Source organism: Saccharibacillus qingshengii, from assembly GCF_013185195.1.
Taxonomy (GTDB): Bacteria; Bacillota; Bacilli; order Paenibacillales; family Paenibacillaceae; genus Saccharibacillus; species Saccharibacillus qingshengii.
This window is the reverse complement of the sequence record NZ_JAAZWC010000011.1, coordinates 57,438-115,108: the sequence shown is the minus strand read 5'-3', so window position 1 is coordinate 115,108 and position 57,671 is coordinate 57,438. Positions and strand designations below refer to the sequence as shown.

The following is a 57,671-nucleotide window of genomic DNA, read 5'->3' as shown; positions in this document are numbered from 1 at the left end:
GGCCGCGTAAATTCGCGCCGCAGCAGCAGGATGGCGCCCAGAATAACCGAAGCGATCGCGAACCTTGCGGCTCCAAGTGTCAGCGGCGGAAACGAAGCGTAGGCGATCTTCGTTCCGACGAATGACGTACTCCAGAAAATTATAGCGATTAACGCGGCGATCAAGTAAAGCGTATGGGCGCGGTGAAGTTCTCTTTCGCTGCCTGCGCTGCCGGCTTGCTCACCGATTTGGCCGGACGCCGAATCGAACCTATTTTCTCCTGCGGTCTCCATGCTGCACCTCCGTGTTGGGCATTTTTGATCCCCTTATAATTAGTCGCTACTATTGTAGTCACTAATACAAAGATATAGCATCGGTGCTGTACGGTGTCAAGCACAGTGTGGGATAATGGGGAGAAGAACGGCGCGGCAATGCGGATTGCACCGCCACAAGACTGCTGGGAGGCTCAAGCATGAAACCCGAGATTATCAAACTGCTGCAGGATCTGAACTTTACCGAATACGAAGCCAAAGCCTACCTGGCGCTGCTCGATAAATCGCCGCTGTCCGGTTACGCCGTCTCGCTCGGCTCGGGCGTTCCCCGTTCCAAGATCTACGAAGTGCTCGGCGGATTGGTCGAACGCGGAGAAGTGCTGATCAGCCACGAAGAACCTTCGCTCTATACGCCGCTGCCGCCGCAGGAACTGGTCCGGTTGAAGAAAAAACGTGCCGAAGCATCGCTCGAAGCGGCGGAGACGGCGTTGGAACATTACTCGTTCGTCTCCTCCAACCGGGAGAACATCTGGAACATTACGGGAACCGACGCCATTCTCGAACGGGCGGCCGAGACGATTAGGCGCGCCGGCACGCGGGTGCTGCTGGAGATCTGGCCGGAGGAGGCAAGGCTGCTGGAACCCGAACTGCGCGCCGCGTCGGAGCGGGGACTTGAGGTCCTGCTCGTGGTGTACGGCGAACTGGATTTCGACTTTGCGCAGGTCTATCCGCATGACTCGAGCGACGAGATTACCCGGGAATACGGAGGACGCTGGATCGTCGTCAGCGCCGACGACCGCGAAGTCGTCGCGGGCATCGTCTCGCTGGGAACGGACAGCCGCGCGGCGTGGACGCAGCATCCGGGGCTTGTGATGCCGATCACCGAAGTGATCGTGCACGACCTGTACATTTACGAGCTGATGCAGGCGCATCGCGAGACGCTCGAAGCGACGTTTGGACCCAATCTGATCGAGCTGCGCAGACGTTATAATGCCGGCCCGACCGGTTACAGCATGGCGGCCCGGCTGGGACTTGGCAGGTAAGACAGTCGGGGCCGCTGCCTTGGATCCTTGTCCGGCCAAAAAAGACCGCCCGTCATCTGGAGGATGACGGGCGGTCTTGCGTACGGGGAGGTTCGGTACTGCGGGGAGTTTGCCGGATAAGGCGGGGTTGCGGGGAGGTACTGCGGAGCGGTGCCGGGCGGAGCTGTGCGGATTCGGAGCTGCAAACCGGGAATCGAAGAACTTCGCCCAATGCCGACCCGACCCGTTCAGTCCTTATTGTTGATTCGCGTGAGTGAGATCACCTGGCTACCTGATAAGTATAACGGGCCCCAATGACAAAATTATGACAAAATTCGACCTTCAAACGTAATTTTTCGCTTAGACAGGGGCCGGAGAAGCTTTTTTTTACGAGAATCGGGATTTCGCGCGGGGTTATCCCATCCGGTCCAGACCTTCGAGCAGACTGCGATACTGCGCATACAGACTTCGGGACGGTTCTACCCCAAGTTCCCTGCGCAGCGTTTTGGCGTAATCTTCGTATTGGCGTACCAGTCCGGTCCGGTTACTCTGCATCGCCAGAGCCCGCATCCGGAGCAGCCGCGGCTCTTCGTCCAGATCGCTGCGCGCAACCAGCCGGCCGGCCGCTTCGTAAGCGGTCGCGGCCTCGCCCCGGCGCAGCAGTTCCTCGCACAATCGGCGCCCAAAAGCGGCATACAGCTGATCCAGACGTTCCGCTTCGCTCCCCGCCCAGGCAAAATCCCGCTCGCCGAACAGCCGGCCCGCGTAGCATTCTTCCAGATCCAGCGCCCGCTGGAGGTCGACGATTTCGTCCGCTGCCAGCATCTCCCGGCAGCCGGCTTCGAATCCTTCAAGGTCGACTTGGTCTTCCTCTCCGATCTCCAGCGCATAATGCTGATTGTCGGACACCAGCATTTCTTTGCGCCCGAATCCTTCAAGCAGTTTGCGCAGCTGATAAGCGGTCGTATTCAGGTAGGTCTCGGCATTTTTCTGCGGCATACTTCCGAACAGGTCGCCGATCAGGCGGTCCCGGGAACAAAGGCGCCCGCGCCGCAGCAGCAGATAAGCGAACAGTTCGGCGCTTTTGCGGGACCTCCACTTGGCACGCACCTCTCCCGTTCCGCGAATCTCTATTCCGCCGAAGACGCGAATGGTCAAACCCGCCGCGGCAAAAGCTTCAACCGCTTCCGCCGACGCAGGCTCGTTCGAGATCCGTTCGGATACGGCTCTCTGCACGGTCCGATGAAGCTTCTCGCGGATAACGGGTTTGACCAGATAATCAAAAGCATAGACATCGAAAGCTTCCAATGCGTATTCTTTGTGCGAAGTAAGAAAAACGAGCCGGATCTGCCGGTCTTCGGCGCGCAGGCGCGCGGCGAATTCAAGCCCGCTCTCTCTGGGCATACTGATATCGAGCAGAATCAGATCCGCTTCGTGCAGCTGCAAATACGCGTATGCCGATTCCGTATCGGTAAAAGCGGCGGCAATCTCCACGTCCGGAAGCGCCGACAGCATCCGTTTGACGATCAGATGCATGGCCGGCTCATCGTCGATCAGAATCATTTTCATGCGGCTCCTCCTTTATCGTCGCCCGCGGACAGTACCGGAAGCGCAAAATAAAACGTACTGCCCTGTTCCAGCCGGCTCTCGAACCAGATATCCCCGCCGTTCAGGCGCAGGAACGACCGGCACAGCGCGAGCCCCAGTCCGATGCCGCGCTCCCCTTCGGTCCCCGTCTCGGACACGGGATACGTTTCCTGCAGCAGCTTGGCCGCCTGTGCAGGCGAGATTCCGGAACCGGTATCCCGGACCGATACGATGCAGCGCCCGGACTCCAGCTGCGCATCCACTTCGATCGCTCCGCCCGCTTCCGTGAATTTGATCGCATTGGACAGCAGGTTGCGCAGCACAAGATCCAGCATCTCTTTGTCGGCATACACGAAGGTTCCCGGACGGATGAACGAACGCATCGTCAGCCGTTTGCCTCCGCTTCGGTGCAGCAGAAGCTCGAAATGCCGGTCCACCGTACGGTTGAGATCCCGCTTCGCCGGATGAAAAGCCATTCCTCCCCCCTGGCTGCGCAGCCAGTCCAGCAAGCTCTCGACCAACGCGAACGTGTTGCGGATCTGCCGTCCCATCTCGTCCGCAACTTCGCGGCTTCCGCCCCGTTCCGCGCTTTCTTCGTCCAGCAGCTCCGCCAGGTTCACCAGCACCGCCAGCGGATCGCGCAGGTCGTGGGCCACGACCTGGAACATCTTGTCTTTGAATGCGTTCAGCTGACCCAGTTTCGCCGAATCCTCGAGAATTTGCCGTTCGGAGCGGACCGCTTCGCCGACATCCGTCAGCAGCAGCATTCCGCCGACCGGCCGCTGGAGCCGATCCCGCAGCGTAGAGAAGCGGGCATCGTAATGATCGTCGGCCCCGGCCGCTATTCTTCGTTTGAACTCGGCCGACCCCGTCTGCAGACCGGCCGACAACCCGGGCATCCCGCTCAGCACTTCTTCCGGCTTGAGACCGATCTGCCTTCCTCCGAGATTCGGAAACACCCGCTTCGCCGTGGGATTGAACCCGATTAGGCGGTCGTCCGGGCCGAACAGAAGCACCGCGTCCTGCATGGAAGCGAAGACCCGGCGCAGCGCCAGCGGAGCCAGTCGGAGCATGTTGAACTGATAGATTCCCCACAGATAGAAGACGCCCGAAACCACAAGTCCAAACGGAGAAAGGTCGATCAGAAAAGGGGACAGGCCGATCACATACAAAAACGTAAGCGTATACGCGAACAGCGAACCGATGATCATCAGCGTAACCGGCTTGCGGGCGCCCCGCTTCGTCCGGATCCGCATCTGCACGAGCAGAACCAGACCGGCTATGGCAAGCGCGTAGTTGTAAGCGACATGCAGCCGGTACAGCGGGCCTTTTTCCGTTACGGCCAGCATCACTCCGTGATCCTGCACCAAAGAAAACGACGTATAGAACCAGCCCGTCCATTGGTTGGTGTAGTGGCCGACAAAAGTAATCGCCGGTACGATCAACAGCAGCAGCACAATCCGGGGACGCAAACGATCGGCGTATCCCGTGTACTGCATGACCATCATCATCCACAGCGAAGGGCCGAACGCGATGCCGACATATTCGAAGCGCAGCCAGAAACGGATATCGTCCAGATGGTCGGCCAGCAGTTCGAACGCGTAGCCAAACGTATAAAAGGAACTGGCGAGCATGCTGAATCCGTAGCTCACCGCGATCGGAAACTCTTTGCGCTGCCAGGACAATACGACCATCGCCAGCGAGCCGCAGGTAGCCGCAAGAAGCAGTAGGGCCAGATAGAAGTCGTAATTCATGAGGGCAGCTCCCGCGATGGATTTAAAATTCGAAGTTTCGTTGTGGCCTCTATCATACGGCAAGCCGGGCGAAACTACACGACATTTCCCGTTAAATCGCATCCTTTTGTTCTTCCGCTCCGACCGAACTCGCTGGTATACTGACTTCAACCGACTATTCCAAATTTGAAGGAAAGGATGAGTGACTTCTATTTCGTCTATCGCCCACAAAAAGGTCACCTGGCTTGAACTCTTCTACGATCTGATCTACGTGGCGGCCATCTCGGTCACCGCGCATGTACTCGCCCATTCCCATCACGGCGCGATCGCGCCGGATACCCTGCTGAAATACATACTGATCTTCATTCCGCTCTGGTGGGCCTGGACCGGCTTCACCGTCTATGTGAACCGCTTCGGCAAAGACGACACCGTGCAGCGGATCGCTTATTTTGTCCAAATGGCGTTTGTCATCGTCATGGCGGCCAGTATCAATCTGGACTTCGGTTCCTATTACCTGGCCTTCATGCTCGGGTACGTCGGGATTCGTCTGTCGACCGTAGCGATGTATGTGCGCAGTTGGCTGCAAAAAGACGGCGAACCGCGCCGCATCTCCCGGTATCTCGGGCTCTGCTTCCTCGGCGGCGCCCTGATCAGCTTCAGCTCCGTGTTCGTCCCGGGAGATGTCAAATTTATCGTGCTTTACCTCGGCATTTTTACCGATATTCTGCTGCCGCTGCTTGGCCGCAAGCGGGTGCTGGTCCATATGCCCGTGCACCATCCGCACTTGATGGAGCGTTACGGATTGGCCACCATCATTCTGCTCGGCGAGCTGATTCTCGTTATTGTGAACGGACTGCGCGAAGGGCATGTCGGCGGCGAGATCGTCGTTTCCGCGCTGCTCGGCTTTGGGATCGCCGTCTCAATCTGGTGGCATTACTTCGAATCGTCGGAGCATATCGCCGGCGAAGACCGCAAAAGCTCGGGCCAATCCGTCATCTACGGACATCTGCTGACGTTCATGTCGCTTGGCATCGTGGCCAATGTGGTCCATTACGGATTCCACCACGAGCTGACGGTCCGCAATTTCGCCTAGCTGTCGCTGGCCGGATTCGCTTTGTATGCCGTGTCGGCGGCGATCGTATTCCTGCCCGGCCAGCGCCCGGCGCATATCCGGCAGTCGCTGCTCCGCATGGCCGGATTCATTCTGGCTGCGGCCGTGATTCTTCCGCTGCTGCCTTCGGCGTCCGCTGTGTACGCGGCCGTATTCGTCTGCTTCGCCGCTTATGCGCTGGCCGAAGGGATCGTGCGTACGCGCGGCAAGCGAACGGCCGCTTGATCCCTTTTTTATCCGTACAAAAAAAGACTGCAGCCGCTCATCGTTTCCGTACACGATGGAGGCTTGCAGTCTTTTTTTCATAGGCCGTTCCCAGTCCCCGGATCGAGCTTCTTAGCCTTCGAGCGGAAGTCTGACTGTCACTTCGTAGGTTTCGCCGGCCTGCGCACCGCGTACGATCCCGCCTTCAAGCCGCACGCCGCCGCTTCCCGCATACACTTCGGTTTCGCTGACGCCCGCTTCGCGCTTGATCGCGATTCGGAATTCCGCGCCGCGGAAAGTCCGGACGGCCGAAGCTTCGTTCCAGTCCGCCGGCAGCTGCGGAGCGATACGCAGACCTTCCGGCGTTCCCTGCACCCCCAGCAGTCCGTCGATCACGCATCGGTATACCCAAGGGACCGTACCCGTGTTGAACAGATGGCTCGACCGTCCCGCCGTACGCGGGAACTGCCGGTAGGCTCCCCGGTAATAGTTCGGGATGAATACCGGCAGCTGCCCGCGCTGCTTGATGTCGGCCGGATCGGTGCCCGGCAGCATTTTGCGCAGCAGCCGGTAGGCGTTCTCTTTCTCTCCGACCGTATACAGCGCGTAGATATAGAAGGCCGCCGCGTGATTGTAGACCGCTCCGTTCTCCGCCGAACCCGGATGCTTCTGCGTCACCCGGCCGACGTCTTCGCGCATCGCCGTATACGAAGGCGCCAATTTCTCTACGCCGTAAGGACTCTCCAGCTGCTCTTCGACCGCTCGGATCAGCTTCTCCTTCTTCTCCGCGTCCGCCGCGCCGCTCAGCAGCGACCAGCCCTGCGGATTGATGAAGATGCGCCCTTCTTCGTCCGCGCTGATCCCGAACGCCGCGCCGTCGTCGGTAATGCCGCGGGCATACCAGCCGCCGTCCCACAGATGGCGGTTGACCGCCCCGTTGATCTCTTCGGCCTGCTCCCGGTAGTTCGCCGCTTCTTCCGTTCGGCCGTACTGCTCGCACATGTCCGCCCAGATCCGGCAGGCGTACGCCGTGGCGATCGTCAGCCAACCGGACACCCCGCGCCCTTTGTAGCCGACCATATTCATCGGATCGCACCAGTCGCCCTGATTGATATAGTTCAGACCGCGTTCGTCGCGGTCCCCGATCAGCCATTGGACCGCCAGATCGATATGCTCGAACACGGTGCCTGTTTTTGCCCCGCCGGCATAGATCACTTCTTCATCCAGCAGCGCATAATCGTTCGTCTCGTCGAGATACGTGCTCAGGCAGACCGGCAGCCAGACGCAGTGGTCGGTATGCGGCACCTGATTGATATATTTCAGCTCCGCCCCTTCGTACAGCACGATGCCGTCCGGCATGGAACCGTCGGGGCGCTGCTGGGACAGCGCGGTGAGGAACGCCGTTCTCGTACTGGACGGATTGATATAACTCATGCCCATGTGATCCTGCAGGTAATTGCGCGTCTGCGGATCGGTCGACAGCCGATTGGTTACGCCGTGGTAATAGACCTGGCGCGGCAGCCATTCGTTGACGAAATTGTTGAGGTTCGGGTCCGGCGTATCGATCGTCACACAGCCGCGCCCTTCGGCGATATACGCCGCATAAGCGCGGGCCGCCGCATCGAAACCGTCTTCGGTCGAAGCCGCGCCGGACTCTTTGCCCGTGCCGAAGTACCGCTCCCGAATATCCGCGATCTCTTCTTCGCCTTTGGCCGGCCCGAACACGAACCGGTATTCCAGCTCCTCGCCCGCTTCGGGCTGAATCCGGTACTGCAGCGCCGCCGTCGGCATCTCGTAACGGGCGTCGCCGCAGGAGAGCAGGGTGTTCTCGAGTGCCGAAGGGCGCATGATGCCGCCTTCACCTTCGAACGCTTCCTGGCTGACTTCCCACGCATCCGGTTTCTTTTCCGCCAGCAGATACGTCTTGTCCTTCAGATTCTTGATAGACGGATAATCCTGTACTTTCTGATACGGCGTAATCGACGAACAGACGATGGCTCCAAGCTTCTCGTCGTAGACGCCGGACTGGTTCATCCACGACATGTAGCCGACGCTGAAATACGGATAAATACTGATCTTGCGCGTACGCGGACCCGTATTCTTCACTCTGATCGTCCACAGCTCCGCCGCTCCTTCCCTCGGAAGCGTCAGCGTCATCTCGATGCGCAGATCCCAGTGTTCGATCGTCCAGCGGATGTCGTGTTTGCCCGCGGCGAAGACGTACTTGTCGGGAACCTGGCGGGCCGGCTCATAAGGTGCGGAGAAGATGTAACCGCTCTCTTCATCTTTGACAAAAAGAAAACGGCCGGGGTGATGCGCGTAGTACGGTTGTTCCGGCTGCATGAACGTTTTGGCTTCCAGATTGGGCGCATACGAATACTTGGCCGGTTCCGGCTGCATAAATTGGGCGACGGCGTAACCGCGGCAGTTCATATGGATCATCATCTGGTTGTTCCAAAGAAAACCCGATGCCTTGGGCAGCTCGGTTGGGCTTGTCAGTTCGTAATACTGCTGGTCTTCGGTCGGTCTGATCACAGCTTTCACCCCTTGATTTGGTTTGAGACCATTATACGCTTCCTGTCCGGATTTTTCGAAACCCTTTTCTGTTTTTTATTTTCCTTTTCCAAAACTACCCTCTTACCAAGCCGGACCTCTTGCCGCATACTGTGGGATGTAAAAAGATTCTCGTTCAACGACAGGAGTGGGATCTATGAATACCAGGCAGCGGGAGACTTTGCTGCTATTGCTTCATGAAACGGGGCGTCTGCGGCCCGTGCAGGAATTGGCCGACCATGTCGGCTGCTCGGAGAAAACGCTGTGCGGCGAACTCAAAGCGATCGAAGAGCTGCTGAACGATTATCCCGGTTCGCATCTGGTCCGCCGCCCGGGGCTTGGCATCATGCTCGAGGCGTCCGAAGAAGACCGGGCCGAATTGTTCGGACGCCTATCTTCCGCCGCCGAATCGGCGTCCGGAACGGCCGACGACGAGAGAATGCTCCAGATCGCTTACCGGCTGCTGATGAATCCCAAGCCGGCCGCCGTTTCCGACTTTGCTTCGCGGTACTATGTGCCCAAGTCGCTGATCCGCCGCGATCTGGACCGGATCTCCGACTGGCTCGACAAGTTCGGGCTGAAGCTCGAGTCCCGCCAGAAAGTCGGCCTGGTCCTGCAGGGCAGCGAGAAAGACCGGCGCAGCGCCTTGTCCAGACTCAGCCAGCTGGCCGGCAGCCCCGAGCTGATGGCTCCGCGGCCAATTCGCTCCGCAGGAGATCGAGACGGTGCAGCGGGAACTGCGGGAGCTGCAGAAGCGCTTCGACGTGCACTTCGCGGACGAGACGCTGGAAAGTCTGCTGCTGCATGTGCTGTTCGTCGTCAAGCGCACGATGCTGAAGCAGCCGATCTCGCTGTCGCCGCAGGAGATCGAAGCGCTGCGCGGCACAAGCGAATACGCGTGGACGGTCGATCTGCTGCAGCGGATCGGTTCCGTACTCGCCCTGCATTTTCCCGAGCCGGAGACGGCTTATCTGACGCTTCATCTCCTCGGTGCCCGCATGCGCGATGTCCATCAGAACGAAACGCGGCGCGAACTGGCGAAGAAGAATCCTATACTGTCGGGACTTGTGGCGCGGCTCGTCGAACGCGTCTGCACGTCGGGGCGGATCGAAGCGCGGGAAGACGAAGAACTGCTGGGCGGACTAAGCGTCCATCTGTACACGACACTCAACCGGCTCGGCTACGGCCTGCCCGTATCGAATCCGATGACCGAAGAGATCAAGAAGATGTATCCGTACATGTTCCACCTCATCATCTCCGCGCTCGAGGAAGCGGAAGAAACCCTCGGACTCCGCTTCCCCGAAGAAGAAGCCGCCTATCTGACGCTGCATTTCCAGGCTTCGCTGGAGCGTCTGCAGCACGCGCGCAGCCGGCCCAAACGAACGGTCGTCGTCTGCCATATGGGGATCGGCATGTCCCGGCTGCTGCTGACCCGGATCGAGAGCAAGTTCCCTTCGCTGGAAGTCGCCGCCTGCCTGCCCAAGTCCGACGTCGAAGGGTTCCTTGCCGGTGAAACTATCGATTTCGTGATCTCTACCGTCGACCTTCCGCAGTTGGGCATCCCGCTGATTACCGTCTCCCCGCTGCTCGAACCGGCAGACGAGAAAAAGCTTGCCGGATTCGTACGCCGCATGGACGAACCGATCCGGAACCGGGCCGGCTCGGCTCTGTTGAAATATACGACGCCTTTCCTCGTTTTTTTGCAGCAGGACGTCCGGCACCCTTACGAAGCGATCGAACGCCTGGCCTCCGTATTGTCCGACAAAGGGTTCGTCGACCCGGATTATGTCCACAGCGCGGTCTCCCGGGAGCGGATGACCAGCACCGCGATCGGCTCGGGAATCGCGATTCCCCACGGCAGTCCGAAGCTGATCCGGCAGTCCGCCATTGCGATCGCAGCCTTCCGCGAGCCGATCGATTGGGGAACGGAGAAAGTTTCGCTGGCCTTTATGCTGGCTGTCCGCGACGAAGAACCGGAAGAGACGCGCGAGCTGTTCCGGGAACTGTCGGCGCTGAGCGAACAGCCTTCCCTGATCCAGTCGATGGCCTGCGAGACGGAAGCGATGAAATTTCTGTCCCTGCTGAACCGGATCTGAACCGGGATTCGAACAAGAACGGTACATAAAACGGTAGGCCGTACGGCAGAAGACCGCGGATTAAAACCACTTTTGCCGGAAGTGCGGTAAAAATCGAAACTTTTTCCCCTCCCTTTTTGGATTAAGCTGTTTGTAAGCGGTACCACACCCTACATTCTTATTCACCCATCAAAGGAGGATACCCATGAAACTGCTCGCGATCACTTCATGTCCCAACGGGATTGCCCATACCTACATGGCTGCCGAGAATTTGCAAAAAGCGGCCGACCGGATGGGCATTGCCTGCAAAGTCGAAACGCAGGGATCGATCGGCGTCGAAAACGAATTCACCGAACAGGAAATCCGCGAGGCGGACGGCATTCTGATTGCGGCCGACAAAGCGGTGGACAAAAGCCGGTTTGCCGGCAAGAAACTGCTGGTTGTCGGCGTGCAGGACGGAATCCGCAAACCGGAAGAGCTGATTCGGCAGTTTGTCGACGGCAAGGTTCCGGTCTACGACTCCGGACTGCGCTCCGCCGATTCGATCAAAAGCGAACGGCAGAATAAGCAGAATCCGATCTACCGGCATCTGATGAACGGCGTCTCCTACATGATTCCGTTTATCGTGATCGGCGGCCTGCTGATCGCGATCGCTCTGACTCTCGGCGGAGAGAAGACGCCGGGCGGGCTCGTCATTCCGGAAGGTTCCTTCTGGAAAACGATCGAAGGCATCGGCAGCGCGGCGTTTACGTTTATGGTGCCGGTCCTGGCCGGGTTTATCGCGGTCAGCATTGCGGACCGCCCCGGACTTGCCCCCGGTATCGTCGGCGGCTTTATCGCAGCCAACGGAAGTTTCTACGGCAGCGAAGCCGGTGCCGGGTTTCTCGGCGGCATTGCGGCGGGCTTTATCGCCGGTTACGCCGCGCTGCTGATCAAGCGGCTGAAAGTGCCCAAGTCCTTGCTGCCGATTATGCCGATCATCATCATTCCGGTGTTCGCTTCGCTGATCGTCGGCCTGATCTTCGTCTTCCTGATCGGCGCTCCGATTGCGGGATTCTTCGAATGGCTGACCGGCTGGCTCGCCGGCATGCAGGGAACAAGTTCGATTCTGCTGGCGCTGATCCTGGGCGCGATGATCTCCTTCGATATGGGCGGCCCGGTCAACAAAGTCGCTTTCCTGTTCGGTTCCGCCATGATCGCCGAAGGCAATTACGAGATCATGGGTCCGATTGCGGCCGCGATCTGCGTCCCGCCCATCGGGATGGGCATTGCTACCTTTATCCGTAAACGCAAATTCCGCCAAGCGGAGCAGGAAGCCGGCAAAGCCGCGTTTACGATGGGACTGTTCGGCATTACCGAAGGCGCGATTCCTTTCGCCGCGCAGGATCCGCTGCGCGTTATCCCGAGCATCATGATCGGTTCCATGTCCGCATCCGTGATCGCCATGCTGGGCGGAGTCGGAGACCGGGTAGCCCACGGCGGACCGATCGTCGCCGTACTCGGAGCGATCGACCATGTCTTCATGTTCTTCGTCGCCGTGATTGTCGGCTCGTTCGTCACCGCTTTCCTCGTGGGACTGCTCAAGAAAGACGTTGACGGGGGTCCGGCGGATATCGCGGCCGCCGGAGTGTCCGCAGCCGTTCCGGCGGCTGCGGGAGGCGGTTCGGGTGCTTATCGGGCTTCCTCGTCAGGCAGTACAGGCAGCGGGAGTGCGGTGCAGCCGAATCGGGAATCCGGTTCCGGCGAAGCGCAGCCGCGGATCGATTCGCTGACCGATATCATGACGCCGGAGCTGATCGAACTTGATCTGGACGGAAACACGCAGGGCGAAGTGATCGACGAAATGATCGGCGCCCTGGAGCGAAGCGGCGCGCTGCGTTCGGCTTCGGCGTTCAAGGAGGCCATTCTGGCTCGGGAACAGGAAAGTTCGACCGGAATCGGAATGAACGTCGCGATTCCCCACGGCAAGTCCGACGCCGTGCTTCAGCCGAGAGTCGTGCTTGGTATCAAGCAGGAAGGCGTCGACTGGAACAGCGCGGACGGAAGCGGCGCCAAGCTGATCTTCATGATCGCCGTCCCGGAGAACGGACGGGGCAGCGCCCATCTGAAGATTCTGCAGATGCTGTCGCGCAAGCTGATGGACGACGAATACCGCGCGGGCCTGCTGTCGGTTCGGAGCAAAGAGGAAGCGTTCGCGCTCCTCTCGGAAGTCAGATAAAAAAGTGCCGCTTCGGATGATTTCCGAAGCGGCACTTTTTGCGTATTAGCTTTTGCGTATTAGGAAGGCAGGCAATCTCCGGCTGCCCGAACGATCAGGTTCCGCAGAACGTGCGGTAGCCTTCGCCCGCATCCGGAGGAAGCTGCGCGTACTGCGCCTGTTCGGCGGAGTGCGCATACGGGTCGGCCAATGCGGCCAGCAGACGATGCAGGGGACCGTAATCGCCTTCGTTCGAAGCGGCGGCGAGCGCTTCTTCCACGCGTTGGTTGCGCGGGATTACCGCCGGATTGTGGCGGCGCATCTTCTCGGCGGATTCTTCGCGCGACTGCGTCTGGCGTTCCAGCCGCTGCTGCCAGCGCTCGCGCCAGACGCGGTACTCGCCGCTTGCAAGCAGCGCGTCCGCGCCCGGGAACGACGCCGGACGCGCAGCGCCGGACGTTTCCTCGGCTCCGGCGAATGCCAGCTCGGCGTTGCCCGCGTCGTCCTCGTTCTGCGGCGCGTTGGCCGCTTCCGATGCACCGGCCGGTACATCGAACGTCAGACCGACGAACGTATTCGTATAATCCGCCCGGAACGCCTTCATCAGATCCAGCAGATCGGCGATCAGCTTCTCGTCTTCTTCCTCGCGTCCCGACAGACCGAGCTTGGCCCGCATGCCGTCAAACCAGGCATCCAGATACAGGCGTTCGAAGCGCCCCAGAATATCCTGGGCAATCTCGACGGCACGCTCCGAATTCTCGTCCAGCAGCGGAATGAGCGTCTCGGCCAGACGCGTCAGATTCCAGAGCGCAATCGGCGGCTGGTTGCCGAACGCATAACGCCCGCCCGTATCGATCGAGCTGAATACGGTCGAAGGGTCGTAAGCGTCCAGGAACGCGCATGGGCCGTAGTCGATACTTTCTCCGCTGATCGTCATATTGTCGGTGTTCATCACCCCGTGAATAAAGCCGACCTGCATCCACTGCGCGATCAGCGCAGCCTGGCGTTCTACAACGCTCAGCAGGAAGCTCGCGTAACGCCCGCCGTCCGCGCCGGCTTCATCCGTGCCGATCTCCGGATAATGGCGCTTGATCGCGTAGTCCGCAAGTGTCCGGACCGCGTCGGGCCCGCCCCACTGCGCCGCGTACTGGAACGTGCCGACGCGCAGATGGCTGGCCGCCGTGCGGGTCAATACCGCACCTGGCAGCTCCGTTTCGCGCCGGATCGGCTCGCCGGTCGCGGTGACGGCGAGGCTGCGGGTCGTCGGGATTCCGAGTGCGTACATCGCTTCGCTGATGATATATTCGCGCAGCATCGGGCCAAGCGCGGCCCGGCCGTCGCCCCCGCGAGAGAACGGCGTGCGGCCGGAACCTTTGAGCTGAATATCGATCCGGTGTCCGCCTGGCGTCAGCTGCTCGCCGAGCAGAACCGCCCGGCCGTCGCCCAGCCGGTTGAAGCCGCCGAACTGGTGCCCGGCATAAGCCTGCGCAATCGGCTCCGCCCCTTCGGGCAGTTGGTTGCCCGCAAATACGGCAGCGGCTTCTTCGGTGTGCAGCCAATCGGGATTCAATCCGAGTTCGGCGGCCAATTGGTCGTTCACGATCACGGTCTGCGGTTCACGAACCGGTACCGGAGGAAGCGAACTGTAGAAAGTTTCGGGCAGTCCGGTATAGCTGTTATCGAAATTCCATCCGGCGGTCGGGGTAGCGGAAATATCGGTCATGGAAAAGGCCTCCTTGTTGAAAATACTCTACTCCCTTACAGTATAGGAGTATAACGCCCATTTCCAGTTTGGAAAGTGTGGGCGCACCTGTACGGAGGAGGAGAATACCGTGGAAGGAAACCTGCTTATTATCGAAGACGATGCCGGAATCAGCGGCATGGTCTCGGACTACATGGCCAAGGAAGGGTACCGTTCGGTCGTCGTGGACAACGGAGATCGGGCGCTGGCCCAGTTCACGTCCGACCGTTACGATCTGGTGCTGCTCGATCTCATGCTGCCCGGCAGAAGCGGCATGGATGTGCTGCAGCAGATTCGAAGCATCAGCCGGGTTCCGATCCTGATCGTATCGGCCAAGGACAATGAAGTCGAGAAAGCGCTCGGCCTTCGGTTCGGTGCCGACGACTATATCGCGAAGCCTTTTTCGCTGCTGGAATTGTCCGCCCGGATCGAAGCTTCGATCCGCCGGGCTACGCAGTATTCGACACCCGAGGCTCCGCAGACGCCGGAACCGCCTGCCCTGCTGGCTGCAGGAGATTTGACGGTCGATCCGGACAATTTCAGCGTACGCAAACGCGGCGAAGAGATCCGGCTGACCGCCAAGGAATTTCAGATTCTGAAGCTGATGATGCAGCATCCTTCCCGGGTCTATACCAAAGCGATGCTGTACGGACTCGTCTGGAACGAGGAATATTACAAAGACGACAATGCGATCAACGTCCATATGCGCCGTCTGCGGGAGAAGATCGAAGACGATCCTTCGAACCCCCGCTATATCGTGACGCTGTGGGGCATCGGCTACCGGCTGGGGGAGCTCCAATGAGAGAACTGGGGTGGATCCTGCTGCTGCCCGCCGCCGTACTGCTGATCTTTTATATCGGGGAACGCCTGCGCAGCCGCAAACTTCGCAGCGACCTGCTCTATATCAACCGCAAACTGGCCGAACTTGCCAATCCGGACAGCACATTGGGACCCGAGCGGCTGCTTGTCGTAACCGGCGAACCGGAACTGCGAGATCTGTTAGGCCGTATCAATCTGCTGATCGACCGGGCGGCGCAGTCCGCTTCCGATCATGCGTCGGCCGAACAGGCCATGCGCCGGATGCTGGCCAACGTGTCCCACGATCTCAAGACGCCGCTGACCGTTGTCATGGGCTACGCCGAAATGCTGGACCGCAGCCCCGGCCTGAGCGAAGAAGAACGCCGCGGCATGCTCGGTCAGGTGTACCGCAAGACGGTCGAAGTGCATGAACGGATTAACGCCTTTTTCGATCTGTCCAAACTGGAGGCCAACGATTACGATCTGCCGCTGGCTCCGGTGGATGCCGCCGAGCTGTGCCGCCGGCGCATCCTCGGTTACTTCGACCTGCTCCGCGACCGCGGCATCGAGATCGGCCTGCATCTGCCCGAAGAGCCGGTCTGGATCTATGCCAACGCCGAAGCGCTGGAGCGGATCCTGGATAACCTGCTCTCCAATGCGATCCGGTACGGAGCGGACGGCGGCTGGCTGGAGCTGAATCTGAACGCTTCCCCGCAGAGCGTCCGGATCGAGGTGATCGACCGCGGACGGGGGATTCCCGCTTCCGAGCAGCTGCGCGTATTCGAGCGCATGTATACGCTTGACGATTCCCGCAACCGGGGATTCCAGGGCAGCGGGCTCGGACTGGCCATCGTCAAACGGCTGACCGAACGCCTCGGCGGAACGGTGTCGCTTGAGAGCGAGCCGGGCATTCGAACCTGCTTCTCGCTGACGTTTCCCGCTTCTCCGTACACGCCGCCCGGCTATTCCCGCTGAGCGGCTGTTTCGCGTCCTTACGAACGTAAGAAATAAGTAAGAAACGCGACAGGGAAAAGACAGCCCGGGCCGCTAAGATAAAAACATAAAGAAAAACAAACGACAAGGAGCGAACAAAGCCATGACGAATACGATACGCACCCAAATGCTCGGCAAAAGCTACAAATCGGCAGATGTCGTCACAAACGTCGAAATGACAGTCAAACGGGGCGAAATTTACGGATTCCTCGGACCCAACGGCGCAGGCAAATCCACCGTGATGAAAATGCTGCTCGGACTGGTGCGCCCTACTTCCGGAGAAATCGAACTGTTCGGAGAGAAGCTGCTGCCGGGCTCGAACGAACACCTCAAGCGGATCGGCCATCTGATCGAGACGCCGGTGTTCTACGAACGGCTGACTGCCCAGCAGAATCTGGAACTGCACGCGGAGTATATGGGCTACCACAACAAACCGGCGATCAACGAGACCCTGCGCATGGTCGGACTGCTCGGTGTGGAGAACAAGCCGGTCAAGCAGTTCTCGCTTGGCATGAAGCAGCGCCTGGGCATTGCCCGCGCGATCTCCACCCGCCCGGAGCTTCTGCTGCTGGACGAACCGATCAACGGGCTGGACCCGGAAGGCATCCAGCTGATGCGCAGTCTGTTCCGCCGGCTTCGCGACGAATGGGGCATCTCGATCCTGATCTCCAGCCATCTGCTGAGCGAGATCGAACAGATCGCCGACACGATCGGCGTCATCGATAAGGGCCGGCTGATCCGCGAAGTCCCGCTGGACAGCCTGCGCGCTTCGACGACGGACTATGTCGAGATCGAGACGCCGAACGCGGCGCTGGCCGCCTATGTCCTGACCGAGAAGCTCGGCATCTCAAGCTTCAAGCAGACGGGCGACCACATCCTGCGCGTCTACGATACGAATGTGTCCCGGGAGATGCTGTCGAAGACGCTTATCCTGAACGACGTGCCGATCGAGTCGATCAACCGCCGTCATCACTCGCTGGAAGAATATTTCTTCGATATGGTCAAAGGAGGAACTGCCCATGCTGCATCTCGTCAAACTGGAGCTTAAGAAAGGCCGCCTCGGCGGCTACGTCTACGGGGCCCTGATTGCTTTGGCGGCCATGGCCGGGCTGCTGCTGCTGATGTATTTTGTAAAAGAAGAAGGGGCCGCTCCCGTATTCAAAGACCGGATGGATATGCTGAAAGCGGTGAATACGATTGCGAGCGCCACCTTTATCATCTATGCGTCGGCTCTATTGTCCAAACTGATTATCGGCGAGTTCAAAGACAAGACGATGACGCTCCTCTTCGCTTACCCGGTAAGCCGCAAACAGTTGATCTTCGCCAAATTGTCTATCGTATTCGTCTGGTGCTTCGTCAATGTCGTATTGGCCAATGTGCTGTTGGGTTCCATGATGCTCGCCCTCGACCATTATGTCGGGCAGCTGAGCGGCTCTATCTCCACTACCCAGTTGCTGCAGTACGGCGGCTACGTCGTCCTTCAGGCTGTCGGCGCGGCAGGCATGAGTCTTCTTCCGCTGCTGGTCGGACTGCCCCGGCGCTCGATCGCGGCCACGATCGTTGCCTCGATCTTTATCGTGTCGATCGTCTGCTCGAACAACTTCGGCTTTACGCTCAGTTCGATCGTAGCCATTCCGCTGTCTCTGACCGCTGTCGGCATCTTCGGCACCTACCTCAGCTTCCGGAATATCGATCGGCAGGATGTCGCATAATGGCTCTGCCTCTTTCCCTGTCATAACGTCGCATACGGTTTCAAAATAAAGCGGACCCGCTTCGGCACCATGCCGGAAGCGGGTCCGCTGTTTGACTTGTCCCTATCCTTCAGCCTAACTACACGGCCGCTTCGGTACGCGAATCCGCCTTCTCGCTGCGCGCTTTGCGCGATCCTTTTTAGATTGTCGGGGTTCATCCCCTCCCGCATATCCGCTCCCATTCCGGCCAGGGGAGGATCGCAAGCTCGGGTCTCGGCGCATCGCCGAGCATCGCAAGCAGCTCGACCGAATGGCCGTCGGGATCGTCGAAGTAGAGGGATACCGCCGGCATGAACGGAAACACGCTGAGCGGTGCATCCTTTTCGCCGAAAAAGTTCGTCGTCTCCACTCCGCGGTCTTCCAACCGGGTTCGCGCCTTCTCCAGATCCTCCAGGGCGACGCGGAACGCGAAATGCTGACGCTGCACAAGCGGCGACGGATAATGCTCCCGAATACCGAACATGGCTTCGCCGGGCCGACCGACCCAATAAAACTTCGATCTGCGCGCCGGATCTTCGTGCAGCGGAATCAAGTCCAGCACGCGTTCATAAAACTCGGCCGAAATCTTGTAGTCGCTGACATTGATATGGGTTTCGAACAGTCCCCGGATCATAGGGTTCACCTGCTTTCTCTTCGCTGCGGCCGTCTCCGCCTATTCCGAAGCTTCGAATATTTTGTAAAAATACAGCGTCGTGCCGATCTCCGGGTTGAACGCCTGCTTGAGCGTATCGGCGCCGCCGAGGATCATGCCGTGCTTCAGGTAAAAGCGGCAGGCGGCCAGGTTATCGTCCTGCGCTTCGAGCGACAGCCCGTGCAGCTCCTGCTCGCGCGCCCACCGCTCCGCTTCGTCCAGCAGCCGGGCAGCCGTGCCGCTTCCGCGGTGCGAACCGCGCACGGCGATGTTCTCGATATAGGCGTAACCCGTCCAATCCTGCACCAAACGGATCTGGCCGATACACCTCTCTCCATGGAAGGCGAGGAATACGGCTTTGCGGTCGCTGCCGATATAGCTCTCCCAATCCAGCCGGTCGTCGGGAAAACGGAGGAACGATTTGCGCTTGAACCGCTCTTCCGTATGCGTCCAGACGCCGCCTTGGAAACTCGGCACAAGGCGGCCGAAGATCGGAAATACTTCGTTCATATCGTTGATATAGGGAATATGTTCGGCTTCGAATCGGACGATCTCGACGCCGAACGGTTTTTTTTCGGATTCCATGTTCTCCTCTTTTCTGCGGGGCGCCGTGTAAACGGGAATCAGTTGGCATACAGCTCCAACAGTTTGGATCGGGAGAAATTCCCCGCAGTATCCATCCCGACAAAGTATTCCAACTGCCATTTCTGCGTTTGGACCGCCTGCCTGCTCGTCGGATTCTCCCACTCGGGATAGATCCGGATTGCCATTTTTCCTTTTGCGGACGCCGTTCGAAGGATCTGCTGCCGGAGAAGCACTTCCTTCGGGAACACGAATTGTCCAAAGCGATGGTCTCCGTCAAACGTATTGATCACCCATAAATCCGCTGCTCCGTCATAGGAAAAAGCCCGATTTTTATTGTTTTCGTCTTTTTCCCAAAAAGCAACAAATTGTCCGATCTTGGCGGGGGTGATCTTGGCGACTCTGAATCGGACCGATTTGGCATTCAGCTGAAATCGTCCCGCTCCATACTCTGAATTTTGCGCTTCTTCCCGAACGGATTCTACGATCCATTGATTGGGGGCGTAGCACAATTTATCTACGTGAGCGAACGCTTCATCGAAATTTTTCACGGCCTGCCCTCCTTGTCTGCTTCTTCCACATACCTACTGCCATTATAAAACATAAAAAGTCTTTCGGTCGCCTGCGCCTCGCCAACTATTTTATTCAAATTCAAGTAATTAAAATGGTTTATTTCAATATCATGAGCTAAGCTTGCGGAAGCTGCCGAGCAAGTTGCGGTATCTACTACTTGCAGAGATGGGGAAAATGAATGAAAAATATCAAAAAAGCGATCGCAGCTTCGGCCTTTGCGGCTGTGGCGGCGGTAGCGGTCGCAGCTCCGGCTTCGGCCGATTCGATCTCGAGTGTATCCCCGATCAATTATCAGAGCCTTCAATCGATGGATCTTGAATCGGCACTGATGGCCGTTCAGGAGCAGCGCGCCCAACAGCTCAAAGACCAGCTCAATAGCGTCCGGGAACGCAACGTGCAGAGCGCGATCCTGAATTCGCAGCTGGCCGATGCCCAAAATAACGGGACGTCAACTCCTCAAGACATCGCCAATCTCCAAGCCCAGATCGACGCGCTCAACAATGCCCAGCAGATGGACATGCTGCGTCTGCAATCGCTGAGCAACAAACGCAACGAAGCCTTTGACTTGATGACGAATTTCATGAAGAAAATGCAGGATTCCCGTTCGTCGATCATCGGGAATATGAGATAACATTCTGCCTTCTGTATCCTGTATGCCCAAAAGCGAAGATTCGGACATCCGTTGTCCGAGATTTCGCTTTTTTTGCATGTGAATTCTACCTGCCACAGCAAAAGGGTTCCCCTCAATGGGGAACCCTCAGGCTGTCGAGAAAGTCCTATTCGTTGTAGAAGCTCGTCGGCTGCGGGAGAAATTCGTTTCGGTCGCGTGTTGAAATCGGGAAAAACGATCGAATTTCAATGGAATTTTCCCGATTTCAAAGGCGAACTATAGCATAAGCTTCCGAAGTGCATTTCTTCGAAATGCTTTAGCTCCTACACTGAATTTCTCCCTTCGCCTCCTCGCTTCACTCGGAAGCAGACCTTTCTCGACACGTTGAGGGTTCCCTCAATGGGGAACCCTTTCGTTTGTTTTCTAGGCGAAACGGAGACTGCTGACGGATACCTTGCCGTTCAGCATCACGTAGACGTCCTGACGGCAGCTTACGTCCTCAAGGCTGATCGTTACGTCGTTCCACTGCTGCACGCCGCCCGCTTCGACGGAAGCGGTGCCGGCCAGCTGGCCTTCCGGTCCGCCGAGACGGACGTCGAGCGTGCCGCCTTCCGCGCTTGCGGCGCGGACCGTCACGGAAGCGGCGCCGGAGCCGAATTCGGCATCGTTGAACGAGATCCAGCCTTCGCTGCCGGTCACTTCGATCGCGCTGCCGCCTTCGTGGCATTCGCCGAGAATGACGCCCGCGTAAGCGTCGTAATTGACCGCGCGGGTGAGCTGCGTCAGATCGCGCGGCGGAATGGTCTCGCCGGACACTTCAAGCGATGCGCTGACCGGCAGTTCGCCCGAAGACGGGCCGGCCGACAGCGTGTAGGCGCCGTTCTCGATCACGAAGCGATCGCGGGTGACGTCCCATACGGCCAGTTCCGACAGCGGGATGTCGAAGGACACTTCGGCCGTCTCGCCCGCGGCCAGCTTGATGCGGCGGAAAGCGAGCAGCTGCTTGAGCGGACGCTTCACGCGGGATTGATCCACGCGGCCGTAGACCTGCACGACTTCTTCGCCGTCCAGCTCGCCCGCATTGGTTACTGTGACCGTCAGCGAAATCGCCGCTTCGGCGGAACCTTCGAGGCTCGGGCTGCCGAGCGTCAGGCCGTCGTAGCGGAACGTCGTGTACGAGAGACCGTAGCCGAACGGATACAGCGCGTCGCCTTCGAAGTAGCGGTACGTACGGCTGCCCTGGATAATATCGTAATCCATGAACTCCGGCAGCTGGTCGACCGATTTGTACCAGGTCATGCTCAGGCGGCCGGCCGGATTTTCTTCGCCGAACAGCACGTCCGCGATCGCACGGCCCACTTCCTGGCCGGCATGCGTCGAATAGAGCACGGCCGGCACGTTGTCGTTCACCCAGTTCAGGGCGTACGGATAGCTGCCGACCACGACGACGATCGTGTTCGGGTTGACGGACATGACTTCCTTGATCAGCTGCTCCTGCGACTCCGGCAGCGTGATATCCGGACGGTCGACCGTCTCTTTGCCGTTGATCAGCGGATGGTTGCCGACGAAGACGACGGCGACTTCCGCATTGCGGGCTGCGATGCGGGCCGCTTCGAACTTGTCCGTGACGGTCTCCACGTCGAACGCATCCGCCTGCAGCGCTTCCGCCGCCGAATTGTCGAGCGCGGACGTGCCGCCCGCGTCGATCTCGTTCGACGTTTCTTCCGCCCGGCCGTCGCCCGACAGCAGTTCGCCGCTGCCGCCTACCGTGACCGGCGTATCTTTCCACGTCGAGAAGGTGATCGAAGCCGCATCCTGGGATGCTGCGCCGTTCTCGGGACGCACGAGGAATACTTCCTTCGTGAACCATTCCCAGATGCGGTTCGCCGAAGCTTTGACGATCCGGTCGTCGGTCGTCACGTACAGGCCGTTCTCTTCGGCGATCAGCGTTGCATTCTCCCAGCCCCAATCGGTCAGCTCGAATACGGACGCGTCGTCCGCGGATTCGGCCGAGGCCGCAAGCGGCGACTCTTCGGCAGTCTGCAGCTTGACGTATTTGCCGTTCTTTTTCGACTTCAGCTTGATGCGGTCCGTTCCCCCGGCAAACTGCGTCTGTCCGCCCTGCCCCGCGCCGTCCAGCTTCTGCTGGATGCCTTCGAGCGGCGTGATCGCGTACGGCAGTTCGCCGCTGTACCAGTCGCGGTAGACGGTGCCGCCGAGCGGTCCGATGACGGCAACTTTGCTGAGCTTATCCGCCTGCAGCGGCAGCGTTTTGTTGTCGTTTTTGAGCAGCACGATTGCTTTGCGCGCCGCGGTGCGGGCCAGTTCTTCATGCTTCTTGTTCATGATGACGGATTCGTCGATCGACGCGTACGGGTTACCTTCTTCCGGATCGAATTCGCCCAGACGGAACCGCACGCGGAACGTATTGCGCAGCGCGACGTCGAGGTCGGCTTCCGCGATCTGTCCATCTTTGAGCGCTTCGCGCAGCGAACTTTTCATCAATTCGCCGTCGTCGGTGAGGCTGTCGATGCCGCCTTCCTTGACGGAGCGGGCGACCGCTTCCGTATGCGATTCCAGATAGCCGTGGTCGCGCACCGTGCCGGACACGTCGAACGCGTCGCTGACGACGAAGCCGTCCATGCCCCATTCTTCCTTCACGATGCCGTTGACATCCGGATTCAGGTTGGCCGGCACACCGTTCACGGCGTTGTACGACGTCATCATCGACTGCGCGCCGCCTTCCTTGAACGGAATCTCGAACGCTTTGAGGTAATATTCGCGCATATTGCGCGGATCGATACTGACCGAAGCATCGCCGCGGCCCACTTCGTTATTGTTGCCGATAAAATGCTTCAAGGTGGCAACCGCTTTCAGATACTTGGGATGATCGCCCTGGATGCCTTTGACGAGAGCGGACGAGAGCTTGCCGGCCAGAATCGGATCCTCGCCGTAGGCTTCCTCGGTCCGTCCCCAGCGCGGATCGCGCTCCATATCGACGGTTGGCGCCCACAGCGTCAAGCCATTGATTTCGGGATTTTTTTTATAAAAGCCGCGGGCTTCGTCGCCGATTGCGCTGCCGATTTCCCGGAGCAGTTCTTCGTCCCAAATGCTCGACAGGCCGATCGGCTGCGGATAACCGGTCGCTTCGCCGAGCCAGGCCATGCCGTGGGCGGCTTCCGTACCGTGTTTGTAAGGTTTGACGCCAAGCCGTTCGACGGCCGTTTGGTATTGGATCATCAGGTCGACTTTCTCGTCCAGGGTAAAGCGGGAGACGAGGTCGTTTACGCGCTCCTCGAGCGGAAGCGATGTATTCTGAAACGGATAATTGGTTTCGACAGACATGGTGATCCTCCTTAGCATATGCTTTCTTCCCTCTATTTTAAAATAGATGCGCCTGCGCAAACTACCCGGATAATTGGATGCGTTTTCATGTGAGATTCGGGAATCAAATTGATTTCGCAAAAAGTTCAAAAGCCGTCCTTTGATTGGACGGCTAGTTTTACTGTTCTGCTAAATAGTTTTTATATCGTTAGGATTCGCTCAATGCATTCTTCACATATTTTATACGATTTCGGATTTTTTCCAATGACTTCGATATATTCTTTTTCAATTAAATAGTTTAAAGCCTTTGTTGCTTTGTATCTTGATAAATTAGATACTTCCAAAAGCTGTTGTAACGGAAAAACATAATCTTCGTCTATAAAAACACTTACGCTGATAAACAAGTTTAGGAGAGCTCGTTCTTCAAGGCGATTTGCCCAATCAGGATGCTTGAAATAACTTCTTATCTTCTTGTATTTAATTAAATTGAGGTCCAAATCCTCAATAATACTTTGTTGTCCTGCCGACAATAAATTCAGCATATCAATCAAATAAAAAGTAATTTCGCCTTGATTGGAGGGAACTGCAATTTCTTCTAAAGCTTTATAGTATTTTTTCTTATCTTTATTAATGGCGTATGAGAACGTGATAGCAGAATATTTTTCTAAATATTTAGAAAGATAGCTTCCTACAATCAATCTCCCTGTTCTTCCGTTCCCATCATAAAACGGATGAATATATTCATAATAATAATGAGCAATCATATATTTGTATAAAGGAGGATGTGTTTCATCCTTTAGATAATCAACCAAGGCATCAAGTGACTCTATGATCTTCTCCTCTGACCTTACACCAACATGCGTTGTGCTCATACCATCGTTAATCTCTACATATCCCTTTCTAAATAATTGTCCGTCAGGTGTGTTTTCTATTTCTACTTCATCAGACACAAAATTATCATATAATTCCCTAAAGTGTTTGATGTCTTCAAAATGAGGAATCTTGTCAATGTACTTATAAGTCTTCATCATCCCTACGAAACGTCTTTCGTTATGCTTGTTCTTTCCGGATTCCGCCAAAGCTTCTTGCAACTCTTTCTTTGTACTACGTATGCCTTCGATTTCGTTATTACTCTGAGCTTCGTTTACAATGAGTTTTTGAAAATACAATTCGATGATAAAGGCAGGGAGTTGACTGATTGATGAAGAAATTTTTGAACTATTTAGTAACACTTCACTATGCAGATTCATAAGTTCGGGAGTATTAACATAGAACAGCTCGTACAATTCCTTCATCACGTTGCCTTTGCGAAAACCATGAATACTTAACGAAGTCAAATATGTGCCATAACTGTTACGTCTTTTGTAAAATTCGGCTTTGTAAGCATCTGCATCTAATTTATAGCGAAGCTTAAAAAGTTTATCATAAGGCATATTCTCACCCCTCCACTTTTGATTTTCATTTTTTTAATTATACACTGAATTATACATATATTACACTCTTAAAATTCAATTTTTTAAAAATAGACAGCTTTAATACTCTTTATTCTCATACAAGCTACTCACCTGTTCCAACCGGCGCTCCGCTTTGCCTTCCGTCGCGTAATAGACCAGAGCCAGCAAAGGCAATGCACCGCCGATCATCATGGTCAGTTTCCAGCCTCCCGCAGCGAACGCCCATCCGCTGATCGCGGAACCGGCCGATACGCCGACGAAGAAGATCGCCGTGAACAGACCGTTCAGACGGCTGCGCGCTTCGGCGCCAAGCGAGAAGATCGCCCGTTGGCTAAGCACCAGATTGGCCGATACGCCGAGATCGAGCAGCACCGCGGCGATGACGAGCAGGGCGATATTCAATGCGGAGCCGGTATGCGCGAACATCGGCAGCAGAGCGGAAGCCGCGACCAGAGCCAGCGCAAGTCCCGTCGCCGTGTATCTCCAGCCCCGGTCGGCTAGACGGCCCGCGATCGGAGCGGCGGCCGCGCCCGCTACGCCGACGAGCGCGAAGATCGCGATGCCCGTTTGCGAGAAGCCGAAGGCCGGACCCGCCAACAGCAGCGGCGCCGTCGTCCAGAACAAGCTGAACGAAGCGAACAACAGCGCGTGGTAGACGGCTCGGCGGCGCAGTACCGGCGTCGAGATCAGCAGTCGGCGCATCGAACCGAGCAATTCCGGGTACGTCATGCCGGACTTCGGATGCCGCTTCGGCAGCGCACGCAGCAGCACGAGCGCCAGCAGGATCAGGGCAGCCGAGATGAAGAAGACGGAGCTCCAGCCCAGCCAACCGGCGAGCAGACTGGATATCGGACGAGCGAGCATGATGCCGAGCAGCAGACCGCTCATGACGTTGCCGACGACGCGGCCGCGCGATTCTTCGGAAGCCAGATGCGAAGCGTACGGAACGAGAATCTGCGCGGCGACGGAACCCAGTCCGATCAGCAACGAGGCTAAAAGGAACAACGGCGCGCTTCCGGCGACAGCCGACAATGCCAGCGCGCCGACCGTGAAGAAGAGCAATGCGGATACCAGTTTACGGTTTTCCAAAATATCGCCGAGTGGTACAAGCAGCAGCAATCCGGCCGCGTAGCCGATCTGCGTCAGGGTCACGATCAGGCCCGCCGAACCGGCGGACAAGCCGATCGCTTGACGAATCGGTTCGACCAGCGGCTGGGCATAATACAGATTGGCCACGATGATGCCGCAGGCTATCGCCAAAAATAGCAGCAGCCAACCGGGGATTTCCTGTTCGGATCGAGGGGCCGGACTTTTTTTCGCATGGGGATAAGATTTCATTTCGTTCACGCTCCTTCAATTTCTTTTCGGAACGTTCGTTCCGAAAAGGTTAAAAAAATAGGCGTTGCTTGCCTATCTTTTTATAACATGTCCAGTACCGTACGCATCATCGACTCCGCCCGTTCTCGGCTGTTGTTCAGCTTGGACGCAACGTTAATCCCGTGGTTGATCGTAAGCAGCATATACGCCAGATCCTCGATGTTCCGATCTGCCGCGATCTCGCCCGACTGCTGTCCGCGCTTCAGCAGCTCGCAAAAAGCCACCCGGAGTTCGTCGAAATGCGTCCGCATCAGCTTATTGATCTCATCTTCGGGCGCATCCACATTCACGATCGTATTCGTCACCAGACAGCCCATCGGGGTGTCTTCGCGAAACGATCCGTCGATATGCCGTTCGAAATATTGGCGAATGCCTTCTTTGGCCGAGTCCGCTTCCAGCAGAAATCTTCGTTTCTCCTGACTGTTCTGCCGGTACATCTGCGCAGCTTCGAGGTACAGCGCATGCTTGTCCGTAAAAGTCTCGTACAGACTCGAACGGCTGATCCCCATCGTCTCCAGCAGATCGCTCATGCTTGTTCCGTCGTATCCTTTTTCCCAGAACAGCAGCATCGCTTTGTGGAGCACCTGGCTGCGGTCGAATTCTTTGGTTCTTGCCATACGGTTTCCTCCGTTCTCGTCTTCCCGGCGTGTTTATCGTTCGCTGCTGGATTCAGTATATTCTTTTCGGAACGATAGGTCCAGTATTAATCGAAAAACTCTTTTTCCTTCGTCCTGATTCTGTTTCAGGGCTCCCATTCACTGGTCAATCTTCCGGTTTGAGGGTCCCGTTTCCATACCAGCGCTCCTTCTTGGGATAGGATCTTTTTGCGCAGACTGACTCTCCCGACCGCCTCTTCGGAATCTCGCATCCGGCTGAGCGCCCTGTACGCTTTTGGGGAATCCTGACATTTGTAGAAATCCTCATATTCCTCTTCTTCCGCTTCTCCATACCGGAATCCGAAACCTAATGTACGCGGCTGTCCGCTCTGTTTATAACGGATCAGCAGATATCTTTTTGTTTTGCGAAAGTGGGTCCAGGCTTCAAATTGTTCCAGTTCTTCTCCCCACTGCATTTCACGCAAAAATCTTCGGCGTTCTTCCGGAGTTTCCGGAGCTTTGCTTTTCAGCATAACCGGCCATAGAGGTTCTACAGCTGTAATATCCCGTATACGAATAATGACCTCCGGCTTGCGCCAAGCTTTGATCGTCAGTGCCTGGTCATTCATAAAAAGCTGAAGCTTTTGCATTCTTCGTATGCCGTCGCTTTCGATCAGTCCGCCCATATGGTACACCCTGTATCTTTCTTCCGCTTGGTACTTCCTTCTGCGAAATTCATCGATTTTCTCCAGGACACCTGCCATCACGATCAGTATCAGCACTCCTGCGAAGATATACACCGGCATCAGCAGCCAAGTTCCCGGTTCCATCGTACCCCCTCCTTTTCTCCACAATCTCTTTAAGCTAGAACGCCTACCGCCCCATTTCCAACTTAACATGACCCATTCGCATTTTCCATTTCCTTTACAAAAAACAACAAAAAGAAGAACGCTTTTTACAAAGCGTTCAACGTGTCGAAAATACTCTATATATTCGTTTATCCGAAAGTAGGCTTGTTCCGGCTTTCTTATTTCAGTCCGGTCCACTTCCAGTTCTCGACTTCCGGCAGGTCAATGCCTTCTTCGCGGATGAAGCTGTGATGCTTGGCGACGATCGCGTCCATCTCGGTCACGATCGCTGCATATTGTCCGGCGCTTGGCAGGCTCAATACAGCCGACTTGGCCAGGTCGAAGCGGTCCATCTGATTAAGCACGCGCATATCGAACGGAGTGGTGATATCGCCGTTCTCGCGATAGCCGTGTACGCTCAGGTTGTGGTTGCGGCGATCGAAGAACAGATCTTTGATTAATCCTTCGTACCCGTGGAAAGCGAAGACGACCGGTTTGTCCGCCGTGAAGAAACCGTCGAATTCGTCGTCGGACAGCCCGCGCGGGTCGAGCTTTCGGCTGCGCAGTTTGAGCAGATCGACCACGTTGATATAGCGGATCTTCAGCTCCGGCAGACGTTCGTTCAGGATCGAAATGGCGGCCAATGCTTCCATTGTCGGCTCCGTGCCGGATGAAGCGATGACGAGGTCCGGCTCTTCGCCGGCAGCCGCCGTACTGGCCCAATCGATCACTTTGAGTCCGGTGTGTACCAGCTCATAGGCTTCGTCCGCGCTGAACCACTGTGGACGCGGATGCTTGGACGAAACGATCAGGTTGATCTTCTGGCGGTCGTTGAGCACGGTGTCGAATACCGCCAGCAGCGTATTGGCATCGGACGGCAGGTACTCGCGGATGAATTCCGGCTTCTTGTCGGCCAGGTGACCGAGCAGGCCCGGATCCTGGTGCGTATAGCCGTTATGATCCTGCTGGAATACGGTCGAAGTCGCGACGACATTCAGGGAAGGAATATCCGCTCTCCAGCCTTGATCCGTCGCTTTGCGCAGCCACTTGAAGTGCTGGGTCAGCATCGAATCGACGACGCGCAGGAATGCTTCGTAGCTGGCGAAGAACCCGTGGCGGCCTGTCAGCACGTAGCCTTCCAGCATGCCTTCCGCCTGATGCTCGGACAGCTGCGAATCGATAACGCGGCCGTATGCGGACAGGAATTCGTCCTGCGGCTCATGGATCGAATCCAGCCATTGACGCTTCGTGACTTCAAATACCGGCGCGAGGCGGTTGGACATCGTCTCGTCGGGACCGAAAATACGGAAATTGCGGTTGTTCTCGTTCAGCACGACCACATCGCGTACATATTTGCCGAGCACAGACATATCCTGTGCGATCGTCTCGCCGGGCTTGCTGTTGTCGAGCGCGTAATCGCGGAAATTCGGCAGCTTGAGATCTTTGATGAGATGTCCCGCGTTGGTGACCGGATTCATGCCCATCCGGCGATCGCCGCGCGGCAGAATTTCGGCCAGTTCGGATCTCAGACGGCCATCTTCTTCAAAACATTCTTCCGGGCGGTAGCTGTTCAGCCAGTCCAGCAGTGCCGGCGCGTGTTCCATATGGTTCTGGTCGACCGGAATCGGCACCTGGTGGGCGCGGAACGAGCCTTCGTTCGGCACGCCGTCCCACTGTTTGGGGCCGGTCCAGCCTTTTGGCGTACGGAAGATCAGCATCGGCCACATCGGACGGTAGGTTTCATTGTTCTCGCGGGCGCTGCGCTGGATCGAAGCGATGCGTTCCACGATTCTGTCGAGCTGCTCGGCCATCAGCGGGTGCATCTTCTCCGGATCTTCGCCTTCCACGAAGAACGGTTCCCAACCCATTCCCCGGAAGTAGGAAGTCAGTTCTTCGCTGCTTTGACGGGACAGAATCGTCGGGTTGCTGATCTTGAACCCGTTCAGATGCAGGATCGGGAGAACGGCACCGTCCGTAATCGGATTGATAAAACGGTTCGCGAACCATGAAGCGGCAAGCGGTCCGGTCTCGGCTTCGCCGTCGCCGACGACAACCGCCGCGATCAGATTCGGATTGTCGAGAATAGCGCCGGCGCCGTGGGAAAGGGAATAACCCAGCTCGCCGCCTTCATGGATAGACCCCGGCGTTTCCGGTGCGGCATGCGAAGCGACTCCGCCCGGGAACGAGAATTGTTTGAACAGCTTTTTCATGCCGGATTCGTCCTGGGTAATCTGCGGATAGATTTCCGTGTAGCTGCCGTCCAGATAAGAGTTCGATACCATGACCTGGCCGCCGTGTCCGGGCCCTTCCACATAGAACATATCCAGATCGTATTTCACGATAACGCGGTTGAGATGCGCATAGATGAAATTCTGGCCCGGAATAGTTCCCCAGTGGCCGATCGGTTTGATCTTGACATCCGAGTCCTGCAGCGGACGCTTGAGCAGCGGGTTGTCTTTGAGATAGAGCTGGCCTACCGAGATATAGTTGGTTGCGCGCCAGTAGGCATCAAGTTTGTCCAGATACGTTTTCGATGAATAGTCGGTTTCCAAGGTGGTAAATCCCATGTGCTCCACTTCCGTTTCCTGTTATTGAATGATTTCTCTCTGCGCCGAACTAAGTTATTTTTTTCACAATCATAAGTTCATCATAACGTGTGTTCGGATTAATTCAACCTTTTCCATAATTGAACCGGTCCAATTTATTAAAAAGTTGAACAAGCGATGAACAACTTAACCGCCCGGTTATCTTCTCCGCACCAAAAAGGCAGATCGGGATTTCCCGACCTGCCCAGCGTATCCCGCTTAATGCACGGACACGAACGTATTGAACTTGAGATACTTGTAATGCAGCCGCATATGCGAGAATTCGAACGGGGTTCCGTTATCCAGAAAGAAGATTCCTTCCATAATGCCGACCGGTTCGTTCTCCTGGAGATTCAGCAGTTCCCGGTCTTCCGCATTCGAAGGTTCGGCGAAGATCGACAGGAACGACTTGGTGACGGCCATGTTGTGCATATCCTGCAGGTAATTGAAGATGGAACCGGCAATGATCGTCTCGTTGAGGTTCTGCACAATCTTGATCGGAATATAGCCCGTCTCGATCATAAAAGGCTCTTCGTCGAACAAGCGCAGCCGAACGATTTTGTAGACGAAATCGTGCCGTTCGAGAAACAGGTCGCGCTGGAGTTCTTCCGTGGGCGGCACCACCTCGAAGCTCAGCACTTTGATGCCCGGTTTCTTCCCCTGTACGTGAAAGTTGTCGGTTACGCCGAGATTTGCGCCTTCATAGTTGAAGACGGATTCGTTCTTGAGATACAGCGGATTGATAAACGTACCGGAGCCGCGCTTTTTGAAAATGATGCCTTCGCTCTCCATCTTCGTCAGCGCCCGTTTCACCGAACTTCGGCTCACCTTGTAGGAATCGCTGAGACTGCGCTCGTCCGGCAGACGCATATCCGCGTAGCGCCCTTCCCGAATCCCGCGCTTCAGATCGTCGACGATCCGCTTGTAGACTAGTTCTGTCATGCCGCTCTCCTTCGCGTACGGAAATGAAATGTCAGATTTACTATACCATAGCGGAGAAGAACGCCGGCAAAAAGAAACAGCATACCCGCTTCGGGCGCGCTTGTCCGTTATCCCCTTGCTCCGCCGGGAACGGCCGCTGCGCGGATATCTTCGACCAAGCCGTTCACTTCTTCCTCCGTTGTCCCCCAGCTTGTGCAGAAGCGAACAGCCGTATGGGTCTCGTCCACTTTGGCCCAGACGGAAAAAGAATGCTTCGCTTCAAGCGCCTTGAGCAGACGGTCCGGCAGGACCGGGAACTGCTGATTGGTCGGCGAAGCATGGAGGAAGCCGAAGCCCATGCCGCCAAGCGCGTCTCGGAGCTTAACCGCCAGCGAGACGGCGCTGCGCGAGATCTCGAAGTACAGGCCGTCTTCGAACAGCGTCTCGAACTGGATACCGAGCAGGCGTCCTTTGGCCAGCAGGCCGCCGCGCTGCTTGATCAGGTAGCGGAAATCGCGCTTGAGCGCTTCGTTCAGGATGACCACCGCTTCGCCCATCAGCGCGCCGAGCTTGGTGCCTCCGATATAGAAGACGTCGGTCAGGCGCGCCAGGTCGGCAAGCGTCACGTCGCCGCCTTCGGCCGCCAGCGCATAGCCAAGCCGAGCGCCGTCGACGAACAGCGGCAGGCCGTATTCGCGGCAGACCGAGCTGAGCGCTTCGAGTTCCGCCAGGCTGTAAACGGTCCCGTTCTCCGTCGACTGCGAAATATAGACCATGCCCGGCTGCACCCTATGCTGATGAGCCGCATCGTTCCAATGATCGAGATAAGCCTGCCGGACCTGCTGCGCGGTGATTTTGCCGTCTTGATGGGGGAGCGTAAGCACTTTATGCCCGGTCGATTCGATGGCTCCGGTCTCGTGTCCCGCGATATGCCCCGTATCCGCGGCCAGCACGCCCTGATGCGGACGCAGCAGCGCGGCGATCACGGTCGTATTGGTCTGGGTGCCGCCCACGAGGAAATGAACGTCCGCCTGTTCGGCATCGCACTCGCGGCGGATCAGCGTCCGGGCGCGGTCGCAGTATTCGTCGGTGCCGTAGCCGCCCGTCTGGTCCATATTGGTCGCAAGCAGACTCTGCAGAATACGCGGGTGGGCACCTTGGGTATAATCATTTTCGAATCGGGTCATAAGTCATCTCTCCGTTTTCTGTATGGATAAAAAGCCGATGTCTCCATGATACCCTGTCCGAACTCGTTTTTGTATATTTATACGTTAAATTTTATTGATCTTGTTTGCGGTAGGTGGACGAAGAATGAAGAAACCTTCCTCCCCATAGCCCTATTTCCAACAATAAGAGTATAGAAATGATCCATGCCCCACCGATCAGTATCCATTCACGAAGGACATTCAACCCGGAATGTGCATGCTCGGGGAAGATCCGCCCGCTCTGCTGCGTGAAGAAGTAGAACATCCCAAGCGTAAACAGCCTGGACCACTGCGCCGGCGCATAGACGCCGATCCCTTCGGCCCATCCGTATTTGCGGACGCGAAGCACCCCGCGAACGATTTCCGCTCCTTCCACCAGCACCAGCAGCAGCAGGGCGAAGATCCAGATGCCCAGCAGCACGCCGTCCGGGAAGACGGAAGATTTCAGCGCAGCGGCGCCGGTAATGGCGGCCGCGCCGTAGAGAATACAGTTCGTTTCCGGCCAATCGTCCGCGAGATTCCAGCCTTTGCGCAGATAGCGCATGACCAGCAGCGCCGCTGCGGCCAGATAGAACAGAATGCCGAGCAGCACCAGCACCCGGTAGATCATATATTCTTTGGCCCCGAACAATTCGTGCAGCATCAGCGAGACCGACTGAATCGCAACGACGGTCAGCAGAATAACGCCGTGCAGTTTCAAATTCCGCCACTGCCCCGCGATCTCTCCCGCCGCCAGCGAAGCGGCGAACAGGTAGAAGATCAGCAGGCCGGCATTCAGGATGCCAAGCGGAACCAGCACCGGATGCAGTTCGGGGAAATTCACATGGGCCGCCGTCAGCGCGGACGACGTGCCCGCCACCCAGGTTCCCATCGCGAAGCGGCCGACCGGATCGTTCCAATGCCGGCTCTGGAAGCTGCGGTCGCGCACACTTCCGAGATAAGCCGCCAGCAGGCACAGCCAGAGCAGCAGCGTCAATCCGGCGGCGATCTGCGTGCCCGTCGATCCTTTGCCGGCAAAATGGACCAGCACCCCCTGCGTAAAAATGGCCAGCGCCATCACGCTTGCGGCGGATGCGGTCGGAATATCGGGCATGCGGACCGTCCAGGCGAGTAGACAGGCAAGCAGAAGCAGCACGGCAAAAGCGGCGAGCAGCATACACATTCTCCTTTCCGGCTTCGGTTCTCCGAACCGGGTTTTCTTTTTAAATAGAAGGACCGGATACGGGGTTTTGAAACAGGGGGTGCCGCTTGACTTAAATCAAGGCGCCGGGGCCGCCCGTTCTTTATGATGAAAACAAAGCACCATTCATAAGGAGGCAATCGTATGGAACACACGACAAAAAACACCGCGCAGCGGGGCGCGGCGGTAGCGGCAGGTATATCGCTGCTCATCATGGCCGCAGCGGCGGCACTCTGTTACGGCTGGATCCACGGCACAATCGTGATTCCGGACGACCCCGCCGCTACCGCGGCCAATCTCCGGTCTTCGTCCGCCTTGTTCAAAGCCGAAATCTTCGGCTGGCTGGTTATCTTGATCTGCGACGCAGCCGCAGCCTGGGCGCTGTACCTGTTCTTCGAACCGGTACACCGGGGATTGTCCCTGCTCGGCGCCTGGCTCCGTCTGGCGTACACCGCCATGCTGGGCACGGCGGTTGCCGCCTTGGCCGCCGCGCTGCTGCTGTCCGACCGAAGCGGCGCTCTCTCGGCTCCCGGCCTGAACGATTCACTGATTCTGCTGTCGCTGGACCTGTTCGACTTCGTCTGGTCGATCGGCCTCGTCGTGTTCGGTCTGCATCTGCTGACGCTTGGCCTGCTGGCGCTTCGCGCCGCTTCCCTGCCGCGCTGGATCGGTTTCCTGCTGCTGCTCGCTTCCGTCGGTTACGTGGCCGTCCATTCGCTGCGAATCCTACTGCCCGAAGGAAACGACGCGGTCAGCCTGCTCGAGACGATTCTTGCCGCTCCCATGGCCGCCGGCGAATTGGGACTTGCCTTGTGGCTGCTGGCCCGAGGCGGCAGACAGCCTGCCCTGCAGGCGTCTACACGCTCTGAAGCCTTTTCTTGATCCGGCTCAGCGATTCGGGCGTCATCCCCAGATAACTGGCCAGCTGATGCTGCGGCACCCGCCGGGTCAGACCCGGGCGGCTCCGCAGCACTTCGCGGTATCGGTCTTCCGGCGAAGAAGCGGCAAAAGCCGCAAATTCCCGCTGTACTTTCCCCAAATGTTCTTCCATCATGCGGCGGGCCATCGACTCCAGCTGCACATGACGTTCGAACATGCCCCGCTCGTCCCCGAAATCCCCCACGACCAATACGCAGTCTTCCAGACAGGCCACAAAACAGTCCGACCCTTCTTCCGGTGCATACCGGTTGAAACCGGCGATGGCCTGTTCTTCCGTGTAGAAATTGGAGGTCGTCTCCCTGCCTTCTTCATCGATCGCGTACTGCCGCAGACAGCCCTGCAGCACGAAATAGCATGTAGACGACATTTCTCCTTGTTCCAGCAGAATCGTACCTTTTGGATATTCCCGGATATCCAGCTCGTCCAGAATGGTCAGACGTTCCTGCTTGTCAAGCGAAGTAAACCTCTTCAGATACTTGTCCAGCTGCTGTTTCATCCGATCCGCCTCCCTTCCTTGTCAGGCTCCCTACAAATAGGGGCTCAGATTGTCCCATACGATCTTGTAGCCGTTCGCATACAGATGGATCCCGTCCATCGTATACGCTTTGTCCAAATTTCCGGTATCGTCCGCAAGCCCGGCGTTTACGTCGAGATGCCCGATGCCGAGCCGGCGCGATAGGTCCGCCACCGCTTCGTTTGCTTCCCGGATCGCCCGGTTGCTGCGGCGCGAGAACAGGTCCGCTGCGGCTGCCCGGTCCACGCCGGCAAATTCGTCGTCGGCATTGACCGGATAATACGCAAGCGTCACGATTCGGCAGTCCGGCAGCCGCTGCTGCACCCGCTTCAGAATCTCTTCGTAACGGCCGATCAATCCGGGCAGCGTGTAATCCGGTTCGCCGATGTCATTGGTTCCGATATTGATAAACAGCCGGGACGGTTCAAGTTCCAGCACGCATTCGTCCAGAGCCGCCAGCAGTTCTCGCGTCACGAACCCGGCTGCGCCGCGATTATAGAATGGAAACGACGGTCCAAATGTCTGCTGCAGTTCGTGAATCGGGCAAAATTCCATCAGCGAAGAACCCGTGCAGACGGTTTGCCCCCGGAGCGCATAATGATTGAGCAGCCGGTAGGCCTCGATTTTGGCGCGTTTGTCGGGCGGCAGTTCGTAGGCAGCGTTTGCGGCGTCGGAACACATGGACGATTCCTCCTTAAGATCACTTGGATACAGTCTTGGCTTTGCTTTTATCTTAGAGGAAGAAGCAGTAAATAACCACTCCCGGCAGAAGCGTTTGTACAAGGCGATATACACGAAAGTAAACGCCGCGGATTCCGATCCGATTTTTCCGGTTCAAGATTAATTCTTGGGTAAATCTCCGAACGCCGCAACCTTTTCTGAAAACGCTTCGTCTGGGTAGGCAGGAAAAAGAATACGGCGATTCATATCCAGATTCCCAGAAGGTTTCAATGATGAAAAAGAAATTCGCAGCGTCCCTGATGTCCGTCTCTATCCTGAGTGCTTCCCTCGGCGGCTCCCTGCTCGCGGCAGCTCCGGCGTTCAAAGATCTCAACGGCACGGACGGCCAGGCCAAGATCGAATCCCTTCAGCAAAAAGGCATCCTCAAAGGCGTAAGCGCCAACGCCTTCGCTCCAAAAGCTCCGGTGACCCAGGCGCAGGCTATGCAGTTTATCTCGAATGGCCTCGGCTTGTCCGCGCTCGAATACCCGGATGCCGATCCCAAGCAGACGGCGCACGATCTGTTCCCGGCAGTCAAGAACACGGCGTGGTACGCCGAAGCCTTCCTCGATGCCGCCCGCAGCGGCGCGAGCATTCCGGGTACGGTCGATCCGTCGGCCAAAATCACGCGCGAAGATTACGTGGATTATCTGATCGACAGTCTGAAAACGGCGGGCAATCTGCCGATGATCAATATCTTGGTTCCCGAAATTGCCGACCAGGATCAATTCGATATCGAGCAGCTCGGCTCGACCCAGTTCGCGATTGCCCTCGAAATCGTGGAACTGGATGCCGACAAGAAATTCCATCCGCAGGATGAGATCACGCGCGCGGAAGCGGCGGTCATTCTCTACAATGCGGTCGATTATCTGAACCAGTTGAAGCAGCCCGTTCACATCCTGCCGATCGAAGAATAAGAGACGCTCGGCAGAAGCAAGTCACGCAAGTCCCCACTGGTTTGACAAAAAACAGCCGGCGATCCCCCCACCCTCGCCCCGGCTGTTTTTTTGTGCTGTCGAACGTTATGTCCTACAATGGAAGTCGACGATCCCGATCACGGAGGAAGGCGGAATTCCGACCATGAAAATCTATCGTTCATCCGCGGCGCTTGGCGAGTTTATGCGCTCGAGGCGGCAGCGCCTGCAGCCGGAAGACTCCGGTATCGACGTGCTGCCGGGACGCCGGCGTACTCCCGGCCTGCGCCGGGAAGAAGTCGCTTACCTCGCCAATATGAGCGTTACCTATTACACCTGGCTGGAACAGGGCAAAGATCTGAATCCTTCCCCGGATATTCTGCTGAATATCGGCCGGGCGCTGCAGCTCAGCGGCTCCGAACGCAGTTATATGCTCTCGCTGGCGGAAGCGGATTCGGCCGCCGAAGCCGTTCCTCAGGTCCGAGTCGATCTCCCGCTGCTCCAGGCGCTCGCCGGGCAGATGGATTATCCGTGCTTCATTACCGACGATACCACGGACGTACTGGCCTGGAACCGGGCGGCCGAGCTGACGCTTGCGGATTTCGGAAGCATGCCCGCTCGAGACCGTCACATGATGAATCTGACTTTCCTGGACGCCGATTACCGCAAACGCCTCGTCAATTGGGAAGAATTCGCCCGTTATACCGCCGCCTGGCTGCGGACGATCTTCGAGCGCAGCAAGCGAAGTCCGCTGTATATGGAGCGATTCGAACAGCTGAACCGGGAAAGCGAAGACTTCCGCCGCTGCTGGGATCTGTACGAAGTGAAGCATGACCATGTGTTTGCCGCCACGCTGCGCCTCGCGGACGGGCAGGAGCTTCATTTCGATATTCGGTCCGCCGGATATATCGATCATAACCCGGGCCTGACCTGGACGATTTTCGTTCCCCGGCCCGGTACGGGAACAGAGGAATGCTTGGCACAGCTGCTCGCCGTGGACCGGGCCGACGGAAGCCGAAGGCGGGAAAAGCCGGCGCAGACAGACGGGATCGAGCAAGGTTGAGCCGCATCAAGCGGGCAAAGCTGGACGGGGCGGGATAAGGCTGAACGAGGCGGAATAAGGCTGGACGGGCAGGATAAGGCTGGATGGATCAAAAAGAAGGCGGCCGGGGATTCCCGGCCGCCTTCTTGATTGGTCTTTTTGACGGGCAGCGACGGACCGACGCGGCTGTTTAGCGCGACGAATCCTGCGCGGCCGCCTCGATATCGGCGAGCGCCCAATGCCCGGCCGGTACGTCCGGCCAGCGCGAGGCGTCCGGCGCAGCCGGCAGGGCCCGGCCCAGGGCCCGGTTGAACACGGCCGCGGCTTCGGCGCGGCTGAGTGCCCGGTCCGGCTCGAAGCGGCCGTCCGGCAGGCCGAGCAGATACCCGGCCTGGCGCGCGCGGGCAATATCGCCCGCAGCCCAGTGTTTGGCGGTATCGGAGAATCCCGCCGCTTCAAGCCCCGCGCCGCTCTGCGTATGCAGCGCCTTCCAGCGCGCCAGTACGGCGGCCATTTCGGCCCGGGTGACGGGCCGGTCCGGGCCAAAAGCGTCTGCGCCGGTACCGCGCATCCAGCCGGACTCCGTCACGGCCCGAACCGCTTCGGCGGCCCAGCTGCCGGCCGCCACGTCGGCGTAAGCGCCATTTGCGCCGCCCGAAGGCGCCGCCGTGCCGCTTACCCGCAGCAGCATCGCGGCCAGTTCCGCCCGCGTCACCGCTTGGCCCGGACGGAACGTACCGTCCGGATAGCCCTGCAGATACGGCTGCGACGCTGCCGTCTGCTCAGGCGAGCCGGCAGCGTCTTCCGGCACCGCCGGTGCTGTCGGTCCGACAGGCGCCGGGATCGCAGGCCCAGCTGCCTGCGGCGCCGGTTCAGGCGCCGGAGCCGGGGCTGCCGGTACCGAAGGCGAAGGGCTCGCAGGCGTGCCGGTCACCGGCGGTTCGCCGCTTTGGCCTCCGCCCGGAGGAGGCGTTGCCGTCTCCAGATCGCGCACGAACGTCAAATAGAAATCATCCAGCGTTCCCCAGGCATTCGCGTTCGCAACAACGGAAGCGCCGACCGTAAGACTGCCGTTCTCGACGCGGATTTCTTCGATCTTCGGCTCGCTCCACTGCTGCCAGCCCGTGACGTTGGCTGCAGCGAAGCGCTCTTGACCGCCGCTCGAAGCCAGCAGCTTCATGGTACTCTCTGCCGCGTCTCCGCCCTGGATCGCCATGGACAGGTTGTAATAACCGGGCGCAAGTCCCGTTACGGTCTGGGCAACCCGGAAATCCACACCTTCCGGCGAATAGAAATGCAGCGAATACTGACCCGTCTTGGCATCGGAGGCTTTGTTCTGATAAGCCGTGTGCGGAATACTTCCTTCGCCGTAGGCAAGCGTCCACATACTCCGGTCGCTGCTCTCGAAGCTTCCGTTCATCAGAAGATTCTCAAGCTTGATCTCCAGTGCAGCCTGCACCTTATTCCCTCCTTCGACCGTACCGTCAATGAGGTAACGGCCCGGTCCCTGCGATACGGCCGTCTTCAGCGCCGCCTCATCCCAAGCCGCAGCAAGCATACGGATACTTCCGTCGTTATACACCGCTTCGACCGACGCCGGAAGCGTCACCGGTTCGCCGGCATTGACCGACAAAGCGACCGAACGAACCGTGTCGACTCTCAGCGGAGCGACCGCGCCGGTATCGACGTATTTGAAGACGTTCAGCGAAGACAGAGGCCGTCCCGTGAAATCAAGCAGCGCCTGATTGTCCACCGCGCTGCCGCCGTACCAAGCTCCCGCATCGTGCGGATCGTATTCGGCCGCATAGCTGGAAGCCCAGCCGGAACCATACTGTTCCCACAGCAGTTTGTTAGATTCGAGGTCCGAGGCCGGACCGACCGGCAGCCAGGCCGGCTCCCAGTAGAAGACGCCTATGCCCGCATCGCCGACTTTGGCGACCGCATCGATCACATTGCGTACCGAAGTCGCCTGTCCCTGCACGCTGATCGGATAATCGAGCGTCTGCCCCGACTCTTTGGGAGCCGTGTTGCCGTGACCGTCGCCTTCTTCGGCGGTATAGGCATACGAAGTTTCGGCCACCATGACCTTTTTGCCGGTCGTGTCCGCGACCTGTTTGAGCACGGCGGTCAGATTGCTAAGCGACCCGTGCCAGAACGGATAATAGGAGCTGGCGAACACATCGTAATCGACGTTATATTTCGCCAGTTCCGCCGCGTAATTCGCATAGCGGCCGGACGATTCCGGATTGGTGAAATGCAGGGCCACGAGAATCGACGGATCGATTTCGCGTACTGCCCGGCTGCCTTGACCGAACATCGAAGCGATCGATTTCCAATCTTTTTCCCCGACAAAAAAGCCGTTGGTCTCGTTGCCGATCTGCACCATGCCGACGTTGACGCCTGCCGCGCGCATCTGCTCGAGACTGGTTTTCGTATACGCGTAGATCGCTTCCCCTTTTTTCTCCACCGTATAGCCCGTCCAGGCTTTTGGCGTCTGCTGTTTGGCCGGGTCGGCCCAGAAGTCCGAATAGTGGAAATCGACCAGCACTTTCATGCCATTTTTGGTCGCTCTGCGGCCGATTTCGATCGCTTTGGCGAGATCATTGTCTCCGCCGCCGTAACCTTTGCCATCCGCCGTGTACGGATCGTTCCAGACACGGACGCGGACGTAATTGACACCCGATTCATGCAGCGTAGCGAACAGGTCTTTCGGATTCCCCTGTGCGTCGCGATAGACAACGCCGCTGTTTTCGAGCGCGGTTACACTGGAGACGTCGACCCCTTTGATAAAGTCACTGTCCAACCCGCTCACTTTTTGCACGAAAATGTCGGCCTGGACCGGCTGCGCAGCCCCGCTGTCGATCCGCGTCAACCGAAGATCGTCCAGATAACCCCAGGCCTTGGCGTTGCCCGAGATCGAAGCTCCGATACTCAGCTTGTCTGCCGGCTCCGCCAGCGCAAATGTCAGAGACCGCTTGTTCCAGCTGTTGTAGCCTGTCGTGGCCGCTGCCTCCGTCTGCTCCTGGCCCGCAAACAGCTGCACTTCGCCCGCTTCGCCGCCCGATCCGCCCATCGACTGCACCGTCAGCTCATAGCTTCCCGCCGGCAGGTCGTATACGTTTTGACTGACCGTGATCTGCCGCTTGGAGTCCGCTTCGTTCTTGATCCAGTACTTGAGCGCGTGATCGGCTTCCTGCTTCGTGATCCCCGTATCGTCCGCATAAGCAAACCGGCTCACTTCCACCTGGTCTCCGTTGTCGCTTGCGACTTTCCACGAAGAATCGGTCCAAAAATCGCTCTCGAATCCTCCGTTGACGACTGCCGGTTCCGAGGTTGGATTCCCCGCAGCGGCCAGTGTCCTTCCGGATGAAACGGGCATTGTGCCCAGCAGCGTCACGACAGCCAGCAGCAGCGGCCAGGTCCGTTTGTTTCGATTCATATTCAGGTGTTCCCCTCTCTTTTTATAAAGCGGTTACATTTGACTGTGATCAATATAACAACCGCAGGGAAACGGAGATACGGGATTATTGCAACATTTCGTGTGTTTCGGAAAGGGATTGCTCCCGTTCGCCAGGCAGGCGGCCCGAAATTTGAAGCGGGCGTTCGAATCCGTTTAAAATAGAGCCAAAGCACGTATCGAATCCGCAACGAACAGGAGGCTTCGTCCATGAAAGTCACGCTTCGCATGATCGATCGGCAGCTGCGGCTCAAAGGCCTCTTCATGAAAGCTCTCACGCAAAAATCGACCGAAGCGAAGTATATCGCTTCGGCCAAAAGCGCCGGCAAAGCGCTGGAGGGCCGCAAAGGCAAAAACATCGACGGGCTGCGCTGCGACGAACGGTGGATTCCGGCGCGCGGCGGACGGCAGATTCGCGTCCGCATCTACCGTCCGCGACGCGAAGTCTCGCAGGTACCCGGCATCTTGTGGCTGCACGGCGGCGGCTATTCGCTGGGCCTGCCCGAACTGAACGCCGACATGTACAAGAACCTGATCGGCAAGCGGGACTGCGTGATCGTCGCGCCGGATTACCGGCTGTCCGTCGAAGCGCCTTACCCGGCGGCGCTGCACGACAGCTACGACGCGCTGCTCTGGATGAAAGAGCACGCCGCGGAGCTTGGCATCCGTACCGACCAGCTGATGGTCGGCGGAGAAAGCGCGGGCGGCGGATTGAGCGCGGCGCTGGCGCTGTACGCCCGCGATCTGAACGAAGTGAAGCTGGCGTTCCAGATGCCGCTCTACCCGATGATCGACGACCGGATGCAGGGCGAATCCGCGCAGGGCAACAACGCCCCGATCTGGGATTCCGCCTCCAACGGATGGGCCTGGCAGTTGTATCTGGGCGAGCTGCACGGCCGCGAAGACGTTCCGCCCTACGCCGCCGCGGCCCGGGCGACCGACTACGGCGGCCTGCCTCCGACCGTCACGTTCGTCGGCGAGCTGGAGCCGTTCCGCGACGAGACGGTCGCCTACGTCGAGAACCTGCGCGCCGCCGGCGTGCCGGTAAGGTTCGAGCGGTATGCCGGCTGCTATCATGCGTTCGACATGATGTGCCCCCGAGCGGACGTCAGCCGCCGGGCGACGGCTTTCCTGATGCAGGCGTTCGGAGACGCCGCGGATCGATATTTCGCGGCGCAGCCGGAGGAGACGCGCGCGGAGTAAGCGAACCGCGGCGGCGAAGCGGAGAAAAGCGCGCTTTTCCTGCCAAGCGCGCCTTTTTCCGTTAAAAGGTCCGGTTCGCTGGGTATGCCTCTGATCCGTCTGCCGCCCTCACCCTGCCGCCTGGAGCTGCCTCGACCGCACGACAAAAAGCCTCCGATCCCCATAGGAATCGGAGGCTTTACGCATTTGGCGCTGCGGCCGGACCGGTCACAGCCGACTTGTCGGCCGGTGCCGGTCGGTCCAGAAGCTCCGCACACGTTCGCCTAGCGCCGGACCGCCGCGATCTTCTCCAGCCCAAGCGCGTCGGCCGTCGAATCGAACAATTCCTGGAACAGCTCGGGATTGTCGGACAGCAGCTTGCCGTACGAAGGGATCATTTCCTTGATCTTCGGCTCCCACTGAGGCATCTGCTGCGGGAAGCAGCGCTGCATCAGCTCGAGCATGACATGCACCGCGGTCGAAGCGCCCGGCGAGGCGCCGAGCAGCGCGGCGACGGAACCGTCGGCGGCGCTGACCACTTCCGTGCCGAACTGCAGCGTGCCTTTGCCCTGCGGCGTGTCCTTGATGACCTGCACGCGCTGGCCGGCCGTGACGACTTCCCAATCTTCGTCCTTCACGTCCGGGATAAACTCGCGCAGTTCGCTGATCCGCTGGGCATTCGAGAGCATGACCTGCTGGACGAGGTACTTGGTCAGGCCCATTTCCTTGGCGCCGGCCGCGAGCATCGTGAACAGGTTGCTCGGCTTGACCGAACCGATCAGGTCCATGTTCGAACCGGTCTTCAGGAACTTCGGCGTGAAGCCCGCGAACGGGCCGAACAGCAGCGCTTTTTTGCCGTCGATGTAGCGCGTATCCAGATGGGGAACCGACATCGGCGGCGCGCCCAGCTTGGCTTTGCCGTATACTTTGGCATGATGCTTTTCGGCGACTTCCGGCTTTTTGCACACCATGAACAAGCCGCTGACCGGGAATCCTCCGATATGCCGCGATTCCGGAATGCCCGTTTTTTGCAGCAAAGGCAGACTGCCTCCGCCCGCCCCGATAAAGACGAACTTGGCATGATGCCGCTCGACCATGTTGTTAGACAGGTTCTGTACTTTGACGATCCAGCCGCCTTCCGGCGCGCGCTTGATATCTTTGATGCTGTGACGGTAATTCACCTCGACGCCCTTGGTCTTGAGATGATCGAACAGCAGCCGCGTCAGCGCGCCGAAGTTGACGTCCGTGCCGGAGTCGATCTTGGTCGCCGCGACCGGCTCGCTTGCATCCCGACCCTGCATCATCAGCGGGATCCATTCCTTGAGCCGCTCTTTGTCTTCCGAATATTCCATGCCCTGGAACAGCGGATTTTGTGATAGCGCTTTAAATCGCTTATTGAGGAAATCCACATCTTTCTCGCCGGTTACCCAGCTCATATGCGGAATCGGCCGGATAAATTCGTGCGGATTCGAGATCAGCTTGCGCTCGACCAGATGCGCCCAGAACTGTCTCGACAGCTGGAACTGTTCGTTGATATTGACGGCTTTGCTGATATCTACCGAACCGTCCGCTTTTTCCGTCGTATAATTGAGTTCGCACAAAGCCGCATGGCCCGTGCCCGCATTATTCCATTCATTGGAGCTTTCTTCTCCCGCGCTTGCCAGCTTTTCGAATGTTTTGATTTCCCATTCCGGCGCCAGCTCTTTCAGCATGGTCCCGAGCGTTGCGCTCATGATGCCGGCCCCGATTAAGATCACGTCTGTTTTTTTGAGTACGCTGCTCATAACAAAACCTGCCTTATCCCGTATATTTGCAAAAAGTAAGGCTCCACTCCGGAACTATTCTGTGTCTATTTCTTGTCTACTTTTACTATAAACCAAAATCCATTCAATTCCTATTTCCTTAAACGTATATCCCCCGAAAAAAGAGGCGAATTTGGTTTCTTCCATTGTACACCATTTGCCAAAGCCGCCCAAAGCCTCAATTTGTTTCGCCGTCCGCTTTCTTGAAACCCTTTCCGCTTTTTCGCGTAGCAGAGGGAATAGTTTAAATTCAAAGGAGATTGATCGATTTTGATGAAACACAAGCGTTCCCTGATCCGTTTCCTGCTCGCCGCCATTATGTTTGTCACGGGAATCCTCATGCTGGATAATCTCGTTGCGGGTATCTTCGTTCTGTTCGTGGGTTTGTATTCGCTTGTCAGCGGTATTCTATGGCTGCGTGTGGAACGCCGGCCTCAGCCGCAGGGCAGCGAAGCGGTTGTCGTCAAACCGGGCAGAAGCCGCCGGAAATAATGCACGCGCCTTCCCGGGCTTTCGAACTCCATGAACAAAAACGGACATAACCGGCGGAAACCCGCCCGGTTGTGTCCGTTTTTTTGGGTACTGGCGATTCGTGTGAAGCCGCTTCGCCTAGAAAGCATCGACGATCCGGAAGTGGTCTCCCCGATCTTCCACTTCGTACAGATACCCCCGCGATTCCGGCATGCTGAACGGACGGTGCAGAATCAGCATCCGGCGTCCGTCGAAAGTGCGAAACAGCATGCCGTGTCCGCTGTCTTCTTGGACCAGCGGTTCAAGCTGCTCCCAGGGCCCTTCCAGACGGCCGCTCGCCGAACGGGCGATCGTCTGCACATAGCTGCCTTCTTCGTAGCTTGACCAGAGCATAACCAGACTCCCGCCCGATGTCCGGTAGAGCTGGCAGCCGTCGGTGACGTAGACGGCGGGCTCACCCGCAGCGGAGGACGCGTGCGGCTGCACTGTCGGACCGCTATGCGGCTCCCGGCGCAGATCGTCGTCGGACGTTTCCTGCGCGGCATCCGGGTTCAGCCAGGGAGCCGAAGAACCTTTGAACAGCAGGATCGGTTCTCCCACGGCCGAAGCCAAATCTTCCGTCAGACGTACCGCTTCGATCGTGCCGTCCAGCGTCTGAACCCATTCGTGGCAGTACACCATCCACGGCGCCCCTTCTTCATCGATATACAGCGTACCGTCCAGCGTCATCCGCTCCGAAGCGATCAGCGGACCGTCCGTTTGGAGCAGCTCGAACGGACCTTCCGGCGAGTCGCTTACGGCCGAAGCCGTACCCCGCCAATGCTTGGCGTAACCCTGGACCGGATCGCCTTCAAGCGGCCGGTCTTCATTGTGCAGCGTGACAAGCAGATAATACCGACCGCGGTATTCGTGCACTTCCGGCGCCCACGCGCCATGCTGCGGATCGGCCCAGACACCGTCCGGAACGGCGAATACCCCATACGGTCCTTCCCATTCTTCCAGATCGGTACTTTTGTAGACCAGTACGCCATGGCGATCCACCCCGTTCAGCCGCGGCGCGGCTCCGCTGTACAAATAATAGGTTCCGCTGCGGGAATCGGCGAACACGAACGGATCATGGACCGGCATATCGGCGAGGCGGTGTCCTTTTTGCGGATTTTGCACATCGGAAGCGGCATTGTAAGGGGGAACGAACATGGAATCAGCTCCTTTTTGAATACGGTTACATGCTGATTCCACTATAAGTCCCCGCCTGCTCCCAGGCAAGTAGGCGGCAGCCGCCCGCTCAAGCCTTTTCTTCCGGAACTTCGGCCGTTCTGAACAGGCGGGCACGGAGTAGAATCCATGTGCCCAAGCCGACGATCACGATACCGGAACCGAGAAACCAGAACGGCACCCCGTAGATATCGACAATCGGACCGGCGACAGCCAGACCGATCGGGGAAGAGAGCATGGTCAGGCTGGTAACGAGCGACAGGACGCGGCCGAGCTGCTCGGGACGGTACGCTTTTTGGATCATCGCCATGTAAGGACCGTTGAACAGCGGCGCCGCAGCGCCCATCACGAACGACAAGGCGACGAACCCGGCAAAAGCGGCAGAAGGCAGTATTCCGCTGAGCAGGCAGGTCAGTCCAATCAGGATCAGACTGAGGCTTACAAACGCGGTATCGCTTATTTTTCCGGCGAAGCACGACAGCGCGGCTCCTCCGGCGATCATCCCGATTCCGAACGCGGCTTCCACGACGCTTGCGGCATAGCCGCCAAGCCCGAAATGCCGGAACGTCATCAGCGGGAACAGCGTCGCAAGCGGCGTGAAGACAATGCTGAACACGATCGTAACCACAGTCAGGCGGATGATCGGTTTGACGGTGACGAACGCCCGCCAGCCGCTTCGGAACTCCCGCAGGAAAGACGGCGATTCCGCTTCGGCGGAGTCGCGCTGCTGCGGAGGAATCTTGACGCGAATCAGCATGGCACAGGCGAACACCGCTCCCGCTACATCGAGCAGCAGCACCGCGCCGAGCGAAGAAGCGGAATAGACGGCGATCCCCAGAGCGGGACCCAGAATACTCGAAACGGAGAACACCATCTGCTGCCAGCCCGCTACGCGGGTAAGCTGGTCTTCCGGCGCAATCAGCGGAATCGCCGCCTGAAAAGCGGGTGCGTGGAAAGCGGACGCGGCGGAGCGGATCACCAGAATCGAGAACACGACCGGCAGCGCCGGATCGCCGAGATAGAAGTACAAGCCGAGCAGCAGACTGAACAGGGCAATGATGCCGTCCGCGGCAATCATGGTGATCTTGCGGTTCCAGCGGTCGATCCAGACGCCGACGAACAGGCCGAGCAGCGCCTGCGGCAGAAATGCCGCCAAGCCCGCAAGCAGCAGAACGGACGCCGAGCCGGTGGTCGCGGTCAGATGCCAGAGAACGGCAAACTGCACCATGGAAGAAGTCAGAATCGAGAACAGCTGTCCGGTGAAAATCATCATAAAGGCTCGCTGCCATTTTTTATGCATCGTGTCGGTCTCCCTTGTCGATAGACTTGTAGGTTCAAAGCGGAAGAAGCGCGATCGGGACAAACTCAAATAAACCTGGCATTCCGGATTTTTGCAGCGGAATCGAACAGGTCCTCACGGTTGTCTTCCGGATTTATCGCAGCCGCATCGAACAAGTCACAAGGAACACCTCCATCTGAATTCAGCTCCAGATTAACCGATCGGCCGAACGCGTACAACAAGCATTTTCAAAAATAAAAAGCACGGAATTACGGCTCGCTGACGCCAAAAAGCGGCTTTCCGTTAACCGGAAAACCGCTTTTTATAGAAGCTGCGCCGTTCGTCTGTACAAGCGTCCCCGCAGCGGGGTCCACGAATCTTTGATACCTAGAACGCTCCCGCTCCGCTTACGGATAGACCGTTACGACCATCCCGCCTTTGTTGTCGCCCGACAGTACGCAGTCCCGCCCTTTTGGCACCTGCATCTCCGAGAGTTCATCCGGTCCGTAATGCAGGATTTCGTAGGTGCGTCCTTCGACCGTGGTAGAGACCGCTTTTTTCTCCGCCAGCAGCTCCAGATACTCTTCCAGCACCAGATTGTTCCGGTCCATCACGATGCTGTGCGGCAGACCCACATAACGAAAATGCCACGGTTCGAACGAAATCCCCGTCACCTGCGTTTTGTCCGCCGGATATCGCAGCACGAATCCGTATTTCGCCGCATGGCGTTCCAGCCATTTGCCTTCTTCCTGCTCGCTCATCTTGCCCTGCGTAGAGCCGATATCGAGCGCCAATCCCAGATTGTGCTCGCTGGATCCGGCGGGAAGCGCGTAATCCGCTCCTTTTTCCTTGTACAGACGGCTCTGCTCCGCCTGATCGCGGTAAGCGCTGCTGATCATAAAATGATTCACGCCTTCCTGCGAAGCCGCTTCCACCATGACCGCGAACTTCAACGCCACACTGCGCGACAGCCGGATTCCGTTGTCCAGCAGCACTGCCCCGCCCGTCAATTCCGGTTGGCCGCTCAGCTCCACGACATCGGGCACCCCGCTCTGCGGATCAATCGGATAATCGCCGTTGACCAGCAGCAGATCGCCTTCGTACAGTCGGTCCTCGTCGAATTGAAGCTTCTCGCCGCTGCGGCGCAGCGCCATTTCCTGAAGCAGTCCGTCCGCCGAATCGTACGCGCGATCCGAGGCCTGGTGCTGCTCGATCAGCTTAAGTACAGCCAGCACGAGCAGCAGCGCGATAATGCCGGTGGTCCATCCCCATCTTTTCATGTCCGTCCCCTCCCGTCTTTCTTCTCTACCCAGCATAAGAGAGGCGGTTTAAGAAAAGGTACCGGCAAATCTAAAGTTTCTCTTAAATTTCCAAATGTTTATCCCGGCGTTGACGGCCGTTCGTCGCTCTGGATCGGCAGCCGTACCTCGAAAGACGTCTGTACGGCATCGCTCTGCGCGGAGATCTGTCCCTTGTGGCGTTCCACGATATTTTTGGCGATAAAAAGGCCCAGTCCCGTGCTTCCGCCCTGCGGATTCTGAACGCGCGCCCGGTCGCCGGTGTAGAACATCTCGAACAAATGCGGCAGCTCATTCTGGGGGATCGAGTCGCCGTAATTGGTCACGCGTACGACGGCCCCGTCTTGTTCAATGCGGCAGACGATATCGATATACCGGCCGTCCCGGCCGTAACGGGCCGCATTGGTCAGCAGATTCTCGAATACCCGTGCCAGCAGCTCGCCGTCGCCGTGAATACGCACCTCCGGTTCGATCGAGAGCCTGGCGGTCAGTCCATGCTGCTCAAGCACCGGATACAGCTCTTCGTGCATCTGCACCAGCAGCTCGCCCAGATCCAATTCGCGTAGGTCGAGCGTCAGCATGCCGTAGTTCATCCGCGTAATCTCGAACAGTTCGTCGATCAGTTTCTCCAGGCGCCGGGACTTGGTAAAAGCGATCGTAATATAGTGCTTCACCTGCTCGGGGGTCAATTCTTCGTTTCGCAAAATAAAATCCAGGTACCCGAGCACCGACGTCAGCGGGGTTCTCAGATCATGGGCGAGGTTGAGCACCAGCTGGTCTTTGCTGCTCTCGGCGAAATCGCCGCGCTCTACCGCTTTTTGCAGCTTTTCGCCCGCCGCGTTCATATCCGCCGCAATACTGCCGAATTCGTCTCCAGATCCGATCTCCACCCGCCCTTCGAAATCGCCGTTCGCCAACCGGTGAATGCCGATCGAAATTTCGCGGAAGTAGCGGGAATACGGTTTGGTCAGCCAGAAAAAGAACAGAATCGCCAGCGGCACGAAGAAGATCAGGAAAAAGTTCAAATCGCCGAAATCGCGGATCATCTGCCGGAATTGGGCCAGCGGATCGCCGAATTTCGCGTTTTCCACGTAGTAGATCTGCAGCCCTTTGTAGATCGCGTACGTCACGCCGCCGGACAGCAGCATGCTCAGCCCCAGCAGCAGAATCATCCGGAAGCGGAAGCTGCCTGCCAGCCTAGCCATTGAATGCGTACCCGACACCCCAGACCGTCTTGATCCATTTGTTCTTCTCGACATCTTCCCCAAGCTTGCGGCGCAGTGTCCGGATATGCACCATCACCGTATTCCCGCTCTCGAAATAATCGTCTCCCCAGACGTGGACGAAAATGTTTTCCGCGCTGAACACTTTCTTGGGATGGCCGGCGAGCAGATGCAAAATATCGAATTCTTTCGGCGTCAGCTCGACGACGCGGCCGTATACGGTCACTTCGCGCCGCTCCGGATCGATCGTCAGGCCGCCGGCTTCCAGCACGGAGTCTCGTTTGTCCGGCACGTTCAGCTCGGTGGATCTGCGAATCTGCGCGTTCACCCGGGCGACCAGCTCCATCGGGTTGAACGGCTTGGTCATGTAATCGTCCGCGCCGATCACAAGCCCCGTGATCTTATCCAGATCCGAAGTCTTCGCACTGAGGAAAATAATCGGCATCCGGTGCTGCTCGCGGATCTGCCGCGTCACTTCGTATCCGTCCATCTCCGGCATCATGATATCCAACAGAACCAGATCGATCTTCTGCGACTGCACCAGGCGTACGGTTTCCCGTCCGTTCTGCGCCGTCAGCGTCCGGTATCCTTCCTTCTCCAAATGCAGCGCGACCAGATCGGCAATTTCTTTCTCGTCGTCGGCGATCAGGATAGTGGCGTCTTTCATCGTAGGATTCCCCCTTTATTCAAACCGTGCGGAGCTGTTGTCCGAACGGTTGTCGATAGTCTGGCAGAAAATAAAGCCGCAGTGAACAGGCAGCCTAAACGAAGACGGAATCCGAAGCGAAAAAGGTTCACTCCGTCTCCCGGTGCTGCGGTTACGGGTTCTATTCTACGCCGAAACGCAGACGGCGCAAAGACCGAACAGGGGACGGTATGCGAGGCACGCCGATCGGAGGACGGCTGCGGAGTCGGAATAGCCCGGCAGCGCAAAAATAATCACCGAGTCGAAAAAGCGCGGCGGCGGGACAAGGAATGAAGATCGGGAAGATCGCGGCAGCCGGCTCGAAGCGGAACGTCGCAGGTCTGCCGGCTCCGGCGGTCAGAGCAGTGGGGGAAGTTCGCAACAACCCCGCTCTAACGGATCGAGACGACTCTTAGAAGCCCATTTTCAGCTTCCTGAATTTTTAACGGATCGAGGCGGTTCTTAGCCGGAAAAAGACAAGGTTTCCGCTTCTTTTTTGCGGAATCCGAGCGGCTAATGACCTGTACGATCCGTTAGAATTCCGCGGAACGCAAAAAAGCGCGCTAACGTCTCCTAGGATCCGTTAGCGCACTCGACCGGCTCACCGCAGGTTCGCCGCCGCTTCGCCGAACCGCTCCGGCCGAAAAGCGCGCTGCCAAGGCTGCGCCGGACGGCCTTCCGCGCAGTCCGCGACCTGCTTCGCGGTCGCGGGGCTGAGCAGAATGCCGTTGCGGTAATGGCCCGCCGCGAAGATCACGCGCTCCGCGCGTTCCAGCCGCCCGATCAGCGGGCGGCCGTCAAGCGTAGCCGGGCGCAGTCCCGCCCAGCGGTGAAACGGCTGCGCCTGTTCGAGCGCGGGCAGCACCCGCTTGTTCCAGCGCATCAAGCGCGAGATGCCGCGCTCCGTTACGCTCGTATCGAAGCCTGCGACGTCTTCCGACGCGCCGCAGACCAGGGTCCCGTTCGCTTTCTGCACCAGATAGCCCTGGCTGCAGAAGATCATATGCCGCACCGGCGCCCGGTCTTCGCCCCATGCGTACGCGCAGATCTGCCCGCGAATCGGCTGCACGGGCAGGCGCAGCCCCAACCGGCCGGACAGACTTCCGGCCCAGGCTCCGGTGCAGACCACCAGCCGGTCCGCACAGAAGACCCGGCCGCCGGCGGCCGTCAGACTGCTCGGCACTGCCCCGGCCGCTTCGGCCTCCTGCGGTCCGAACCGCTCAGGCTCTCCGCAGCCCGATAGGCTCCGGCCGGTGCCTTCGGCCCGGCGCTCGATGCCTTCGCGGCCCGCGGCCCGGACTTCCACCCCGCGTTCCCACTGCGTCGGTTCAAGCTCTCCGAGCCGTTCGCAGATATCCACCCCGGCCTTCCGGCAGGCCGACTTCAGCGCTTCGACAAAGTCCGGCGCGTAGATATGGCTCTCCTGCGGCGTCCGCAGCGCCGCCACCGCGCTTCGCGCAAGCCCCGGCTCGGCCGCCGTCAAAGCCGCGCCGCGCAAAATCTCGCCGCTCGACCCGTGCTTGCGCTGCCAATCCAGACGGTTCTCCAGCGCCTGCACATCCGCTTCGTGATAAGCGGCGTACAGACTGCCGCAGTTCGTGTACTCGAAGTCCAGGCCGGACAGCTCCCGGACCTGCCGCTGCCAATCCGGGTACAGCTCCAAGCTTTCCCGGCACAGCCGGAAGAACTCGTCCGGCGCTTCCGGATTTTCCGAATACGGCGCCAGCATGCCGGCCGCCGCTCCGGAAGCCTGGCCGCCGCAGTCTCCGGACTCCAGCAGTCTGACGTCCGCTCCGCGCAGCCGCAGTTCCAGGGCGCAGGACAGCCCGACGATTCCTCCGCCGAGCACAATAAACGAATCGCTCATCCGCTCTCCTCCTCTGCCGCTCGACCTTCGGTTTGGTTCATTCGACGATCAGCGACTCGAAGCCGCTGCTGGCCGAAGCGTAGCGCTTCTTGGACATGCGGCCCGACAGATACGCAAGCCGCCCGCCTTCGATCGCAAGTCTCATCGCCCGGGCCATACCGACGGGGTCCTGGGCTTTGGCGACCGGCGTGTTCATCAGGATCGCCGCCGCGCCGAGTTCCATCGCAAGCGCCGCGTCGCTCGCCGTGCCGAGACCCGCGTCGACGATGACCGGCACCGCCGACTCTTCGACAATCAAGCCGATATTGTAGGGATTCAAGATCCCGAGTCCCGTCCCGATCGGGGCCCCGCCGGGCATGACCGCGGCCGCCCCCGCCTCCGCGAGCCGGCGGCAGATAACGGGATCGTCCGACGTGTACGGCAGCACCGTGAAGCCTTCCTTGACCAGAATCTCTGTAGCCCGCAGCGTTTCGAGCGGGTCGGGCAGCAGCGTCCGCCCGTCCGCGCTGATCTCGACCTTGATCCAGTCGCTGAGACCGGACGCCCGTGCCAGGCGCGCGATACGCACCGCTTCCTCCGCTGTCCGCGAACCGGACGTATTCGGCAGAAACCGGAACGCGCCCGGCTCCAGATGCTGAAGGATCGAGTCGTCTTCCGCCGCTTCGAGATCCACTCTTCGGATCGCGAACGTCAACACTTCCGCTCCGGAAGCGGCGATCGCTTCATTCTGGACGAACGGATTGGGGAACAGCCCCGTTCCGAGGAAAAATCGCGACTGCATCTCTTGGCCGCCGATACTCCAGACATCGCCGGATGACCCTCTGTGTTCGCTCATCGTTTCAGCCTCCTCCCACAAAATGCACCAATTCGATCTTCATTCCCGGCTTCACTTCCGCCGATTCCCACTGCTCCGAATACAGGACTTCGCCTTCGACCTCCGCTACGACCGGCCGCCCGGCAAGGCCGAGCCGCTCCACCACATCCGCGATATTCACGGCATCCAGCTCCCGCTTGGTTCCGTTGACGATCAGTTCCATTCCCGCCTCACCCTTTCTTCTCCAGCTTGCGAATAAACGCTCTGCACGCTTCCGCGGGATCGGAGCTGCCGACAATCTCGCTGACGGCGCAGAGGCGCGAAGCTCCCGCCCGGATCACTTCGTCCGCATTGCCAAGCTTGATCCCCCCGATCGCCACGAACGGAATCGAGATCCGCTCCGCCACCTCGCGGATATAAGACAGTCCGACTGGATCGACGACGTCCGCTTTGGTCTGCGTGGCGTAGACCGGACCCGCTCCGATATAGTCCGCTCCCTGCTCCTGCGCCAGCAGCGCTTCTTCGATGACATGCGTCGAAATCCCGATGATCCTGCCGCCTACCCGGCGCCGCGCTTCTTCAAGCGGCAGATCGCCCTGGCCCAGATGAATACCGTCCGCGTCCACTTCAAGCGCCAGATCGACATGATCGTTGACGATAAAAGGAATCCCGTAGCGCCGGGTCAGCTCCCGCAGCGCTTTGGCTTTGCGCAGCAGTTCTTCTTTCCCGCTGTGTTTGTCGCGAAATTGAAGGATATCCGCGCCTCCGATGATCGCCTGTTCCATCACGTCCACAAGTTCGCGCCCCGGATGAAAGTTTTCTCCGGTGATCGCATACAAGCTGAAATCCATCATCTTGCCCGCCTCCTTTTGATCGAAACATCACCCGGTCTATACCCCCGGATCCGTCTCAGCTTCCGATATACCGGTCATAAATCGTCCGGGCGCGGACCGGATCGTCCGTCCCCTGCACCAACACCCGTCCGTCCGCAAACAAGACAATCCGTTCGTGCTCCGACAGTTCGGCGCGGATCAGATACGGATTGACCTTGAGACTCCGCGACGCCGGCTGCAGCTGAAGGCTCCAGCGTTCCAGATCGAACGGCGCATGCCCCGTGATCTGGATCGAATCCCGTCCGCACAGCAACAAGGTGGTCTCTTCCGCAAGCTGGAGCGCCGGATACTCCTGGAGATCGCAGCACGGGCAGCCGCTTCTCTTCCGCGCCGCCGGCAGTTCATGGCCGCGGTTGGTCCAGATGTCCAGCGACAGCAGTGTTTCCCGCCTCGCCTGCGCGTCGCCGACCAGGAATTTGAGCGCTTCGACCGCTTGATAGGAAGCGACAATATCGACAATCGGCGAGATGACGCCGACCGTATCGCACGTTTCCCCGCCGGAATCGGCTTCGGGAATCAAACAGCGCAGACACGGCGTCTCGCCGGGCACGAAGATTGCGCTCATCCCGCGCGAGCCTACCGCTCCGCCGTATACGAACGGAATTCCCGCTTGATAGCAGGCGTCGTTCAGCAGAAATCTTGTCCGGAAATTGTCCGTCCCGTCCAGAACCAGGTCGAGACCTTCCAGCAGTTCTGCGATATTGCCCGGCCTAGCGTCGGCGAAGATCGCTTCCACGGTCACAGACGAATTGATCCGCCGCAGCCTGCGCTCCGCCGCGACTACTTTGGGCAGCGACTGCTCGGCATCCTCTTCGTCGTACAGCATCTGCCTCTGCAGATTGCTGCGCTCTACGTAATCCCGGTCGATGAGCCGCACCCGACCGACGCCCGACCGAACCATATGATTGGCCAGCACCGTCCCGAGAGCGCCCATCCCAACGATGCCGACCGAACGCTGCGCCAGCTTCTCCTGCCCGCAGGCGCCGATCGGCGCAAATCGGATCTGGCGCGAATACCTTTCATTGTCTTCACTCGGCGTTCCCGAAGGAGCGTGTGTGTGCCGCATCGTTTCTGTCTGTTTGGCTGGCTCGGCTTGATTGTTCGGCATCTCGTCCTCCTCGTCCCGGATTCTGCCGGCGAAGACCCTCTATGGGCTGCGAATATACAAAAAAGCCACTCGAGAATACACGAATGGCTTGAACAATTCGAATGAGGTTCTCTACGCCAGCATTACCTGGATCAGATTAACGGTCCGAAAGCATAAGGCTTCCATCTCAGCCGGACTTCATCCAGCACCCGCATTCCTATTTGGTTTGAATCCAGCATAACGAATCCGGTTCGACTTGGCAATGCGAAACGAAGCTTGTTATTTCGACATTTTTTGCACGGCCTTTGTCGAATGAACTGTTTAGCTTTCCGAAATGAAGGTTTATGTAAACCATATCCCGATTTGACGTTTTTTCAGACTTACTCAACTTTTTATCCCTCTTTTTCTCCCGTAAAATCCATCCTTGATATACAGCTTCATCTACCCTTATTTCAAGATCTTCCTTGCAAGGTTTTGTTCACCCGGAGGTGCGTTTTGCTCAAGACCAGTTATATCGACGTCATGGACGTCTTATCCGAGAAATTATATGTATCCGCTGCACAGATTATAGATACCGCCTGCAAAATCATCCCCGCCAATACTTTTTGTATCGCCTTAAGCGATGAGTATGAGACCAAAGTCCTGAATACCATCAACCGAAGCGCCGTCATTTTGCAGGAAGGGCTTGTGATCGATCATACCGACTCCTACTGCCATCTGGTGACGGAGAACGGCCCGCACCCGCTTGTGATCGACGATAATCGCACCCATCCGCTCACGCGCGATATGGACGTCACCCCGTTTATCGGCGGCTGCTCGTTTATGGGCGTTACGATCAAAGACCGCGACGGCCATGTATTCGGTTCGCTGTGCGCTTTTGACGACAACTTCTACGCGTATCAGCCGCACGATGTCGAACTGCTGCAGTCTTTGGCCGCTTTTTTTGAAAATATGCTGGACCTGGATCAAACCTATCTGAAATGGCGGGAATCCGAACAGGAGCGGGCACGGGCCCTGGAGGAAAAAGCGAACCTGCTGGCGATTCTGAGCCACGAAATCCGGACGCCCATGAATGCGATCCTGAATATGGGCGAGATGCTGCAGGCCACTCCGCTGTCGGACCAGCAGACCCAATATCTGAATCTGATCCACGGCAGCGGACGCTCCCTGATGACGATCCTCAATCAGATTCTGGATTACTCCAAGCTCGATTCCGGCAAAATGGAGGTCGTGCACGAACCTTTTTCGCTGAGAGGGTGTCTGTCCGAAGTGGTGCAGCTGTTCCGGGCCGAAGCCGATCCCAAGAACGTCGGACTGAACGAGATCATCGCGGGCGGCGTACCGGACCTGTGGATCGGGGACGAGAACAAGATCCGGCAGGTTCTCGTCAATCTGCTGTCGAATGCGCTCAAGTTTACGGAAAAAGGCGAGATCCGGATCGAAGCCAGCGTCTCGCCTAGCGGCGGTCCTTGGCTGGATCAAGCGCACGGCGAGACTTTTGAAACCTTGTCCGTGTCTCCCGTCGAGTCGGCCGGCCTGGTCGAACAAGGCGGTTCCTATCTGACTTTTACTGTCACCGATACGGGAAGCGGCATCGCCGCCGACAAGCAGCCGCTTCTGTTCCAGGCGTTTACGCAGCTGCACACGGCCAATTACGTCAACCGCTACGGCGGCACGGGCCTCGGCTTGTCGATCTGCAAACAGCTGGTGAATCTGATGAACGGGCAGCTCCGGCTGAGGCATTCGTCGGCGGCCGGAACCTGCTTTGCTTTTAGCCTTCCCCTGAGACTTCCCGAGAAAGCTTGGGGATATTGAATTCGGGCCGACCATTTGCACCGAGCGGTGAGCGGATTCAAAATCTAAGGAACTTGAAGCTTTCTCGCTTTTTTCTTATTCTTCAACCTCCGGACGCAGTCCGGGGGTTTTATTTATTTTCCCGATAAAGATTCGCGCTTCGCTCCGCTTTTTGCGTTCCCGCCCTTCTTCTCGGACTCCGAACGTTTATGAACATACATCCTGATCCGATTGGGTACCTGTAAACTTTTGATTGACAGTTCATCTAGTATGCCGATATATTTAGTGATGTTGATAATCATTATCAAGATGGTTTTATCAAAGTTATTGGTTTTTTATTCAGTTTAGAGCTTTCTTGTACAACAAAATATGCTTATCGATTCAGAGAGGGGTCCATCATGAACGCAAACCGAAAATATTCGCTGCTTACCGCCATCATCTCGATCATCCTGGTCCTGGCGCTCGTCGGCTGCGGCGCAAAAGAAGCCGCACCCGCAGCAGCTCCGGCTTCGACGGATACGGCCGCTGCCGAGACCGCTCCGGCAGAGACCGCTCCGGCAGAGACTTCCAAAA

Annotated in this window: 47 protein-coding genes, 1 pseudogene and 1 riboswitch (2 of these 49 cut by a window edge); of the genes and pseudogenes, 17 read left to right on the top strand and 31 right to left on the bottom strand. The window is 58.1% G+C overall.

The features are described 5' to 3' along the window. Positions 1-272, bottom strand: the start of a protein-coding gene (locus HRQ60_RS11720) for a DMT family transporter (protein WP_172196003.1). It extends 700 nt beyond the left edge of the window; 272 of the gene's 972 nt are visible here — the first part of the coding sequence; its start codon is at positions 270-272; the stop codon falls past the left edge of the window. A gap of 179 nt (positions 273-451) precedes the next feature. On the opposite strand from HRQ60_RS11720, the gene HRQ60_RS11715 reads away from it, so the two are divergent. After that, complete coding sequence (locus tag HRQ60_RS11715; protein WP_172196002.1) at positions 452-1,294, top strand: TrmB family transcriptional regulator; 843 nt, start codon at positions 452-454, stop codon at positions 1,292-1,294. A gap of 393 nt (positions 1,295-1,687) precedes the next feature. Here the strand turns inward: HRQ60_RS11715 and HRQ60_RS11710 are convergent, their stop codons facing one another. Then, positions 1,688-2,842 carry a response regulator gene (locus tag HRQ60_RS11710; protein ID WP_172196001.1) on the bottom strand — a complete coding sequence of 385 codons (1,155 nt, stop codon included), beginning with the start codon at positions 2,840-2,842 and terminating at the stop codon, positions 1,688-1,690. After that, positions 2,839-4,614 carry a sensor histidine kinase gene (locus HRQ60_RS11705; protein WP_172196000.1) on the bottom strand — a complete coding sequence of 592 codons (1,776 nt, stop codon included), beginning with the start codon at positions 4,612-4,614 and terminating at the stop codon, positions 2,839-2,841. Before HRQ60_RS11705 ends, HRQ60_RS11710 begins: the two co-directional genes overlap by 4 nt. 181 nt (positions 4,615-4,795) lie before the next feature. Between HRQ60_RS11705 and HRQ60_RS11700 the strand changes: the two genes are divergently transcribed. Then, the gene (locus HRQ60_RS11700; protein WP_172195999.1) at positions 4,796-5,686 is read left to right on the top strand and encodes a low temperature requirement protein A; all 891 of its coding nucleotides are present in this window, start codon (positions 4,796-4,798) and stop codon (positions 5,684-5,686) included. 21 nt (positions 5,687-5,707) lie between these two features. After that, positions 5,708-5,929 (top strand): hypothetical protein, encoded by a 222-nt coding sequence (locus tag HRQ60_RS11695; RefSeq protein WP_172195998.1) that lies wholly within the window; start codon positions 5,708-5,710, stop codon positions 5,927-5,929. A gap of 111 nt (positions 5,930-6,040) precedes the next feature. Here HRQ60_RS11695 and HRQ60_RS11690 read toward each other — a convergent pair whose 3' ends face one another. Then, positions 6,041-8,443 (bottom strand): GH36-type glycosyl hydrolase domain-containing protein, encoded by a 2,403-nt coding sequence (locus HRQ60_RS11690; protein WP_172195997.1) that lies wholly within the window; start codon positions 8,441-8,443, stop codon positions 6,041-6,043. Positions 8,444-8,618: 175 nt separating this feature from the next. On the opposite strand from HRQ60_RS11690, the pseudogene HRQ60_RS11685 reads away from it, so the two are divergent. Together HRQ60_RS11685 and HRQ60_RS11680 are read left to right on the top strand one after the other, a co-directional pair. Next, positions 8,619-10,557, top strand: a pseudogene (locus HRQ60_RS11685) (BglG family transcription antiterminator). Between the two features lie 184 nt (positions 10,558-10,741). Beyond that, on the top strand, positions 10,742-12,754 hold the full coding sequence (locus HRQ60_RS11680; RefSeq protein ID WP_172195996.1) for a PTS fructose transporter subunit IIABC: 2,013 nt from the start codon (positions 10,742-10,744) through the stop codon (positions 12,752-12,754). 94 nt (positions 12,755-12,848) lie between these two features. Here HRQ60_RS11680 and HRQ60_RS11675 read toward each other — a convergent pair whose 3' ends face one another. Then, the gene (locus tag HRQ60_RS11675) at positions 12,849-14,456 is read right to left on the bottom strand and encodes a protein adenylyltransferase SelO (RefSeq protein ID WP_172195995.1); all 1,608 of its coding nucleotides are present in this window, start codon (positions 14,454-14,456) and stop codon (positions 12,849-12,851) included. 109 nt (positions 14,457-14,565) lie between these two features. On the opposite strand from HRQ60_RS11675, the gene HRQ60_RS11670 reads away from it, so the two are divergent. The 4 genes from HRQ60_RS11670 to HRQ60_RS11655 all read left to right on the top strand — a co-directional run bounded on the left by HRQ60_RS11670 (position 14,566) and on the right by HRQ60_RS11655 (position 17,977). Next, positions 14,566-15,276 (top strand): winged helix-turn-helix domain-containing protein, encoded by a 711-nt coding sequence (locus HRQ60_RS11670; protein WP_172195994.1) that lies wholly within the window; start codon positions 14,566-14,568, stop codon positions 15,274-15,276. After that, the gene (locus HRQ60_RS11665) at positions 15,273-16,247 is read left to right on the top strand and encodes a sensor histidine kinase (protein ID WP_172195993.1); all 975 of its coding nucleotides are present in this window, start codon (positions 15,273-15,275) and stop codon (positions 16,245-16,247) included. The genes HRQ60_RS11670 and HRQ60_RS11665 overlap by 4 nt, the downstream gene beginning before the upstream one ends. Positions 16,248-16,368: 121 nt before the next feature. Then, on the top strand, positions 16,369-17,313 hold the full coding sequence (locus tag HRQ60_RS11660; protein WP_172195992.1) for an ABC transporter ATP-binding protein: 945 nt from the start codon (positions 16,369-16,371) through the stop codon (positions 17,311-17,313). Continuing rightward, positions 17,285-17,977, top strand: coding sequence for an ABC transporter permease (locus HRQ60_RS11655; RefSeq protein ID WP_172195991.1), 693 nt, complete (start codon positions 17,285-17,287; stop codon positions 17,975-17,977). Before HRQ60_RS11660 ends, HRQ60_RS11655 begins: the two co-directional genes overlap by 29 nt. Before the next feature lie 193 nt (positions 17,978-18,170). On the opposite strand, the gene HRQ60_RS11650 is transcribed toward HRQ60_RS11655, so the two are convergent. The 3 genes from HRQ60_RS11650 to HRQ60_RS11640 are packed head-to-tail and all read right to left on the bottom strand — an operon-like array spanning position 18,171 to position 19,780. Further along, entirely contained in the window at positions 18,171-18,629 is a 459-nt protein-coding gene (locus HRQ60_RS11650) for a VOC family protein (RefSeq protein WP_172196051.1), read from the bottom strand. A gap of 39 nt (positions 18,630-18,668) precedes the next feature. Next, positions 18,669-19,232, bottom strand: a complete 564-nt coding sequence (locus HRQ60_RS11645) for a GNAT family N-acetyltransferase (RefSeq protein WP_172195990.1) — start codon at positions 19,230-19,232, stop codon at positions 18,669-18,671. A 38-nt stretch (positions 19,233-19,270) separates the two neighbouring features. Further along, positions 19,271-19,780 carry a MepB family protein gene (locus tag HRQ60_RS11640; protein WP_172195989.1) on the bottom strand — a complete coding sequence of 170 codons (510 nt, stop codon included), beginning with the start codon at positions 19,778-19,780 and terminating at the stop codon, positions 19,271-19,273. Between the two features lie 200 nt (positions 19,781-19,980). Between HRQ60_RS11640 and HRQ60_RS11635 the strand changes: the two genes are divergently transcribed. After that, positions 19,981-20,433 carry a hypothetical protein gene (locus HRQ60_RS11635; RefSeq protein ID WP_172195988.1) on the top strand — a complete coding sequence of 151 codons (453 nt, stop codon included), beginning with the start codon at positions 19,981-19,983 and terminating at the stop codon, positions 20,431-20,433. A gap of 402 nt (positions 20,434-20,835) precedes the next feature. On the opposite strand, the gene HRQ60_RS11630 is transcribed toward HRQ60_RS11635, so the two are convergent. From HRQ60_RS11630 to HRQ60_RS11590, 9 genes are all read right to left on the bottom strand, one after another. Beyond that, positions 20,836-23,757 (bottom strand): glycoside hydrolase family 3 C-terminal domain-containing protein, encoded by a 2,922-nt coding sequence (locus tag HRQ60_RS11630; protein WP_172195987.1) that lies wholly within the window; start codon positions 23,755-23,757, stop codon positions 20,836-20,838. A gap of 179 nt (positions 23,758-23,936) precedes the next feature. Then, positions 23,937-25,169 (bottom strand): Fic family protein, encoded by a 1,233-nt coding sequence (locus tag HRQ60_RS11625; protein ID WP_172195986.1) that lies wholly within the window; start codon positions 25,167-25,169, stop codon positions 23,937-23,939. A 99-nt stretch (positions 25,170-25,268) separates the two neighbouring features. Further along, positions 25,269-26,528 (bottom strand): MFS transporter, encoded by a 1,260-nt coding sequence (locus HRQ60_RS11620; protein ID WP_172195985.1) that lies wholly within the window; start codon positions 26,526-26,528, stop codon positions 25,269-25,271. Between the two features lie 80 nt (positions 26,529-26,608). Then, positions 26,609-27,184, bottom strand: coding sequence for a TetR/AcrR family transcriptional regulator (locus HRQ60_RS11615; RefSeq protein WP_246281281.1), 576 nt, complete (start codon positions 27,182-27,184; stop codon positions 26,609-26,611). 125 nt (positions 27,185-27,309) lie between these two features. Next, positions 27,310-27,993, bottom strand: coding sequence for a hypothetical protein (locus HRQ60_RS11610; protein ID WP_172195984.1), 684 nt, complete (start codon positions 27,991-27,993; stop codon positions 27,310-27,312). 197 nt (positions 27,994-28,190) lie between these two features. Continuing rightward, positions 28,191-30,578 (bottom strand): phosphoketolase family protein, encoded by a 2,388-nt coding sequence (locus tag HRQ60_RS11605; protein ID WP_172195983.1) that lies wholly within the window; start codon positions 30,576-30,578, stop codon positions 28,191-28,193. 237 nt (positions 30,579-30,815) lie between these two features. Beyond that, positions 30,816-31,538: a GntR family transcriptional regulator gene (locus HRQ60_RS11600; RefSeq protein ID WP_172195982.1), complete on the bottom strand. Its 723-nt coding sequence runs from the start codon at positions 31,536-31,538 to the stop codon at positions 30,816-30,818. 107 nt (positions 31,539-31,645) lie between these two features. Next, a complete protein-coding gene (locus HRQ60_RS11595; RefSeq protein ID WP_172195981.1) occupies positions 31,646-32,704 on the bottom strand; it encodes a threonine aldolase family protein in 1,059 nt (352 codons plus the stop codon). Between the two features lie 91 nt (positions 32,705-32,795). Next, positions 32,796-33,878 carry a hypothetical protein gene (locus HRQ60_RS11590; RefSeq protein ID WP_172195980.1) on the bottom strand — a complete coding sequence of 361 codons (1,083 nt, stop codon included), beginning with the start codon at positions 33,876-33,878 and terminating at the stop codon, positions 32,796-32,798. A 168-nt stretch (positions 33,879-34,046) separates the two neighbouring features. Here HRQ60_RS11590 and HRQ60_RS11585 point away from each other — a divergent pair, with 168 nt between their 5' ends. Further along, the gene (locus HRQ60_RS11585; RefSeq protein WP_172195979.1) at positions 34,047-34,784 is read left to right on the top strand and encodes a DUF4386 domain-containing protein; all 738 of its coding nucleotides are present in this window, start codon (positions 34,047-34,049) and stop codon (positions 34,782-34,784) included. Here HRQ60_RS11585 and HRQ60_RS11580 read toward each other — a convergent pair. Both HRQ60_RS11580 and HRQ60_RS11575 read right to left on the bottom strand, forming a co-directional pair. After that, positions 34,759-35,337, bottom strand: a complete 579-nt coding sequence (locus HRQ60_RS11580) for a Crp/Fnr family transcriptional regulator (protein WP_172195978.1) — start codon at positions 35,335-35,337, stop codon at positions 34,759-34,761. The genes HRQ60_RS11585 and HRQ60_RS11580 overlap by 26 nt on opposite strands. Positions 35,338-35,367: 30 nt before the next feature. Next, positions 35,368-36,036: a GDSL-type esterase/lipase family protein gene (locus HRQ60_RS11575; RefSeq protein WP_172195977.1), complete on the bottom strand. Its 669-nt coding sequence runs from the start codon at positions 36,034-36,036 to the stop codon at positions 35,368-35,370. Positions 36,037-36,305: 269 nt separating this feature from the next. Here HRQ60_RS11575 and HRQ60_RS11570 point away from each other — a divergent pair, with 269 nt between their 5' ends. Then, entirely contained in the window at positions 36,306-36,992 is a 687-nt protein-coding gene (locus HRQ60_RS11570) for an S-layer homology domain-containing protein (protein ID WP_172195976.1), read from the top strand. A 163-nt stretch (positions 36,993-37,155) separates the two neighbouring features. Then, the gene (locus HRQ60_RS11565) at positions 37,156-38,052 is read left to right on the top strand and encodes a helix-turn-helix transcriptional regulator (RefSeq protein ID WP_172195975.1); all 897 of its coding nucleotides are present in this window, start codon (positions 37,156-37,158) and stop codon (positions 38,050-38,052) included. Between the two features lie 169 nt (positions 38,053-38,221). Here HRQ60_RS11565 and HRQ60_RS11560 read toward each other — a convergent pair whose 3' ends face one another. Further along, complete coding sequence (locus HRQ60_RS11560) at positions 38,222-41,470, bottom strand: glycosyl hydrolase 53 family protein (RefSeq protein ID WP_172195974.1); 3,249 nt, start codon at positions 41,468-41,470, stop codon at positions 38,222-38,224. A gap of 228 nt (positions 41,471-41,698) precedes the next feature. On the opposite strand from HRQ60_RS11560, the gene HRQ60_RS11555 reads away from it, so the two are divergent. Beyond that, positions 41,699-42,691 carry an alpha/beta hydrolase gene (locus HRQ60_RS11555; protein ID WP_172195973.1) on the top strand — a complete coding sequence of 331 codons (993 nt, stop codon included), beginning with the start codon at positions 41,699-41,701 and terminating at the stop codon, positions 42,689-42,691. Between the two features lie 263 nt (positions 42,692-42,954). Here HRQ60_RS11555 and HRQ60_RS11550 read toward each other — a convergent pair whose 3' ends face one another. Beyond that, on the bottom strand, positions 42,955-44,454 hold the full coding sequence (locus HRQ60_RS11550) for a malate:quinone oxidoreductase (RefSeq protein WP_172195972.1): 1,500 nt from the start codon (positions 44,452-44,454) through the stop codon (positions 42,955-42,957). A 288-nt stretch (positions 44,455-44,742) separates the two neighbouring features. On the opposite strand from HRQ60_RS11550, the gene HRQ60_RS11545 reads away from it, so the two are divergent. Continuing rightward, on the top strand, positions 44,743-44,964 hold the full coding sequence (locus tag HRQ60_RS11545; RefSeq protein WP_172195971.1) for a hypothetical protein: 222 nt from the start codon (positions 44,743-44,745) through the stop codon (positions 44,962-44,964). Between the two features lie 117 nt (positions 44,965-45,081). Here HRQ60_RS11545 and HRQ60_RS11540 read toward each other — a convergent pair whose 3' ends face one another. The 10 genes from HRQ60_RS11540 to HRQ60_RS11495 form a co-directional block, all read right to left on the bottom strand. Then, positions 45,082-46,140: a glycoside hydrolase family 43 protein gene (locus tag HRQ60_RS11540; protein ID WP_172195970.1), complete on the bottom strand. Its 1,059-nt coding sequence runs from the start codon at positions 46,138-46,140 to the stop codon at positions 45,082-45,084. Positions 46,141-46,228: 88 nt separating this feature from the next. Beyond that, a complete protein-coding gene (locus HRQ60_RS11535) occupies positions 46,229-47,458 on the bottom strand; it encodes an MFS transporter (protein WP_172195969.1) in 1,230 nt (409 codons plus the stop codon). 386 nt (positions 47,459-47,844) lie between these two features. Further along, positions 47,845-48,717 carry a M15 family metallopeptidase gene (locus tag HRQ60_RS11530; RefSeq protein WP_172195968.1) on the bottom strand — a complete coding sequence of 291 codons (873 nt, stop codon included), beginning with the start codon at positions 48,715-48,717 and terminating at the stop codon, positions 47,845-47,847. Between the two features lie 98 nt (positions 48,718-48,815). Further along, complete coding sequence (locus HRQ60_RS11525; protein WP_172195967.1) at positions 48,816-49,940, bottom strand: sensor histidine kinase; 1,125 nt, start codon at positions 49,938-49,940, stop codon at positions 48,816-48,818. Further along, the gene (locus tag HRQ60_RS11520; protein ID WP_172195966.1) at positions 49,933-50,625 is read right to left on the bottom strand and encodes a response regulator transcription factor; all 693 of its coding nucleotides are present in this window, start codon (positions 50,623-50,625) and stop codon (positions 49,933-49,935) included. Before HRQ60_RS11520 ends, HRQ60_RS11525 begins: the two co-directional genes overlap by 8 nt. Before the next feature lie 619 nt (positions 50,626-51,244). Continuing rightward, positions 51,245-52,510 (bottom strand): FAD-dependent oxidoreductase, encoded by a 1,266-nt coding sequence (locus HRQ60_RS11515; protein WP_172195965.1) that lies wholly within the window; start codon positions 52,508-52,510, stop codon positions 51,245-51,247. Between the two features lie 37 nt (positions 52,511-52,547). Continuing rightward, complete coding sequence (locus HRQ60_RS11510; protein ID WP_281358107.1) at positions 52,548-53,345, bottom strand: thiazole synthase; 798 nt, start codon at positions 53,343-53,345, stop codon at positions 52,548-52,550. Positions 53,346-53,349: 4 nt separating this feature from the next. Further along, positions 53,350-53,547, bottom strand: a complete 198-nt coding sequence (gene thiS / locus HRQ60_RS11505; RefSeq protein WP_172195964.1) for a sulfur carrier protein ThiS — start codon at positions 53,545-53,547, stop codon at positions 53,350-53,352. Between the two features lie 7 nt (positions 53,548-53,554). Then, the gene (gene thiE / locus HRQ60_RS11500; protein ID WP_172195963.1) at positions 53,555-54,178 is read right to left on the bottom strand and encodes a thiamine phosphate synthase; all 624 of its coding nucleotides are present in this window, start codon (positions 54,176-54,178) and stop codon (positions 53,555-53,557) included. A 55-nt stretch (positions 54,179-54,233) separates the two neighbouring features. Next, positions 54,234-55,283, bottom strand: a complete 1,050-nt coding sequence (locus tag HRQ60_RS11495; protein WP_172196048.1) for a ThiF family adenylyltransferase — start codon at positions 55,281-55,283, stop codon at positions 54,234-54,236. 133 nt (positions 55,284-55,416) lie between these two features. Next, a riboswitch (TPP riboswitch) is annotated at positions 55,417-55,527 on the bottom strand. Between the two features lie 272 nt (positions 55,528-55,799). Here HRQ60_RS11495 and HRQ60_RS11490 point away from each other — a divergent pair. Then, the gene (locus HRQ60_RS11490) at positions 55,800-57,119 is read left to right on the top strand and encodes a GAF domain-containing hybrid sensor histidine kinase/response regulator (protein ID WP_172195962.1); all 1,320 of its coding nucleotides are present in this window, start codon (positions 55,800-55,802) and stop codon (positions 57,117-57,119) included. A 377-nt stretch (positions 57,120-57,496) separates the two neighbouring features. Continuing rightward, positions 57,497-57,671: the beginning of an iron-siderophore ABC transporter substrate-binding protein gene (locus HRQ60_RS11485; RefSeq protein ID WP_172195961.1), read on the top strand. The gene runs 944 nt beyond the window's last position; 175 of the gene's 1,119 nt are visible here — the first part of the coding sequence; its start codon is at positions 57,497-57,499; its stop codon lies off the right edge, out of view.

Bases quoted from the DNA above. Each gene is read 5' to 3' on its own strand.
- HRQ60_RS11715 (WP_172196002.1), top strand. From the start codon at position 452: ATGAAACCCGAGATTATCAAACTGCTGCAGGATCTGAACTTTACCGAA.
- HRQ60_RS11710 (WP_172196001.1), bottom strand. From the start codon at position 2,842: ATGAAAATGATTCTGATCGACGATGAGCCGGCCATGCATCTGATCGTC.
- HRQ60_RS11705 (WP_172196000.1), bottom strand. From the start codon at position 4,614: ATGAATTACGACTTCTATCTGGCCCTACTGCTTCTTGCGGCTACCTGC.
- HRQ60_RS11680 (WP_172195996.1), top strand. From the start codon at position 10,742: ATGAAACTGCTCGCGATCACTTCATGTCCCAACGGGATTGCCCATACC.
- HRQ60_RS11675 (WP_172195995.1), bottom strand. From the start codon at position 14,456: ATGACCGATATTTCCGCTACCCCGACCGCCGGATGGAATTTCGATAAC.
- HRQ60_RS11665 (WP_172195993.1), top strand. From the start codon at position 15,273: ATGAGAGAACTGGGGTGGATCCTGCTGCTGCCCGCCGCCGTACTGCTG.
- HRQ60_RS11660 (WP_172195992.1), top strand. From the start codon at position 16,369: ATGACGAATACGATACGCACCCAAATGCTCGGCAAAAGCTACAAATCG.
- HRQ60_RS11655 (WP_172195991.1), top strand. From the start codon at position 17,285: ATGCTGCATCTCGTCAAACTGGAGCTTAAGAAAGGCCGCCTCGGCGGC.
- HRQ60_RS11650 (WP_172196051.1), bottom strand. From the start codon at position 18,629: ATGATCCGGGGACTGTTCGAAACCCATATCAATGTCAGCGACTACAAG.
- HRQ60_RS11645 (WP_172195990.1), bottom strand. From the start codon at position 19,232: ATGGAATCCGAAAAAAAACCGTTCGGCGTCGAGATCGTCCGATTCGAA.
- HRQ60_RS11635 (WP_172195988.1), top strand. From the start codon at position 19,981: ATGAAAAATATCAAAAAAGCGATCGCAGCTTCGGCCTTTGCGGCTGTG.
- HRQ60_RS11630 (WP_172195987.1), bottom strand. From the start codon at position 23,757: ATGTCTGTCGAAACCAATTATCCGTTTCAGAATACATCGCTTCCGCTC.
- HRQ60_RS11625 (WP_172195986.1), bottom strand. From the start codon at position 25,169: ATGCCTTATGATAAACTTTTTAAGCTTCGCTATAAATTAGATGCAGAT.
- HRQ60_RS11620 (WP_172195985.1), bottom strand. From the start codon at position 26,528: ATGAAATCTTATCCCCATGCGAAAAAAAGTCCGGCCCCTCGATCCGAA.
- HRQ60_RS11615 (WP_246281281.1), bottom strand. From the start codon at position 27,184: ATGGCAAGAACCAAAGAATTCGACCGCAGCCAGGTGCTCCACAAAGCG.
- HRQ60_RS11610 (WP_172195984.1), bottom strand. From the start codon at position 27,993: ATGGAACCGGGAACTTGGCTGCTGATGCCGGTGTATATCTTCGCAGGA.
- HRQ60_RS11605 (WP_172195983.1), bottom strand. From the start codon at position 30,578: ATGGGATTTACCACCTTGGAAACCGACTATTCATCGAAAACGTATCTG.
- HRQ60_RS11600 (WP_172195982.1), bottom strand. From the start codon at position 31,538: ATGACAGAACTAGTCTACAAGCGGATCGTCGACGATCTGAAGCGCGGG.
- HRQ60_RS11595 (WP_172195981.1), bottom strand. From the start codon at position 32,704: ATGACCCGATTCGAAAATGATTATACCCAAGGTGCCCACCCGCGTATT.
- HRQ60_RS11590 (WP_172195980.1), bottom strand. From the start codon at position 33,878: ATGCTGCTCGCCGCTTTTGCCGTGCTGCTTCTGCTTGCCTGTCTACTC.
- HRQ60_RS11585 (WP_172195979.1), top strand. From the start codon at position 34,047: ATGGAACACACGACAAAAAACACCGCGCAGCGGGGCGCGGCGGTAGCG.
- HRQ60_RS11580 (WP_172195978.1), bottom strand. From the start codon at position 35,337: ATGAAACAGCAGCTGGACAAGTATCTGAAGAGGTTTACTTCGCTTGAC.
- HRQ60_RS11575 (WP_172195977.1), bottom strand. From the start codon at position 36,036: ATGTGTTCCGACGCCGCAAACGCTGCCTACGAACTGCCGCCCGACAAA.
- HRQ60_RS11570 (WP_172195976.1), top strand. From the start codon at position 36,306: ATGATGAAAAAGAAATTCGCAGCGTCCCTGATGTCCGTCTCTATCCTG.
- HRQ60_RS11565 (WP_172195975.1), top strand. From the start codon at position 37,156: ATGAAAATCTATCGTTCATCCGCGGCGCTTGGCGAGTTTATGCGCTCG.
- HRQ60_RS11560 (WP_172195974.1), bottom strand. From the start codon at position 41,470: ATGAATCGAAACAAACGGACCTGGCCGCTGCTGCTGGCTGTCGTGACG.
- HRQ60_RS11555 (WP_172195973.1), top strand. From the start codon at position 41,699: ATGAAAGTCACGCTTCGCATGATCGATCGGCAGCTGCGGCTCAAAGGC.
- HRQ60_RS11550 (WP_172195972.1), bottom strand. From the start codon at position 44,454: ATGAGCAGCGTACTCAAAAAAACAGACGTGATCTTAATCGGGGCCGGC.
- HRQ60_RS11540 (WP_172195970.1), bottom strand. From the start codon at position 46,140: ATGTTCGTTCCCCCTTACAATGCCGCTTCCGATGTGCAAAATCCGCAA.
- HRQ60_RS11535 (WP_172195969.1), bottom strand. From the start codon at position 47,458: ATGCATAAAAAATGGCAGCGAGCCTTTATGATGATTTTCACCGGACAG.
- HRQ60_RS11530 (WP_172195968.1), bottom strand. From the start codon at position 48,717: ATGAAAAGATGGGGATGGACCACCGGCATTATCGCGCTGCTGCTCGTG.
- HRQ60_RS11525 (WP_172195967.1), bottom strand. From the start codon at position 49,940: ATGGCTAGGCTGGCAGGCAGCTTCCGCTTCCGGATGATTCTGCTGCTG.
- HRQ60_RS11520 (WP_172195966.1), bottom strand. From the start codon at position 50,625: ATGAAAGACGCCACTATCCTGATCGCCGACGACGAGAAAGAAATTGCC.
- HRQ60_RS11515 (WP_172195965.1), bottom strand. From the start codon at position 52,510: ATGAGCGATTCGTTTATTGTGCTCGGCGGAGGAATCGTCGGGCTGTCC.
- HRQ60_RS11510 (WP_281358107.1), bottom strand. From the start codon at position 53,345: ATGAGCGAACACAGAGGGTCATCCGGCGATGTCTGGAGTATCGGCGGC.
- thiS (WP_172195964.1), bottom strand. From the start codon at position 53,547: ATGGAACTGATCGTCAACGGAACCAAGCGGGAGCTGGATGCCGTGAAT.
- thiE (WP_172195963.1), bottom strand. From the start codon at position 54,178: ATGATGGATTTCAGCTTGTATGCGATCACCGGAGAAAACTTTCATCCG.
- HRQ60_RS11495 (WP_172196048.1), bottom strand. From the start codon at position 55,283: ATGCGGCACACACACGCTCCTTCGGGAACGCCGAGTGAAGACAATGAA.